At 62.0% G+C, this 57,671-nt stretch carries 34 protein-coding genes, 2 tRNA genes and 1 pseudogene (1 of these 37 running past the window's edge); 18 read left to right on the plus strand and 19 right to left on the minus strand.

Annotated features, from left to right (window positions below):
• Positions 1-29: 29 nt before the first annotated feature.
• From HS122_12330 to HS122_12345, 4 genes are all read left to right on the plus strand, one after another.
• The gene (locus HS122_12330) at positions 30-2,084 is read left to right on the plus strand and encodes a hypothetical protein (protein ID MBE7539187.1); all 2,055 of its coding nucleotides are present in this window, start codon (positions 30-32) and stop codon (positions 2,082-2,084) included.
• The gene (locus HS122_12335) at positions 2,081-5,245 is read left to right on the plus strand and encodes an Eco57I restriction-modification methylase domain-containing protein (GenBank protein MBE7539188.1); all 3,165 of its coding nucleotides are present in this window, start codon (positions 2,081-2,083) and stop codon (positions 5,243-5,245) included. Before HS122_12330 ends, HS122_12335 begins: the two co-directional genes overlap by 4 nt.
• Complete coding sequence (locus HS122_12340) at positions 5,242-6,126, plus strand: hypothetical protein (GenBank protein MBE7539189.1); 885 nt, start codon at positions 5,242-5,244, stop codon at positions 6,124-6,126. Before HS122_12335 ends, HS122_12340 begins: the two co-directional genes overlap by 4 nt.
• Before the next feature lie 165 nt (positions 6,127-6,291).
• Positions 6,292-7,260 carry a nucleotidyl transferase AbiEii/AbiGii toxin family protein gene (locus tag HS122_12345; protein ID MBE7539190.1) on the plus strand — a complete coding sequence of 323 codons (969 nt, stop codon included), beginning with the start codon at positions 6,292-6,294 and terminating at the stop codon, positions 7,258-7,260.
• Between the two features lie 17 nt (positions 7,261-7,277).
• On the opposite strand, the gene HS122_12350 is transcribed toward HS122_12345, so the two are convergent.
• A tRNA-Glu gene (locus tag HS122_12350) sits at positions 7,278-7,352 on the minus strand.
• A 148-nt stretch (positions 7,353-7,500) separates the two neighbouring features.
• Here HS122_12350 and HS122_12355 point away from each other — a divergent pair.
• Positions 7,501-7,577: transfer RNA gene (locus HS122_12355), tRNA-Arg, on the plus strand.
• Positions 7,578-7,674: 97 nt separating this feature from the next.
• On the opposite strand, the gene HS122_12360 is transcribed toward HS122_12355, so the two are convergent.
• From HS122_12360 to HS122_12405, 10 genes and pseudogenes are all read right to left on the minus strand, one after another.
• On the minus strand, positions 7,675-9,864 hold the full coding sequence (locus HS122_12360; GenBank protein MBE7539191.1) for a hypothetical protein: 2,190 nt from the start codon (positions 9,862-9,864) through the stop codon (positions 7,675-7,677).
• 26 nt (positions 9,865-9,890) lie between these two features.
• Positions 9,891-11,315, minus strand: coding sequence for an MFS transporter (locus tag HS122_12365; GenBank protein MBE7539192.1), 1,425 nt, complete (start codon positions 11,313-11,315; stop codon positions 9,891-9,893).
• Positions 11,312-13,591 (minus strand): glycoside hydrolase family 3 C-terminal domain-containing protein, encoded by a 2,280-nt coding sequence (locus HS122_12370; protein ID MBE7539193.1) that lies wholly within the window; start codon positions 13,589-13,591, stop codon positions 11,312-11,314. The genes HS122_12365 and HS122_12370 overlap by 4 nt, the downstream gene beginning before the upstream one ends.
• A gap of 19 nt (positions 13,592-13,610) precedes the next feature.
• Positions 13,611-17,054 (minus strand): hypothetical protein, encoded by a 3,444-nt coding sequence (locus HS122_12375; GenBank protein ID MBE7539194.1) that lies wholly within the window; start codon positions 17,052-17,054, stop codon positions 13,611-13,613.
• A gap of 195 nt (positions 17,055-17,249) precedes the next feature.
• The gene (locus HS122_12380) at positions 17,250-20,078 is read right to left on the minus strand and encodes a TonB-dependent receptor plug domain-containing protein (GenBank protein MBE7539195.1); all 2,829 of its coding nucleotides are present in this window, start codon (positions 20,076-20,078) and stop codon (positions 17,250-17,252) included.
• A gap of 278 nt (positions 20,079-20,356) precedes the next feature.
• Positions 20,357-21,442, minus strand: coding sequence for a LacI family DNA-binding transcriptional regulator (locus HS122_12385; protein MBE7539196.1), 1,086 nt, complete (start codon positions 21,440-21,442; stop codon positions 20,357-20,359).
• Positions 21,415-22,359, minus strand: a complete 945-nt coding sequence (locus HS122_12390; GenBank protein ID MBE7539197.1) for an amidohydrolase family protein — start codon at positions 22,357-22,359, stop codon at positions 21,415-21,417. The genes HS122_12385 and HS122_12390 overlap by 28 nt, the downstream gene beginning before the upstream one ends.
• Before the next feature lie 48 nt (positions 22,360-22,407).
• Positions 22,408-23,367 (minus strand): annotated as a pseudogene (locus HS122_12395) (chloride channel protein).
• Positions 23,368-23,393: 26 nt separating this feature from the next.
• Positions 23,394-24,584, minus strand: coding sequence for a UDP-galactopyranose mutase (glf, locus tag HS122_12400; protein MBE7539198.1), 1,191 nt, complete (start codon positions 24,582-24,584; stop codon positions 23,394-23,396).
• A 3-nt stretch (positions 24,585-24,587) separates the two neighbouring features.
• Positions 24,588-25,280 carry a glycosyltransferase family 2 protein gene (locus tag HS122_12405; protein MBE7539199.1) on the minus strand — a complete coding sequence of 231 codons (693 nt, stop codon included), beginning with the start codon at positions 25,278-25,280 and terminating at the stop codon, positions 24,588-24,590.
• Positions 25,281-25,529: 249 nt separating this feature from the next.
• On the opposite strand from HS122_12405, the gene metG reads away from it, so the two are divergent.
• Together metG and HS122_12415 are read left to right on the plus strand one after the other, a co-directional pair.
• Positions 25,530-27,068 carry a methionine--tRNA ligase gene (metG, locus tag HS122_12410; GenBank protein MBE7539200.1) on the plus strand — a complete coding sequence of 513 codons (1,539 nt, stop codon included), beginning with the start codon at positions 25,530-25,532 and terminating at the stop codon, positions 27,066-27,068.
• Between the two features lie 27 nt (positions 27,069-27,095).
• The gene (locus tag HS122_12415; protein MBE7539201.1) at positions 27,096-28,538 is read left to right on the plus strand and encodes an isochorismate synthase; all 1,443 of its coding nucleotides are present in this window, start codon (positions 27,096-27,098) and stop codon (positions 28,536-28,538) included.
• 80 nt (positions 28,539-28,618) lie between these two features.
• Here HS122_12415 and HS122_12420 read toward each other — a convergent pair whose 3' ends face one another.
• A complete protein-coding gene (locus tag HS122_12420) occupies positions 28,619-29,209 on the minus strand; it encodes a hypothetical protein (protein MBE7539202.1) in 591 nt (196 codons plus the stop codon).
• A gap of 178 nt (positions 29,210-29,387) precedes the next feature.
• Positions 29,388-30,068 carry a DUF1080 domain-containing protein gene (locus HS122_12425; protein MBE7539203.1) on the minus strand — a complete coding sequence of 227 codons (681 nt, stop codon included), beginning with the start codon at positions 30,066-30,068 and terminating at the stop codon, positions 29,388-29,390.
• A gap of 233 nt (positions 30,069-30,301) precedes the next feature.
• Between HS122_12425 and HS122_12430 the strand changes: the two genes are divergently transcribed.
• The 9 genes from HS122_12430 to HS122_12470 all read left to right on the plus strand — a co-directional run bounded on the left by HS122_12430 (position 30,302) and on the right by HS122_12470 (position 46,378).
• A complete protein-coding gene (locus HS122_12430; protein MBE7539204.1) occupies positions 30,302-31,612 on the plus strand; it encodes a hypothetical protein in 1,311 nt (436 codons plus the stop codon).
• Positions 31,609-34,554 carry a HEAT repeat domain-containing protein gene (locus HS122_12435; protein ID MBE7539205.1) on the plus strand — a complete coding sequence of 982 codons (2,946 nt, stop codon included), beginning with the start codon at positions 31,609-31,611 and terminating at the stop codon, positions 34,552-34,554. The genes HS122_12430 and HS122_12435 overlap by 4 nt, the downstream gene beginning before the upstream one ends.
• A gap of 67 nt (positions 34,555-34,621) precedes the next feature.
• Positions 34,622-36,058, plus strand: a complete 1,437-nt coding sequence (locus tag HS122_12440; GenBank protein ID MBE7539206.1) for a sulfatase — start codon at positions 34,622-34,624, stop codon at positions 36,056-36,058.
• 33 nt (positions 36,059-36,091) lie between these two features.
• The gene (locus HS122_12445) at positions 36,092-37,393 is read left to right on the plus strand and encodes a Gfo/Idh/MocA family oxidoreductase (GenBank protein ID MBE7539207.1); all 1,302 of its coding nucleotides are present in this window, start codon (positions 36,092-36,094) and stop codon (positions 37,391-37,393) included.
• Between the two features lie 70 nt (positions 37,394-37,463).
• On the plus strand, positions 37,464-38,966 hold the full coding sequence (locus HS122_12450; GenBank protein MBE7539208.1) for a sulfatase: 1,503 nt from the start codon (positions 37,464-37,466) through the stop codon (positions 38,964-38,966).
• 489 nt (positions 38,967-39,455) lie between these two features.
• Positions 39,456-40,922 (plus strand): sulfatase-like hydrolase/transferase, encoded by a 1,467-nt coding sequence (locus HS122_12455; GenBank protein ID MBE7539209.1) that lies wholly within the window; start codon positions 39,456-39,458, stop codon positions 40,920-40,922.
• 236 nt (positions 40,923-41,158) lie between these two features.
• On the plus strand, positions 41,159-41,716 hold the full coding sequence (locus HS122_12460) for an RNA polymerase sigma factor (protein ID MBE7539210.1): 558 nt from the start codon (positions 41,159-41,161) through the stop codon (positions 41,714-41,716).
• A gap of 61 nt (positions 41,717-41,777) precedes the next feature.
• The gene (locus HS122_12465; GenBank protein MBE7539211.1) at positions 41,778-42,650 is read left to right on the plus strand and encodes a FecR domain-containing protein; all 873 of its coding nucleotides are present in this window, start codon (positions 41,778-41,780) and stop codon (positions 42,648-42,650) included.
• 122 nt (positions 42,651-42,772) lie between these two features.
• The gene (locus HS122_12470) at positions 42,773-46,378 is read left to right on the plus strand and encodes a TonB-dependent receptor (protein ID MBE7539212.1); all 3,606 of its coding nucleotides are present in this window, start codon (positions 42,773-42,775) and stop codon (positions 46,376-46,378) included.
• 6 nt (positions 46,379-46,384) lie between these two features.
• Here HS122_12470 and HS122_12475 read toward each other — a convergent pair whose 3' ends face one another.
• From HS122_12475 to rhlP, 3 genes are all read right to left on the minus strand, one after another.
• Positions 46,385-49,291 carry a TonB-dependent receptor gene (locus tag HS122_12475; protein ID MBE7539213.1) on the minus strand — a complete coding sequence of 969 codons (2,907 nt, stop codon included), beginning with the start codon at positions 49,289-49,291 and terminating at the stop codon, positions 46,385-46,387.
• Between the two features lie 394 nt (positions 49,292-49,685).
• On the minus strand, positions 49,686-50,255 hold the full coding sequence (rrtA, locus tag HS122_12480) for a rhombosortase (GenBank protein ID MBE7539214.1): 570 nt from the start codon (positions 50,253-50,255) through the stop codon (positions 49,686-49,688).
• Positions 50,252-51,133, minus strand: coding sequence for a rhombotarget lipoprotein (rhlP, locus tag HS122_12485; GenBank protein ID MBE7539215.1), 882 nt, complete (start codon positions 51,131-51,133; stop codon positions 50,252-50,254). The genes rrtA and rhlP overlap by 4 nt, the downstream gene beginning before the upstream one ends.
• 133 nt (positions 51,134-51,266) lie before the next feature.
• On the opposite strand from rhlP, the gene HS122_12490 reads away from it, so the two are divergent.
• Entirely contained in the window at positions 51,267-52,169 is a 903-nt protein-coding gene (locus HS122_12490) for a LysR family transcriptional regulator (GenBank protein ID MBE7539216.1), read from the plus strand.
• Between the two features lie 76 nt (positions 52,170-52,245).
• Here the strand turns inward: HS122_12490 and HS122_12495 are convergent, their stop codons facing one another.
• Positions 52,246-53,100 carry a hypothetical protein gene (locus HS122_12495; GenBank protein MBE7539217.1) on the minus strand — a complete coding sequence of 285 codons (855 nt, stop codon included), beginning with the start codon at positions 53,098-53,100 and terminating at the stop codon, positions 52,246-52,248.
• 32 nt (positions 53,101-53,132) lie between these two features.
• Positions 53,133-53,891, minus strand: coding sequence for a hypothetical protein (locus HS122_12500; protein MBE7539218.1), 759 nt, complete (start codon positions 53,889-53,891; stop codon positions 53,133-53,135).
• Positions 53,892-55,483: 1,592 nt separating this feature from the next.
• Here HS122_12500 and HS122_12505 point away from each other — a divergent pair.
• On the plus strand, positions 55,484-56,938 hold the full coding sequence (locus HS122_12505) for a hypothetical protein (protein ID MBE7539219.1): 1,455 nt from the start codon (positions 55,484-55,486) through the stop codon (positions 56,936-56,938).
• A gap of 96 nt (positions 56,939-57,034) precedes the next feature.
• Here HS122_12505 and HS122_12510 read toward each other — a convergent pair whose 3' ends face one another.
• Positions 57,035-57,671: the 3' portion of a LacI family DNA-binding transcriptional regulator gene (locus HS122_12510; GenBank protein MBE7539220.1), read on the minus strand. It continues 464 nt past the right edge of the window; 637 of the gene's 1,101 nt are visible here — the last part of the coding sequence; its start codon lies beyond the right edge, outside the window; the stop codon is at positions 57,035-57,037.

Here is a 57,671-nt window from a genome sequence, read left to right on the forward strand (position 1 = left end):
TCCGAAATCTGCTCGCCCTTTTCCAGGACTTGAAGCGCTCCACCCTCAGCGTCGGCAACCTTCAGCACTTCTTCGCCCAGCAGGAGCGCGAGTTTCGTGACGCCAGGAAGGAGCCCAACATCGAGGCCGCCCGGCGCGCGGTGATCGCCATCTACGAGCGCATCCGCACGAAGGTCATCAGCGAGATCATCGTCCGGCGCACACGCACCGACCTCAGCGACAACGAGGACTACCAGCGCGATTTGGTGGAGCAGGGGATCACGTTCCCCGAGGTTGAGCGACCCCGGCACATCCTGTATCCACTCACCCCCGAACTGGAGGGGCTCTACGATCGCACTGTCCAGATGCTGTCAACCGGCACGCCCACGAGTCTGACCTACAACCGATACAAGGCACTCTCATTCCTCCGGGCCGAACTGAAACAGAAATACCAGAACGCCGACCGCATCTCGCACCAGCTTGCCACCATCATGCGCACGCTGCTCGTGAAAAGGCTCGACAGCTCGTTCTACGCGTTCACCGCCTCGCTTCGACGCTTCCGGGATGCCACCCGGGTCATGATCGGCATGTTCGAGCGCGGCACCGTTTACATCGCCCCCAACCTGCCGGTGAACCAGCTCATCCTGGAGGGCCGCGAGGAGGAACTCGTCGCGCTCATTGCTGACAAGCAGGACGCGGACCCCACCATCGAGGTGTGCAAGCCCGAGGACTTTGCCGAGGATCTGCTCAACGGGCTTCGTCGCGACCTCGACCGAATCGAGCCCATTCTCGCCGACTGGCAGCGTGTCACCGACGCCAACATTGATCCCAAGTTTGACATCTTCCTGCACCGCCTGCGGGCCGAGCTGATGAACCGCGACATCAACCGCGAGGGCAAGCTCGTGGTTTTTTCCGAATCGCGGGAGACAACCGACTACCTGACCAAGCGGCTGTCGATCGCCGGCTTTCACCGCGTCATTGCCATCGACGCCGGCAACCGCAGCACCCGGCGCGACGACATTCGCGCCAACTTCGATGCCAATTTCGCAGGCAAGCGCCGGAACGATTACGACCTCATCATCTCCACCGAGGTTCTCGCCGAGGGCGTGAACCTCCACCGGGCCAATATCGTGGTCAACTACGACACCCCGTGGAACTCAACGCGGCTCATGCAGCGCATTGGCCGGGTGAACCGCATCGGCTCGGTCGCCCCGCGCGTCTACATTTACAATTTCTACCCCACCTCCCGGGTCGACGACGACATCGAGCTGCGCAAGAAGGCCGTCATGAAGCTCCAGGCCTTTCACTCGGCACTCGGCGAGGACAGCCAGATTTACTCCACCGACGAGGAGGTGGATACCTTTGGCCTCTTTGAGAAGGTCCCTGAAGATAGCGAACGCGACGAACGACTCACGCTCCTCATGGAGCTGCGCCGCTTCCGTGCGCAGAACCCCGAGCAGTTCCGGCGCATCGTCAAGCTGCCCGCCCGGTGCCGGGTCGGCCGCGCCGACGCCGGCCGCGCGCACACTTCGGTCGCGTTCATCCGCAACGCGCACCGCGACGCCTTCTATCGCGTGCAGCCCGGTGCCGAACCCGGGGAGATCAGCTTCACCGAGGCGGCCCGTGAGTTTCGCACCCAGCACATCGACGAGCCGGCCATCGCGCTGCACCGCGAGCATCACGCCCAGGTAAACGCCGCCACCGCCGCATTCCGCGAGGCGGTCATTGCCGACACGCTCGCACCCCTCGCCGTCGAGGTGAAGCAGGGGCCGAATGAGAAGCGCGCCCGCGACTTCGTGGACGGCTTTCTCGCCTTCGACTTCATCAGCGATGAGGAGCGCCGCCTGATCCGCCTGGCCAAACTCGCGCTGGCCCGCGCCCGCTACGCGAGTCTCCAACGCGAGATCAACCAGCTCCAGCGCGACACCAAGAAGGTCAAGGTCACCCCGGCGGTCTTGGCCGACAAGCTCTTCGAGATTCTGCGGGAGTATAAACTGGAGGACATGGAGAACCAGGGCGTCGGCACGGCCGAGAGCATTCGTCGCGCCGAGACCGACCCCGAGATCATCCTCACCGAGTCCTTCGACCATTCATCCAGCAAATGACGCGCGACGCCCTGAAGTCCCTCCTTCAATCGAACTATAAACGAGAGCGCTGGCTTGTGCTGCTGCACGACCTGCTTCCCACGACGCAGGCATTCGGGGCTGCGAAAGACCTGAGCCTGGACGATGCCTCCATCGCCTCGGCGTCGCAGATTGCGCGCATTCCGCTCGCCGGAGACCGGACTGTCGCCGTGCTGGAAGTGCGTGTCACCGGGCAAGTGGACTTGCAGCGCAACCGCGTGGGCCTGCGCAACCTTGTCTCCCGTTTCATCGGACAGGAGGGAGCCGATGCCGTGCTTGCCTTCTTCGTAGGAGATGCGCCCGACTACCGCTTCTCCTTCGCCGCCCGCACCAACCGCTTCACCGCCGACGGCCAGTTGGAGCAGAACGAGACCGCGCCCCGCCGCTACACCTACCTGTTTGGTCCGGGGCTGCCGTGCCGGACGGCGCTGGAGCGACTCGAACTGCTCCGCTCCCTCGGCGCGCGCGCCCAGCTCTCCGACCTGATCGAGGCCTTCAAGGTCGAGCCGCTCTTCAAGGAGTTCTACCGTGACTACGGCCGTGTGTTCGAGGCGGTGGAAAACCATGTCCGCCCCTCGCTTTCGGAAAAGGAGCGGCTTCGCCTCTTCACCCAGCGCCTTTTCAACCGGCTCATGTTCCTTGCCTTCGTCGAGCGCAAGGGCTGGCTCCGCCTCGGTCAGCGCAGCGATTATCTCGCAGCTCTCTGGAACGACTACAAGGCCCGGCTCCGCACCTCGCCCGCCTCGGTCAACTTCTACGCCGACCGTCTTGTCCCGATCTTCTTCGAGGTGCTCAACCAGCCCGATCGCCCCGCCGACTCGGTTGATCAGCGAATTGGTTTCGTGCCATACCTCAACGGCGGTCTGTGTGAATATGCTGAAGATGGCACCGACCGCCTGCCAGCCCTCCGCGTACCCGACGAGGCCATCGCCCTCATCCTCGACTCCGAAACCGGTTTGTTCTCCCGCTACAACTTCACCGTGGCGGAGAGCACGCCGCTAGAGATCCAGGTGGCGGTCGATCCCGAAATGCTCGGCAAGGTGTTTGAGGAACTCGTCACCGGCCGCCACGAGCAGGGCAGCTACTACACGCCGAAGCCCATCGTCGCCTTTATGGCGCGCGCCGCCCTGGTCGAGCACCTCGCCGACCGCTGCCGCGCGGAATCACGCGAGGCGGTGGAGAAATTCGTTCACGACGACGACGCCTCGGCCCTGCGCGACCCCGAGGCCGTTCATCGCGCGTTGCTCACAATCAAGGTGTGCGACCCCGCCTGCGGCTCCGGCGCCTACCTGCTGGGCATGCTGCACGAGCTGCTCGACCTCCGCACGCGCATCTTTGCATCTCGTCAGAAGCCCGACCCCGAGAATGCCTATCAACGCCGCCTCCAGATCATTGAACGCAACCTCTATGGCGTCGACAAGGATGCCTTCGCCGTCAACATCGCGCGCCTGCGCCTCTGGCTCGCTCTGGCGGTCGAGTTTGAGGGTCCGGTTCCGCCGCCACTGCCTAATCTCGATTTTAAGATCGAAGTGGGCGACGCACTCGCCGCCCCCGCGCCGCAGGACATCTTTCAACGCCCGGCGGTGGAGGAATTCCGCGACAAGAAAGCGGCCTTTCTCCGCGCCCATGGCGAGGAGAAGGCCAGGCTGAAGGCCGAGCTGGAGCACATACGGGCGGACCTTGCGCTTTGGCAGCAGGCGGACCTGTCCGATCACGGCTTCAACTGGGCCGTGGAGTTTGCGGAGGTGTTTCTGCCCGATGCCGAAGAGCGCGCGCTACTCGGCGAGTTGCTCGCGCAGGAGGATGCATCCTCGGCAATTCAGTCAGGCGGTTTCGACATCATCGTGGCCAATCCGCCCTACGTGCGACAGGAGCTTATTAAGGAGCAAAAGCCGGTTCTCAAAAAACGGTTCCCTGAAGTTTTTACGGGTGTTGCGGATCTCTACGTTTACTTCTTCGCCCGCGCCCACGAGTTGCTCCGACCCGGCGGCGTGGCTGCCTTCATCTCGTCCAACAAATGGCTCCGCGCTGGCTATGGCGAATCGCTCCGTCAGTACTTGCTCGATGGGCATGCTTTTCACCTTGTGATGGATTTTGGCGAGCTTGGCGTTTTCGACACCGCCGCTACCGACGCGGCAATTTTTATCTGGCAGAAACTGCCACGCATCGCGAGTCCGACCGCGTGGGCGATGGTCAAGGACTTAAATCTCTGCTACAGCCAGGGTGTTCGCCACCATTTTCAGCTCCTCCGTATCGATGTTCCCGCCAATCAATTCGGCAAGGGCAACGCGCGACTAGCCTCGATAGCCGCTGCTGGGTTGCGGAAGCGGATGGAAAGTAGGGCTACATTACTTCGAAATTACATTGGCGGTGAGATTAAGTGGGGACTTAAAACAGGGCTAAATGAGGCGTTCGTTGTCGACAGACTTAAGCGCAAACAGCTCGTCGACGAAACGCCCCTAGCGGACGAGATCATTCGGCCGATCCTCGCAGGCGACGATGTGCGCAGATATGAAACACACTTCAGGGAGACTTATATAATTCTCACGAAGATTGGGGTGCCGATCCATAGGTACACCTCGGTTCTACGGCACTTGGAACCTTTTGAGGAAAAAGCTAGGAAGCGCACCGACCAAGGTCAGCACTGGTGGGAACTGAGAGCGTGCGTTTATTATGAAGAATTTCTGAAACCGAAAATCGTTTATCCGGAGATCGGAAAAGAGGCTCGTTTCGTTTTGGAGACGGAGGGACGGTATCTAAACAACAAGTGCTTCTTTTTGCCATCCGCAGATTGGTTTCTTCTCGCTGTTCTCAACTCCGCATCGGTGTTTGCCTACTTGAAAGAGGTATGTGCGACGCTTGGCGATAAAGATGATGGCGGACGCCTGGAATACCGCGCTCAATACTTGAGAAGCCTTATTCCCGACGCGTCGCTGCTGACCGCGACCACATCGGTCGACTCGCCCAGCAGGCGCAGTCCCTGCACGGTCAGCGCCGCGCCCGCAGCGAGCAGTTCCTTCGCGCGCTTGGGCTTGATCCGGCCGACAGCACCTCGCGCAATCCCCTGGAACAGCCGTGGTCACTCGCGGCCGACGACTACGCCAAACGCGCCCGCAAGCTGCACGGCCGCGCGCCTGACATGAAGCTCTACGAGACCGCCCGGGACGAAACTGCCGCCCTCACCGAACAGATCGCCAAGGTCGAGGCCGAGATCGACGCCCGCGTCGCCGCTCTCTACGGCCTCGACGCGGAGGACCAACGCTGGGCCGCCCAATCCGCTCCGACTGACGGCAAGCAGACCTTGTTCTTCAGCATCCTCGGCAAGCTGAAGGAAGGTTCGGGCTACTTCCCGACGACGGCGATCCAGGCCGCCGCCAACGAGGCCGAGCTGTCGCTCACGGACGGTTCGTTCAAGGTCTATCTCACGGAAGCGGTCGCCAAGGGCCTCCTCCACGATGCGGGACGCGGCTGGTATACGCGATTGAGTGAACCCATCACGCTCGATCCCAAGCCGGTCGCCAAACTCGTCCGGGCCGTGGAAAAGGCATTCCCGCTGCTGGATTTCAGCGTGTGGAGCACGGTGCAGCTCAATCCGTGGATGCACCACCTGCTGGCCCACCCGGTTCATTTTCTCAACGCCCCGGCGGATACGTTGGAGTCAGTGGGCGAAGGACTCCGCGCCGCAGGCTGGGAGGTCGCGGTCAACCCACCGGCCAGTGTTGCCGCCAAGGCGGTGCAGCCGGGCGAGAAGATGGTCGTCCTACGCCCAACGCTGGGCCGTCAGCCGGCCCCCCAGGGCAGGCAGGCTGCCATCGAGCAGGTCCTTGTCGATCTCATCGCCGAGTGCGGTGCGCTGGCACTCATGGATCAGCCTGAAGCAGAGGGTGTTGTTGCAGCTATTTTGGGTAAGAATAAGGTGCAAATCGCTGCCATGCTGAGATATGCGGCCTCCAGAAAAATTAAAATCCAAGCAATAGACGCAATTAACCAACGTCACTGTACCGCCAAAAGTGACGTTAGTTAATTCATCGGATTTCTGACTTAGAATCCCATGTTCCATTCCGCCATCTATACCCCGGACTGGATTCACGGGCAGAGGCAGGCGCTGGGCCAGTGTGATCCGGCCATCCGGAGAAATGCGTCTGAGCACTGACGTTACCGGTATTTGCAGGAGAGCGGCCTGCCTTTCATGTTCAAGGGCGGCACCAGTCTCCTGCTGCATCTGCCTGAAGCCCGGCGCCTGTCACGCGACATCGACATCGTCTGCGGCCGGCCGGCGGCCGAAGTTGATGCGGTGCTCGCCAAATTGGCTAGTCGAGAGCCGTTTCTGCGGCACGAGGAAGAGCAGCGCGGGGTGCGGGGCCTGCCCCAGCGCCGCCACTTCAGGTTTTTCTACCGTTCGGTGCTTCCGGGCGCGGCCGAGTCAGAGGTGCTGCTCGATATCGTCGAGGAATCCCACGAGGTGCATGAAGTGGTGATGCGCCCGATCCGCACCAACTTCCTGACCCCGGAGCGCGAGATCCTGGTGCGCGTCCCAACGGTCGAAAGTCTCCTCGGCGACAAGCTGACTGCCTTCGCCCCGCACACCACGGGGGTGCCGTTCCATGCGGAGAAGAGCGGAGGCGAGCAACTGCAGCAGGTGGCGAAGCAGCTCTTCGATGTCGGCGTGCTGTTCGAGGAGGCCACGGACTTCAACAAGATCGCCGCGACCTACGACGCCGTGCAGGCGCAGGAGTCGGCATATCGGGCCACGAATCCCAGCCGCGAGGCAACGCTCGACGACACCTTCACGGCCTGCCTGGCGCTCACCGCCACAAAGCAGAAGATCCTCAGCGCCTACCCGGACGCCATGCTGCTCCACGACGGGCTGGACAAGATGCGCGGCCATCTGACCTGGCCGGAGTTCACCCGGGGCAAAGAGCCACGCCGGCTGCTCGCGGCCCGCGTGGCCGTGTTGGTCGCACACCTCCGTGCAGGACGCAGCCTTGACCTCGTTGGTCTCCGCTACACCGGCAGCGCGGTCCAGCTCGAAGCATTGAAGGTCGCCAGCCTGAATGGGCACGCGCACTCATGGCTCGATGGCCTGAAGGCCGTGAACCCCGAGGCCTATCACTATTGGCATCTCGGATTGAATCTTCCGCCGCCAAGCCAACCCTGAACGGAATGCCAGGAAACTGGCGCCCTCACGGGGAATCGAACCCCGCTTTGAAGAATGAGAATCTCCTGTCCTAACCGATAGACGATGAGGGCGAATTGCGGAGGGTCACAATCCGGTGCTTTTCAGCATTTTCAAGTGGTAAATCATCAGGGACATTTTCGATGCGAGGGCGGGCGCCGGAAACCTTTTCCCTTGTCGGCATGACACGGGCGCTTCCATAGTGGCGGACGCACTTTCTTTGCGCCTGTAGCTCAGTTGGATAGAGCACCTGCCTTCTAAGCTGGTGGTCGTGGGTTCGAATCCCGCCGGGCGCACCACTGCTTCCAAGGACCGTGCGTCTGGTGTTCATTCGCTGAATCGAGTAGAGAAATATTCTGAGAAACGAAATTGGGACGTGGCGGAACAGGATCAGAGCTACTTCTCTCGGTCCGGCTTGAAACCGATGGCGTTCAGCGCGGGGGCGATCTCGGGGTTGGCCATGAAGTTTTTCCACACGAGGCCCGTGCGGTGGTTCTCGATCATGACCACCGTGGGCGGCTGGTTCAGCACCATGTAGTCCTCGTCGAACCAGTTCTCCGTCTCGTTGAAGCCGTCGTGGAAGCCGTAGGTGCCCCAGATTCGGTCGCCGAGGTCGCGATAGAAGTGCCGGAGGGCGGCCATCGATTCTTCGGGCGTGTAGGGCATCGAGGCGAGCGATGCCATGACGTTGATCGTGCCGTTGTCGGAGCGCGGCAGCGCCTTGGCGCCGCCTGCGTTGACGCCGGCCGAGCGTCCCCAGCAGTCGGCGCCGTAACCGGTGAATCCCCGGGGGTTGTCGATGGCATAGGCGTGCTGGATCAGCGCAATCGCGCGGTTGTTCGTGAAGTAATTGGTGTAGGCGTCGCGAATGCCGCGCGGGTCGAAGCCCATGAACGAAAAATGAGTGAAGAACAGTTCTCCACCGCCGGCCTCGCCGACCTCCAGCTTTATGCCGTGGTAGCTGTGGCCGTTGGTGAAGTGATCGCCCTGCGTGGTCCAGCCCCGGCGGTATTTCACTGCCAGGTCGGACCTCCCGGCCCAGCCGGTGTGCCACATCGAGGCCGGCACGGGGTGTGTGGGCGAGGCAATGGCAAGCAGGTAGACGATCAGTGTCTCGTTCCAACCGATCAACGGGTGGTTGATGTAGAAGTCGTGATCGGGCGACCAGTGCCAGGTCAGCACGTCGCTGCCTTTCTGTCGATACCAGTCCCACTCGACCTCGCGCCAGAATTGCGTGGCGGTGTCGCGGACCTCTCGCTCGGCCGGCGTGTCATGATTGAAATACTGGCGCGCGGCCAGCAGGCCCTGGATCATGAAAGCCGTTTCCACGAGGTCGCCGCCGTTGTCGTACTTGCCGAAGTAGTCGAGTGTCCGCCCGGTCTCGCCGTCGAGGAAGTGCGGCCACACGCCGTGGAACCGGTCGGCCTTGGCGAGAAAACGCACGATCTTGAGCATGCGCTCGACACCCTGCTCGCGCGTGATGAACCCGCGGTCCACGGCGACCATCAGTGCCATGACGCCGAAACCGTTTCCACCGAGCGCGATCAGGTTCTCGTCGCCGGGCAGGATTTCGGGTGCCATTCCCGCCACGGGATGAGCCGCCTCCCAGAAGTACCGGAAACAGCCCTCCTGCACCATATCGAGCAGCGCTGCGTCGGTGAACGGCCGCGTGGCGGCGCTGACGGCTGCGGACAGCTTCGACTCGTTTCCGGCGAGATCAACGGCGCTGACCTTGTAGTGGAAGGTCCGTCCGGGGGCGCCGACGAAATCAGGAAAGCGCGTCCAGTCGCCGCGCTGCGTCGCGATGGGGACGTAATCCGTGCCATTTTCGGACCGATAGATTCGCCAGGCGAGCAGGTCGTCGTCGCTGGACGCCTGCCAGTGCAGGTCGCAGTGCCGCTCGTAACCACGGGCTGTGAGTCCAATCGGCGTGGCGGGCGGGCTCGTGTCCAAGGGTGCGGCACCGTCGATGAGCATGAAGTCATCCAGGTAGAGCGTGTGCTCGATGCCGTCGTCCAATCCCGAGATGAAGGTGAGGTTCACCGCATCGCTGATTTCGAAGACACGGTCCCGTGTGCCGCGGTAGAGGCGGTTGTCGCGGGTGATCGGGATTTTCACGCGCACCCACTGTTTCGCGGGCAAACGCTCGGCGCCGGAGACAAGCGGGAACGAACTCGATCCCCGTCCGCTGGGCTCCTGCATGAACACGCGGGGGGAATTCAGTTCCGTCAGCTCGGTGTCGGACCAGCACCAGAAAGCGAGGGTGTCACCGATCAACTGGAACTTCCGCCAGTCGCGCCCGGGTTGGTTGATTTTCACGCTCCAATCGCCGCCGGTGACGGATTTCCAATGCAGCTTCAGCGCGTTGGGCGGGCTGACAAAGCGGTCGGTCGCGATCGGCAGGCGGCCGTTGACGAGTTCAAGCGTGCTCGGTGCGACGACCTTTGTCCGGGTGTTGGAGTAACCGCCGGTGGCGGCGGGTGCGTTGGCGAACAGGACATGTCGGTCGAACGACTCGACGGCTGAAGCGGTGGCCGACAGGAGCAGAACGACGGGAGTGAGAAGCAGGAAGCGGCTGGATTTCATTGAAATGGATGCGACGGCGGGCAGGGTCAGGCGGCGGGCGATGGAGTGCCTGCGGCCTTGCGCTGGTCGAGCAGGGCCTTGACCTCGTAGGCGCGCCGCTCGGTGAGCGGATAACCGGCCAGCAACCACACACCCGCGAGGCAGAGCACCGGCGGCAGACCGATTTCCCAGATGCGCAGGTTGAGCAGGGTTGCGTCGCTCTGCGTCGTCGCGCCCTCGACGAAACCCGTGTAACGCTGCAGGTAGCCGCTGATGACCGTCGCGATCGATACGGCGACCTTCCACCACCAGTTGTAGACGGCGAAGTAGATGCCCTCGCGACGGATTCCGGTGGCCAGTTCGTCCTCGTCGCAGATGTCCGCGATCATCGCGTTCACGAGTGAAAAGGCGAAGACCATGCCCAGAGAAAGGAAGCAGGTCGGGATCACGGTCAGGTAGGGTGCCGCGGGGTTGTAGCAGACGATCTTGGTCAGATTGCCACCGATGATCAGTCCGAAGGCGAGCAGCACGGTGAAACGTTTGCCGTGGCGCTTGGAGATCCATGCCATTGGCAGCGCTCCGGCGATGCCCACGACCGCCCAGAGCGTGCCGTTGACGGCCATGACTTCCGAGGCCTTCTCGGTGTGGCCGTCGAACAGGTAGAAAATCTGGATGTAGTTGCTGAAGCCCATCACGAGCTGGAACGCGACGATCAGGAGCACGAAGGCGGACACCAGCCGCAGGAAAGCGCGGTTGCGGTAGGTGGCTTTGAAGCTCTTGACGATCGACACGCGCGGCTGCCGGCTCACCTGTTTGATTTTTCCCTCCCTGCAGACCAGCGCACACCACATCGCGGCGCCCGTCAGGATCACGCTCATGCCGAGACAAACCCATTTTATGCCATTGACCGTGTCACCGCCGAAGACCGGGCGGTTGGCGAGGAAATAGACCCACGGCAGCGTGAGCGCGCCGATGTTGCCGATGAAGCTGGCGAAGGCGAACAGGTTGGTTTTCTCGTGGTAGTCCTCGGTCATTTCCATGCCGAGCGCACCGTGGGGGATCGAGTAGACCGGCACGACGGTGTAGAAGAACAGCGAGGTCACCACGAAATAGGCGAACATCCACTCCTTGCTCCAGTTCCGCGGAACCGTCCAGAGGAGCCAGAAGGCGATGCCGAGCAGGACGCCGCCAACGACGAGGAAGGGAATGCGCCGCCCGTAACGGGAGCGGAAGTTGTCGGAGAAGTTGCCGATCAGCGGGTCGATCAGGGCATCCCACAATCTTGGAAACGCCTGGGCGTAGCCGATCCAGATCGTGCTGACGCCGAGGCCGACGATGTAGACGAGGTTGGTGAGCTGGACCACCGAGTTTACGGCGACGACAGTGACAATCGCGCCCATGCCATAGGCGATTTTCTGGGAAAGCGGGATGCGGTCGGCAGCGGCGGTGACATGGGCGGACGGTGGGTTCATGGGCGGGGTGTTTGGGGTGTTGGCGGGGCTGGCGGGCGATGGCGACCGGATGCGGGAGGGAAGGGGGAGCGCACGCGGAAAGAAGCGCTCTGTCCGCCAGCACTCAGGATAATTTCGCCGGATTCAAGCACAGGCTGGCCGTCGGCGTCGGGAAAGGAAAGATCCCGCGCCGGCTCGACCACGAAGCGGAACACCCGACTCTCGCCCGCAGCGAGGGTGGCCTGCTCGAAATGTTTCAGTTGACGCAACGGTCGTGTGATGGAGGCGACCGGGTCGCGGATGAACCAGAAGACGGTCTCAATACCCTCGCGTGATCCGGCGTTGGTGACAATGACCTCTGCGGCGAGCCGATCGTCGCTCGAAACTTCATCCCTATTCAGGCGCAGAGGGCTGTAGATGAAGGTCGTGTAGCCCAGTCCATGGCCGAACTCGTAGAGCGGTGTCGCGGGGACATCACGGTACGCACCCATGTCTCCGGCGCGCGCTCGCGGCCTCATGTTGTGGTAGAGCGGAATCTGCCCGGCGATGCGCGGCCAGGTGACCGCCAGCCGGCCCGAGGGATTGCGCCGGCCGAACAGCATGTCCGCGAGCGCCGCACCGGCCCGGCTGCCGCCGCACCAGGCAGCGACGACGGCGTTGAGGCGCGGCTCAAACTCATGGATGTCGATCGGTCGTCCGGAAACAATCACGAGCACCACCGGCTTGTCCGCGCCGAGCACCCCGCGGATCAGTTCCTCCTGGCGACCCGCAAGGCGAAGCGTCGCGCGCGAGGCGTTTTCACCGCTCATTGAGGCATCCTCGCCGACACACAGGACCGTGAGGTCCGCCCAATTCGCTGCGGCAAACGCGCGTGCAGGATCGTCCTGCGGATCCCCCTGGATCGAGCAGCCGGATTCGACGCATAGCTCGACGCCGACGGCCAGGCGCTCGCGAATCGCGTCGGCAATCGATGGGGTCTCCTGCGATTTCCCTTGCTGGGCCCAGCAACCGAGCAACGCACCGCTCTCCGCGGCAAGCGGGCCGACGACCGCGAGCCGGCGGACCTCTCTCAGCGGGAGCACGCCGTCGTTCTTGAGCAGGACAATGGATTTCGCCGCGAACTCCTCGGCCAGGGCGAGGTGCGCAGCGCTCGGCGCTGCGCCGGTCAGCGGGCTTGCGTCCGCGTAGGGACGTTCGAACAAGCCGAGTTCGAACTTGAGTCGCAGCATGCGGCGGACCGCATCGTCGACGCCGGCTGGTGCGAGACGACCATCGCGCACCAGCACAGGGCTGTGTTCGCGGTAGAGCCCGGAGGCCATGTCGATGTCCACTCCGGCTGTCAGCGCCTTCCGTGCGGCGTCGGCACCATCGGCGGCAAAACCCTGGCTCATCAATTGTTCCACCGCGCCCCAGTCGGAAACGACGACGCCGGTGAAGCCCCAGCGGCGTCGCAACACCTCGGTCAGAATGTGCGGATTCGCACTCGCGGGCAAGCCGTTGAGGTCGTTGAACGCGCTCATGACGGTGCGCGCGCCGGCGCGGATTCCCGCCTCGAACGGCGGCAGGTGCATTTCCCAAAGCGTCTGTGGATGGATTCCGCTGGACGCGTAGTCGCGTCCGCCCTCGGAGGCGCCGTAGCCGACGAAGTGCTTCAGGCACGCGGCGACCGAGGATGTCTCGCCGGGGTTCGCACCTTGGAAGCCGCGCACGGCGGCGGCGGCGAAAACGCTCGCGGCATGGGGCGACTCACCGAATGTCTCGGCGATGCGGCCCCAGCGGGAATCGACGCAATGGTCCACCATCGGCGCGAAGGTCCAGTCGATCCCATGCGCTCGCGCCTCGGTCGCGGCTTGGGCGCTGGCGCGCTCCACGAGAGCGGGATCCCATGCGCAGGCCTGGGCAAGCGGGATCGGCGTGATCGTTCGGTAGCCGTGGATTACATCGGCAGCGAAGATCGCCGGGATGCCAAGACGAGACTCCTCGACGGCGCGGCGCTGCGCAGCGTTGCGCACGGACAGGATCGTTTCCGGTGGCCCGCCGACAATGTACGAGCCGTAGGTGGGTCGCATCTTGTCGGCCGACGACGAGAGATTGTTGGCGTTGATGTCGCCGAGGCCGCATTGGTGCAACTGATCGAGTTTTTCTTCGAACGTCATCCGCCCTAGAAGATCAGCGATACGTTCATCGACGGGAAGGTCGGCTCGGCGGTAGGCGGGTGGAACGGACGCGGTCTCGACCGAGGTGCCTGAGGAGGTCGCAGGCGTTTCCCTGGCCTTAGCAGGTGAGACCGGGTTCATTGATGCGGCAGAGGCGATTTTAGAGAATGATTTCAATGCGGTTTTCGTCCGCGCGCAGAAGCGGGACAATCTCGGCTTTGGGGATCCGCGTGCCGCCTGTTCGATAACGATTCGGGTCGCGCCGGCTGGTGTCGAGCAGGTGACCGTTTACGCGCACGGCGGTTGGCGCGAAGCTGGTGTCCCGCACGCGGCAGACGATCCGCACGTGGCGGCCAAGCACCGTGAGATCCGCGGCCAGGCCGTCCAGACTGCGCGGCAGCACCGGGTCGAAAACGAGGTCGTCGAACGATTCGCGCACGCCAAGGAGGTGGGAACGGACCGCTCGCAGGAAAATTCCGGGGCCACTGGAATAGAGTCGCCAGCCGGCGCGGACGGCGACCTTCCCATCCCGCAATTCAGACCAGCGATCCGCAGCCTCCAGCCGGTCGGCGAAGTCGGCGTCGGAACTGGAGAAATAGACGTTGGCCTGGCGCGGAGCTGCGTTTGGCAGAACGGCTGAAAGCCCGACTGGATTCACGACCTGCAGTGCCGTCCACAGTCCCTCGGCGTCACCGAGGCAGGCGAGGGCCTCGGCATAACGGAGATGAGCGTGGACGTACTGCAGGCCGATTTCGCGTCCGACGTTGGCGGCGGTTTCGGCCCGCTTGAACAGGCGCTCCAATCCTCCGCGGTAGGTCGCGGGTTCACTCATCAGGCGCACGCCGTCGGGACACAGCAACTCCCGCTTGATCAGCGCGGCGTGGCTTCGCGCTTCGTCGTTGGTGAAAAGCCCCGCGAGCACCGCGCGCGTCATGGGCAGGAGACGGTAGCGGATGCCGGTGATGCGGTCGTCGGGATGCAGCAGCGGGCGGAAGCGGCCATCGGCCTCATGCACCAGGAAACCCGCGACGACGCCTCCGATCACCGCATGGACGGAAAAATCCCTCTGCATGCGCTCAAGCAGAGCCTCCAGTTGCTCCGCCCGGGAAACTTCCCCCGTGCGTCGGCAAACACGGGAGAGCTGACTGAACACCTGGCAGGCCAGCGCGACGGTCCAGGTGCTGATCATGCGTGTGCGCATGGCGGGATCGGCGGGCTGGAGCGTGTCGTCCCAGTCGCCGTCGCCGTAGTCGACCAGCGCAGTGCCCGCGACAAAGCGCTTTTCGCACAAGTCAACCACACGGTCGCAATGCGCCAGGATGCTTTCCCGCGGCCCCGCGGGCGTGAAGTTCTTGCAGTCGGTATAGCCCGCGATCGTCGAGAGAAACGCCGGCTCGTTGGCGACTTCAACGTAGTCGCACAGCGCCTTCACCGGCCAGAAACAAACGTCGCCGTGGCTGTGGGGTTGCTGGACGAAGCGGTAGGGTGGAAGCATGAACCACTGCGGCCAGCCGCCGGGTCCTTCCGCGTATTGCTGGGCGAACACATCAAGGAGGATGCGCCGCACCGTGGCGAATTCTCCCGCCGCCAGCAGCCATTCCACGGAGCCCTGGCACACATCGCGCACGCCCCACGCGCCCCCGCTGTATTGCTCGAGACCGTGAGGTGCGGAAAAATGAATGCCGGCGTTGTGAGCGAACCACGGCAGCACCTCATCGAGACGCGCGACGGATGCGTCACCACTCCGGTTCAGCCGCAAGGGAGCGCCGGGCGGCGCAGAGGCTGGTGCGGCACCGTTGTATTCCGCCCGCGCGGCCGCCACGGCTGCGGACAACGCGCCTTCGCCTTCCAGGGTGCCCAGCATGATGAATGCCGCGCCGGTTGCGGTCGGCGTGCGAAAGACTGCGTACGGTCCCTTTTCGAAGCTGCCGCCGGCGCCGAGCAGTTCGCCCCCGCCCGCGGCGGCGACACCGGCGGGATTCGCTGCGGCGATCGCGAACGCCGCTCCCGCGTGGTGGCGTGCGGGAAAACTTTCAGCGACCGGGCGCAACGCAATCCAACCGTCCGGATGCACCGTGATTTCGCCCTCTGACTCGAACTCGTTGGAGCCGAGTGCAAGCTGATGGGTGACGAGCAGCTCCCGCGGCGCGCCGCGGACCACCTTCACATCGAGAAAGGAGGCCGGAAGCCGCGCGGAGCACCAGGCACTGATCTCGATCAATCCATCGGCCAGGCGATAGCACCAGCGCACCCGGCCGGGCTCGAGCGCAAAGGCGGTGGGCACTCCGAGCTGGAGCCAGCCATGCTTTTTCCTCAGGAAGATTCGCTGTCCGGTGGCGCGAGTGAGGCCCAGATGGTTGCGCACGACATTCAGCAGGCGCGCCAGACCCGGATTGCCGAGATAGGACTGGGCTCCGAAAATCCCGGCCGCGTAGCAGGTGAAGCCGAACTGATCCTGCTGCGGCCAGAGTCCGCCGCCGCTGCGCAGGACATGGCCATGCGGACGGGCTGCGGTTTTCTCTTTCTCGAGGGCAACGACATGGGTGTTGCCCCCATGAAAAAATGAGAGCAGCCGTCCGTCGGAAGCATGTTCCTCGTGCCGGCGCGGGCCGGGAAACCATGCCTCCCAGTCGGCGGCTGTTGGCGACTCGCCGTGCAGCCATCCCGCAGTGGTGAACACCGAGCCGTCGGATGCAGGCGACACGACTGCGTCGGTTCCGATCCAGGTTGCGGGCAGCAATTCATGCAGCCGCGCGAGGTCATCCGCGCCGGATGCGGTGGGATGGTCCTCAGTGTAGCGCACGACGAAGGCAACCTCGGCGGTTGCGCCGGCATCGAGTTCAACGGGCCGGGATTGGAGTCCAGCCAGCGCGAACTCGTATTGCAGGCGGCGCGAAGGCAGCGCCCGCGACCGAACCGCGGCCGGTTCACCCGTGAAGCGGTGATCGGCGCCGAAGAACTGGGTGCCGTCTGTGCAGAAGGCTGCCGCGCCGCCAGCGCAGGCACAGGCGAGCCAAGGGTGCCTGCCGCCAGCCATGGTCTGGTTCTGTCGGGCCAGCACGACGTGGCCCAGCCGGGTGTCCGTCAATGGCAGGAGATCGAGATACTGGGAGTTGTAGGCTTCGTTGTTCCGGACCGCATTCACGTCGGCCAGTCCGAGGTCCTGCGCGAACAAGGTGTCGACTCGCAGGGAGGCATCGCCGGTGTTGCGGACGCGGATCCGCCAGCCCCATGCCGTCAGATCGGGGTGCAGCGCGAATGTGACGGTGCAATCGAGAATCCCAACCGCGCCTGAGCGGCGCCAGGTGGCGGTTTTTCCGTCGAATCCGAAGGCCAGGTTGGGGCCGGCCAGGGGAGCCCAGCCGGATGGGTTGCCCGATGGATCCAGCGAGCGCACGAGCAGCCGGAAAAGTCCGTCTTCGGCCGGACCTGGCAGCAACTGGTTGATCAGGGTCTCGCGATGGCGCAGGGCAAAGAGCGCGCCGGAAGGCAGGAATTGCGCCTTCAAGCCGGCGGCGCCGGTCAGTTCGCGGAGGTTAAAGCCATCTGCGGAGCGCAACCGACAGGATTGAAATGGGAAGGTCGCGGTTGAACTGGCAGCCATGAAGGTGGGAGGCGATGAATCAAGCGATCGCTTCAATCCCCGTTTGAAGGGGCGCTGCGAGTCGCCTCGCGGCCAAGGTGCCGCGGATCGGTGGCGTAAGAGGTCGGGAGAATGAACAGGAAAGGTGGGTGGAAAAAACGCACCCCGGCGGGATCGGACCGACGGGGTGCGGCTGCGCGAGGCGAAGTCCGCCGCCTAGAAACTGAAGTTGGCGGAGATGGTGAATTTGCGCGGATTCAGGAACCTGTAGTTGCCGCCCTGGACGCCGTTTGTGCCATAGGTCTGGAAGCTCGTGAAGATCAACTTGTCCTCATCGAGGAGGTTGTCGACGTTGAGCTGAAACTTGGCATCGATTGCGTGGCCGAAGGTTGCGAACTTGGTCGAATAGGACACAAACGCCGAGGCAATCGTGTACGCAGGCGACTGGGTGCGCTTTCCGTTGGCATTTTCCCAAGGCTGGCCGTACTGCTTGCCCATGTGGGAGAAGCCGCCGCCCATCTCAAGGCCCTTGAATCCGCCTTCGCGGAAAGTGTAAGCGCCCCAGAGATTGTAGATTTCAGTCGGCAGCTTCGGGGTGATCGTGGTCACAGCGGTTGTATCCAGGCGCTTCTGGGCATCCGTGAGCATCGTGCGCAGCAGGATGGCGTCGGGGGTCGAGCCGTTGGCCACGACCTGCCAGTCGGGCAGGTGCTGGGCGAAATAGACCCGTCCATTGGGACCGTTGTTCTCTTTCTCGCCCTTGGGCTTCGAATAGTGGGCCTGCAGGCGGATGTTGGGTGTCGGGTTGGCGACGAGTTCGATTTCCACGCCGTGGTATTTCACGTCGTAGGTGTCAACGTAGCTCATTGCGGCCTTCAGGCTGCCGGGGCCGCCGGTTACGGTGCCGGCGGGGCCGATGTCCGTCTTGGTGCCGCCCGCCTTGAAGTACTGATCCCAAATGCCCTGGAAGCCGGGGCTGTCGCCGCCGATGACGTCAGTTGACTTGGTCTCATAGAAATTGACCGTGCCATAGTACTTGTGATCCTTGGTTGAGACACGCAGTCCGAGGTCGCGACCCTTGCCGAACGACGGTCCAAACACCGTGCCCGTCACGCTGGGGGCGAGACCGCCGGCCGCAGGCTGGAAGTTGCTCGACACGTTCGCAACGACGCCGAGCCATTCGGTGACGTAGCCCACGACGCCGGCGGTGTAGGTGTTGCCGGCATCGTCGGCGATCGTCGCCTTGTTGCCGGTTCCCCGGATGCCGATCTTGGTGTTCTTGTAGTCGTCGCGGCGCGCGCCGAGCGAGATGTTCACGCGGTCATCCCACAGGCGGCTTTGCGAGAACACGCCGCCATAGTTGATTTTCTGGGTGGAGTTGAAGTCATACCAGTTGAACGTATGCGCCTGGTAGGCGAAGTCCCCTCCCTCCGGAATGCCCCAGGATGCCTGCGGGTTGTCCCAGTAGATGCGGCCCCAGATCATCGATTGCTGCCAGACGGGACCATAGGCGGGGCGATAGAACAATTGATACTGGCGGGCATCATAGTCGGTGACCTGATGGCCAGCGGACACCGAGAAGGTCTGGCGCAGCGGCACATTCCATAGGGTGGAATCGAAGTGATAGGTGTACTGGCCGCGAATTTCGTCCACACGGTGATTTTGCGTCTGTTTGTCGAGGAACGAGTCGGAATATATCTTGCCGTAGTTGGGGTTGGGCCGGCCATCCGGGAGCTGGCGGTTGAGATCGTACGCCGCGCCCTGTCCCTGGCCGCCGCCTGCACCTTCAAAGTTCTTCGCTTTGGCGGTGTCGACATACTTGTATCCCTGCAGTTGAAACTCGCTGTGGTCGTTGAACCGGTGCTCGAAGCTTGCATTCATGGCGAGGGATTTCGCATCGAGGACGCTGTCCGGGGAAGCGATGGCAAATTCCCGCGACGGGGCGGCAGGCACGCTCCGGCCGCTCCGACCGTCGGTGAAGCTTTCCGGGCGCATGTAGGCGCCGCCGTAGAAATCGCCCGTGCCGGCGCTGCGCAGTCCGTGCGCCCAATTCATCATGCCCAACCCGGGCACATAGACCCGGTAATTGTCGACGCCACCCCAGGCGTCCATGTACTTTACGCCGGGAGCCCCGGCGGTTGCGACGGGGTTGCTGCCAGCCCCGGCCACGGTAGCGCCCCAGGTTGCGGCATTGGTCGTGCCGTTCCAGAGGGAAAGTCCGTCCGTGACCGCGGAGGCATAGACGTTTCGCTCCTGATCCCAGCCCTCCACGCCTACGCGGATCTGGGTGTTTTCAGAAATCTTGTAGGTCAGGCCCCAATCGAATGCCTTGCGCTTGTCAAAGTCGCCATCCCGCCAGCCGCGCTGGTCGGCCAGAAGGAGGTTGGCGCGCGTGGCGATCCTTCCCTGGAAGGCATTGACATCAAGGGTGCCGCGGTAGCCGCCCCAACTGGTGGTTTGAACGGTACCCTCGCTGAAGGTTTTGTCGTAGCGAGGGGTCTTCGTGTAGGTCGTGAGACTGCCGCCAATGTCGCCGATACCGAAGAGGATGGAGTTGGGACCGCTGTTGATTTCGATGCGTTCGACGTTGTAGGTGTCGATCACCATGAATGTCGGAAAGTAGTTTTTCGTGGGTGGATTGCCGCCTTGCACATGGCCATCGCCGCGAATGCTGATTGACCAGAAATTATGGGTATCCCCGGCGGTGCCACCTTCGTTGCCGCTGCGGAAGTTGGTTGGCACCACATTCAGCGACCATTTGAGCGCGCTCTGCAGGTCGGTGACGCCGGTGTCGGAGATGAACTCCTGGGTCAGGGCGGAAACCGCCGACGGTGTGATTCGCAGCGGAGTGTTCTGTCTCCCGCCAGCGAGCGAATCGACCGCGACGTAGCCGAAGTCCCGATCGGTGTTCACGGCGAAAGGGTTCATTTGGACTACGTCGTCCCTCGCTGATTCTGTCGAGGGGGACGGGGGGGTGGATTGGGCCGTCAGTGCGGCCGGCAGGCCGAACGCCAGTCCGAGGACCAGCGCGAGTTTGCTAGGCATGTGTGTTTTCATGTGGTGTCGGTTTCCATTTTTCCGAGTACGGGGAACAGGGGCGGGAATCTCTTCGGCGGATGGCACTTGCTCACGCGAGGGCCACGGAGATTGGGGGATCAGCTTTGCGGCAGGGTATTGGGTGTCGTTGCAGAGGAGGACTTGCGCATCGAATGATGACAACGTTTGCAGCGCAAGGAAAATTTCACTCAAAATTGAATTTCCTAGGCAAATGCGCGATCTCAGGCGCGGTTTGCCAGATGCGCTGCAAACGTTTGCTGCACTTGTTATCGCTCCGGATGCCTGATGGGCTTGGTCGAGTCCCGGATCATCATGGGAGCGGGCATATCGTCGACCGGAACGCTTGCAGGCAGGCCCTTGGTCGCGGCGGCCTCAACGATAAGGCCGACTGCGCGCTCGGCCATGTCCGACAGCGGCTGTCGCACGGTGGTCAGCGCCGGCTGGCAGGCGGTCGCCCAGATTCCATCGTCGAAGCCGACCACGGACAGATCGTCCGGACACTTGAGCCCGGACATGTGAGCGGCATTGATGGCACCGAACGCAATCTCGTCGTTGGCGCAGCAGACTGCTGTCGGACGGTCTTGTCCCCTCATGAATTGGGTGAGCCCGGCACGTCCGGTTTCGGCGCTGAAGGGGCCTTCGTAAATCCATTCCTGATGAGGCCGGGCACCCGCTTTCTCCAGGATTTCGAGGTATCCCTGCCTGCGCTCGTGGGCGTCACGGGAGCCGTGCGGCCCCAGGAGAAGCCCGATTTTGCTGTGCCCAAGCTGCAGCAGCAGGCTCGCCACCGAGCGTGCGCCGGCGACGTTGTCCACCCCGATGACCGGGACACCCAGATCGGAAATCCGGGCCGAGAGCGGGACCGACGATTTGACGAGCACGAATGGCTGGCGGTAGCCCTTGAGTTCGGCGACGTCGCGCGGGGTCAGCGGCTCCGCGAGGTAGATGAGGCCGGAGGAGTTCACTCCGAGGTGCTGCATGGCCTCCCGAAAGCTCGCGCCCGGTTTGCGATGGAGTGTTGAAATCTGCACGCCCCAGCCCCGCGCGGCGGCCGCGTGGAGGATGCCGGCGAGGAAGCGGCCGTAGAATTCGGAAAAGAAGATGTTCTCGTCGAGCGGGACAACCACGGTGAGGGTTGTCGTGATGCCCTTGCGCAGCATGCGCGCCCCGACGTTCAGCGAGAATTGCATGCGCTCCGCGAGGTCGAGGATCTCCCTTCGCCGTTCCTCGCTGACCAGGTGCGCCGTTTCCGGCCGCAACGCGCGCGACACCGTGGATGGCGAAACGCCGAGACTTGCGGCCATCTGCACGATGCCGTTCTTGTCTACCTTGGACTTGCGGGATCGGGACATGGCAGGTGTGTCAGCTTCAGCACGCGGCGGGCGTTTCCATAGAGAATCTTTCGCTCAGCAAGCTTGCTCGGAGCGAATCGTTTCACAGAGAGTATCTGTCGCGAACCGGAGCACGCCGGGCCCCGACCGACCGGATCGGAACAGTCGCTCCCATACAGCAGCTTGTCCTGGTGTCGCGCGAAAAAGGCACGCGCGTGATCCTCATCGCGGATGAAGGCTTGATAACCGGACCCGGCGGAGAGATCGGCATACATGTTGGGGTGCTCGGAGAGCAGGCGATCGGTCAGGCCGCCCGGTTTGACGGAGCCCTTGGGATAGAGCACCGATTCGTCATAATCCTTCGAGATGTTTCCCCAGAACGTCTGCGCATGCCCGATGAAATCGACCGTGGGAAACTTTTCCAGGATGCGAGGGAAGCGCTCGAGATGATGGTTGTAGGTTCCCTGCTGGAAATGAAGGAGGACGGGGACACCGAATTCCCGTGCGAGAGCGGCGACGCGCTCGATGGAGGCGGAGTCGCAGTCGACATCAAACTTCTGCTCGCCAATGCCGATTGCGCCGGCCTCCAGTTGACGCCGCATGACCTCGATGGCGTCGGGCTGGTCGCTCACCTCATTGGCGAACCAGCGGAAGCGGTCGGGATACTGTTCGGCCAGCGCTTTCGTCTCTGGATAGGGATTCACACCCGCGGCAAGTCCGAAGCGTGAACCCGCGGGAAGCAGGATGGTGAACGAGATCCCCATTGCGGCTTGATGGGCGAGCAACTGCTTCGCGGTGCGGCCGCTGTAGGGCACGTGCTGATGGATGTCGATGATGGGCTCCGCGTCCGGCGATGCGGCCCTCGCGACTGCGGCGGCACCGAGCATCGAGGCGGTCATCGTCATGAATTCGCGGCGGGTGAACTCGGAAATTGGCATGAAGCTGAAGGAATCAGTGTGAATGAGAATCTGCCTGGAGAGGGGATGTCAGCGCTTTTCTGATTCCTGTTTGTCGCGGCCGAGTATCGGCCCTCGCTCGCGCCGCTCCTCCTCCTCCTGACGTCGAAGCCTGGCGGCGAGGATATCCGCGCGACCGAGGTAGCCGACAAGCCGCGACGGATGATCGCGGTCAACAACCGGCAGCCGCCCGATTCCCCGCTTGAGCATGAGGCCGATGGCATCCTGCAGGGTGACGTCCGCGTGCGTTACGGCGAGGTCCCTGCTGCTTGCTTCGAGCACTGTCGTTCGGGCGGCGGCGCCGGTCTGGATGACCTTCATTAGATCGCTGCGCGTGATGATGCCGACCAGAGATCCACCCGCGTCCACGATGAGGGTTCCCTGGCGTGTGGCGACGGCGGGATCGCCGCGGGCAATGCGATCGGCGAGGGTGGCGACGGTGGTGTCGGCGGACACAAGGGGCGGCTTTCGGTCCATGACGTCGCGCACACGCATGAGCTCGAAGACGTCCACACTGTACTCGCGGGCGATGTGCTGGCCGCGGCGCGCAAGTTTTTCCGTCAGGATGGAGCGCCGGAGAAGGAGAACGGTCACGCAGAGTGCGGCGACGCTGCCGATCATGAGGGCTGGCAGGGCGTTGAGATCGTGTGTCAGCTCGAGGATGAAAATCATGCCGGTGAGCGGCGAACGCATGGTGCCGCCCATGATCGCGGCCATGCCGACCATGCTCCACAGTCCGGGATCGCCGATGCCGGTCAGCAGGCCGATCATCGCGCCGAGTGCGCCACCCATCATGAGAAGCGGGGCCAGAACTCCGCCGGAAGTGCCGGAGCCCAGGGCTATCGCCCACACGAGGCTCTTGGCGACGAGCAGACTGACGAGGGCCCCCATCAGCACGTTGCCGCGCATCAGGCCGTGGATGGTTTCATAGCCCACGCCGAGCACCCGGGGATCGATCAGTCCGCCCAGTCCGATGGCCAGTCCGCCGAGTGGGTTTGATTCGGTACCGGCGTCGCTCAGACTCCGGCCAGGGCCTTGGAATAGCCGACGGTCGTGCGGGGGTGGCCGGATGGCGATGGGCCTGACGCAATGAGTTTGTCCGCTGTGTGCAGCGCGGCGGCGACCACCTGGTCCATGTTCAGGTACCGGTACTGCGCGAGGCGCCCGATGAACGTGACGTTCGTCTGGCGTTCGGCGAGTTCGCGGTACTTCTCGATGAGGAGCTGGCTCTCGGGGCCGGGCACGGGGTAGTACGGATCGTTGCATCCGAAGCGATATTCCTCGGAGAATTCGCGGACGATGTTGGTGAAGCGGCTCGCCTGCCCGGTGATGTGCTTGAGTTCAACCGTGCGCGTGAAGGGCTCCGGGCCCGGATAGTTCACTTGAAGCGCGGGCTGCAGCAGGCCGTGGGGCGTGTGGTCCGCGGCCTGCTCCTCCAGGTTGAAGCGCACCGTGCGATAGGGAAGGTGGCCGTGGCGGTGATCGAAGTACTCGTCGATGGGCCCGGTGTAGATCAGGTGCCGGTAGGTCAGCCGCGGCAGGATTTCGCGGTAGTCGGTGTTGAGTCGAAGCGCAGCCCGCGACTGATCGAACAGCGACTCAAACATGGGGTGGTAACCGCGGCTGGGCAGCGCCTGGAATTCGTCGGTGAAGTAGCGCTCGTCGACGGTGCTGCGCCAGGGAATGCGGCGGCATACGGACGGGTCGAGATCCTCCGCGGGCCGCCCCCACTGCTTGGCTGTGTAGCCCCGGAAAAAAAGCTCGTACAGTTCCTCGCCCACCGAGGCTAGGATCGCCTCGCGGGAGTTTGCGGGACTGGCGATCGGCAGGGCGCGCTCCGCGAGATACGCCTTGAACTGCTCCTCCGTGGCCCGCGGGTTTCCGCAGAGCTGGCGGTAGGTGTTCAGGTTGACGGGGAAGCTCCAGTAGCGCTCGCGGGTATAAACCTGGACGCGGTACTGCACCTCGCGCCATTCCGTAAACCGGCCCAGGTAGTCGCGCACATGCGGGGCGTTGGTGCGGAAATAGTGGGGACCGTACACATGGTAGAGCAGCCCGTTGCGGTCGGTGCGATCATGGCAGTTGCCGCCGATGTGATCGCGTTTTTCGATGACAAGGCAGCGATGACCCGCGGCGCCGAGACGCTCGGCGAGGACGAGGCCTGAGAATCCGGCTCCGACTATGACGTAATCATAGGATTCGGACATCGATCAAAGTGTATCCAGATCCTGGAACAATTTGCGAGCCTTGCGGGCGAAGCCCCAGTAGCGAACCGAGGCGTGCCCGCCGACGCGGTCGCGAAAATGAATCGGGACCTCGATGTAGCCCTTGGGCTCGAGGAGCAGCGCGACGGCGATGTTGGCGAGATCGAAATTCGAGGGCACCTGCTGCGCGGCCTCCGCCGCGACGTGCGTGTGGTAGAGACGGTAGGGCACGTTGGTGTCGTTCAGCCGGGTCCGCTGCTTCAACTTGAGAGACCAGCGAAGGATTGTCGTGACGATCCTGCGGCCGAATCCGTCGTCGCGCCGGACGCGGCGTCCGTACACCGCAGGCGCATCCTTGCGGCGCTCCCAGATGGAGCGGAAGGCGGAGGGGTCGCATTGTCCGTCGGAATCGATCTGAAAAACATATTCGGCGCCGATACTGGCCGCCTCCTGATAACCCACCAGGCAGCTCTGGCCGTGACCGCGGTTCTCCTGGTTGTGGATGCGCAGGTCCGGCCAGTTGAGGGCCATGAGGGCGTCGAGCGTGCCGTCCCTCGATCCGTCGTTGATCACCAGCAGGAGGTAGCGCGGGGCGGTGCGCGCGAGTTCCTTTCTCCATTCCGCGAGCACGTCGACGATGACGGATTCCTCGTTGTAAACCGGAATCACCACCACGACGTCTGGAGGAGAGTCAGACACGTCAGTCCTTGCCTTTGAGTACGACGGTTTGAAATCACGCCTGGGAAACGCCGGCAGAGGCATGGCGCGATATTTGAATGTTAGGCGTGAGTGTGACACGGGACAGGTGCGGTGGCGCGCAGGAAATGCTGATCGAGGAAAAACTGGTCCCCGATATTATCGGGACACAACCGCAAAGCCTTAAGGCACGCTTTTTAGCAAAATCTTCGACTTTCTTCGCGCCGTGCTTTCCTATGATCGACTCAGTCCATGAAAAATTTCTATCTGACGACCGCCATCGACTACGTGAACGGATCGCCCCATCTCGGCCATGCCTATGAGAAGGTGCTTTCCGACGTCATCGCCCGATTCCGTCGTCTCATGGGCGACGAGGTATGGTTTCTGACGGGCACCGATGAGCACGGTCAGAAAGTGCAGCAAACGGCGCGTAAACAAGGACTTGAACCACAGGAATTCGTTGACCGAGTCAGCGCGGAATTTGTGGCCCTGTGTGCGAAGCTCAATATCTCGAATGACGACTTCATTCGTACGACCGAACCGCGGCACAAGAAGGTGGTCGCGGAGATATTGCAGAGGCTCTTCGACAAGGGGGAGATCTACAAGGGCGAGTACAAGGGGTTCTATTCCACGCGCCAGGAGCAGTTCCTGCAGGACAAGGACCGCAATGCCGACGGGTCGTGGCCGGAGATCTTTGGTGAAGTCACCGAAATCACGGAATGGAACTATTTCTTCAAACTCCGGCTGTATCAGGACTGGCTGGTGGAGTTCATTCAAAAGAACGAGGATTTCATATTTCCCAAATATCGGGCGAAGCAGGTTCTGGAATTCCTGAAGGAGCCGCTGAATGACCTGTGCATTTCCCGGCCGCGCGAGCGCCTGGAGTGGGGGATTCCGCTTCCGTTTGATGCGGACTACGTCACCTACGTCTGGTTTGACGCGCTGCTGAACTACTATTCGGCCGTTGCCGACAAGCCGGGTGTCTGGCCGGCGAGTGTGCATGTGATCGGCAAGGACATCCTTGTTCCGCCGCATGCCGTGTACTGGCCGATCATGCTCCACGCGGCGGGGCTGCCGCTGCCGAAGTCGATCCTGGCGCACGGGTGGTGGTCGATCAACGGCTCCAAAATGTCAAAGAGCACGGGCAATTTTGTCGATGCCGCGGAATATGCCGACAAGTTCGGGGTCGATGCGCTTCGCTATTTCCTGATTCGCGAGATGAGCGTCGGTCAGGACAGCGATTTTTCCCACGGACAGTTCCTGATCCGCTACACGTCGGAGCTCGCGAACAACCTTGGGAATCTGGTCAATCGCACGCTGAACATGACCAATCGTTTCGCGGCTGGAAAACTCCCGGCCGCAGAGGTTCAGGACGCTCCCGAGGCCGACCTGAAGGCCCTGTGGGGGAGGACCCGCGACGAGATGATCACGCTGCATGAAGGCTACCAGTTTCATGTCGCGCTCGAACGCATCCTTGCGTTTGTCACCGCCACCAATGCCTACATCGAGCTGCGTGCGCCCTGGAAACTCGGCAAGTCCTCCGAGCCCCGAGACCAGGCCCTGCTGCGGACCTCGCTGGCAACCATGGCCGAGGCGCTGCGCCTGGCGGCGGCGGCGCTGGCGGCCGTGATGCCGACGACAACGCGGAAGATCAACGAGGTGCTGGCCCATGCCCCCGCGGCGAACTGGCTTGATGAACTCGCGTGGGGAGAACGGCTGACTGGAAACGCGGTTGCTGCATCCGCGATCCTGTTTCCCCGTCCGCAGGAGTCCAAGGCCGGATCGAAATAGCGGCGAGGCATTCCGGCTCATCGACGCGTGACGATCCTGCCGCTCAATCCAACGGAAAACGCCACACCGGAGGCGCTGAGGGCGTTCATCTCGCGGTGCCAGGATGCGGCGCGGAGCCGGGGGCGCGCGCAGCTTGTCAGCATCACGGTGACGGTGGACGCGCTGGATCCTCTTGCGGTGCTGGAGTCGATCTACGAGCCGGGTGAACTGCATTTCTATGCGGAGAATCCCCGGATGGGGGCGGCGATCGCCGGTGCGGAGGCGGTCGTCTCGCGGGAATCCTCAGGGGCGGATCGATTTGCCGACATTCAGGCGTTCATTGACGAGACCCTGGAGCATGCGGTCGCGGTGGGCGATGTTGCGGCGCCGTTTGGCGGCCCGCACTGCTTCGCGGCATTCGCCTTCCACGACACGGTATCGCCGGACGAACCGTTTCCCGCTGCGCGGGTTTTTGTTCCGCGCTGGCAGGTGGCCCGTGCGGGTGATGTCACGACGGCCGTCGCCAATCTGGTTGTCTCAGCCGAGAGCGATCCGGCGGCCCTTGCCGAGCGCGTGTGGAGGGCGCACAGAAAATTCGCCGCGTTTGACTATCCCCTTGCCCCCCTGCGGGTGGGCCCGGCGCCGGAGGCGCCCGTTCAGCGGATCTCAACCCGCGAGGTCGGCGACTATCGTGAAGCTGTCAGGAGGGGGCTGGAACTGATCGAGGCGGGCGAGGTGCGAAAGATCGTGCTGGCGCGCGCGAAGGAGATCGTCACTGAAAACCGGATACATCCGCTGCGGCTTCTCAACGAGCTCCGTCAGCGCTTCCCCGAGTGTCATGCGTTCTCGGTCGGGGATGGATCCGGACGCAGCTTCATCGGCGCGAGCCCGGAGCGGCTGGTGAGGGTGAGCCGGGGCGTGCTGGAGACGGAGGCTCTGGCCGGTTCGATCCGCCGGGGAGGGAGCGCGAGCGAGGATGCGGCGCTGGCGGCGGCTTTGCTTCGCAGCGAAAAGGATCTGCGCGAGCATGCGCTCGTTTTCGACTCGATCGCGAGGCGGCTTGCGCCGCTGGGGGTGGCCCTTGAAAAAGGCGTGCGGCCGGGCCTGCGGAGACTGGCGAATGTCCAGCACCTGTGCACGCCGGTGCGGGTTGACCTGCCTTCCGGCGCACGGCTGCTGGACGTCGTGGCCGCATTGCATCCGACACCGGCCGTGGGAGGCACGCCGCGCGATCGCGCGGTGGCGCGGATCGCGGAGATCGAGCCGACCCCCCGGGGCCTTTATGCGGGGGCGCTCGGGTGGGTGAATGCGCGCGGCGGAGGCGAGTTTCTTGTTGGAATCCGCAGTGCGCTGGTTGACGGCGTGACAGCCCGGGTGTACGCGGGGGCCGGCATTGTGGCGGGATCCGAGCCGGATCAGGAGTTTGCGGAAACGGAACTGAAGTTCCGCGCGATTGAGGCCGTGTTGAAGGAGGGCGCGCCGTCGGGCTGAGGAAAGTCGCGGCGACAAGAACGCCCGTGCGTCGGATGCACGGGCGCGTGGAATTGCCGGAGATGGTGGAGTCAGGCCGGCTACTTGAGTTTCGCCAGCTTGGAGAAGTCGATCGCGCTCGCGAACGAGACGAGATCCTCGCGGCTCAGCTGGCTGCCTTCGATGGTGACGAGGTAGCGGCCGTCGACGACGGCCTTGATGTCGCCGCCCTTGTCGCCGCTCTTGTAGCTCACCGCCGTCCGCTGCCCCTTGATCGTCTCCAGTTTCGCCCCCGAACTGGCGATCAGGGCGGGATTGGAGAACATCATGGTCATGGTCTGGAGAAGCGGCGAATCGGACTGGATCTGAATGGTGACGTGAGAGTCGCCCTTGTTGTAGCTTCGTTTGGCGGAAACCATGCCGCCCATGAACGCACCGGAGGTTGCATCGGACTCGGCCTCTTCAGCCGTCCATCCGGAAGGCGCACTGGGAAGCAGTTCCGCGACAACGGCGCCCTTCTTCTGGCGGATGAGCTGGCCTGCGTAGTCGATTGCCTGAAGCGCCTCCGTGTAGTTGGAGGACTCATACGCACTTATGCCTGTCTTGAGATTGTCGACAACCTCATCGGCCCGGACCGGCGCGACGAAAAACGAGGCGGCAAGAAGGAATGGAGTCAGTGGGATTGTTTTCATGGGAGGATAAGTCCGCGGATGCTGCCCGCGGAAAATCTGAAAGCAATCCCGGACTGGCCATGCGGGACAATGGACGGCGGATGGTCTGTCGCTTGCAGGAGGCGCTCTCTCCTGATGCGGATGCAGAAGGCGATCCTGACGGGAAGCGGGCCGGGTTGAGCGGCAGTCGTCGCCGCGACTATTTGCCGATCTCTCGAATCCTCAGGTTGCGGAAGCGGACGTGAAAGGGACCGATGTCGGACCGGATGCGGTGCACCTGGAGGCCGATGAAACCGCTGGCGTCCTCGCTGTCATGAAAATCCGCGCAGGCGATGCCGTTCACCCATGAACGGATGTGGTCGCCCCTGGCGACGATGCGGTAGTGGTTCCATTCGCCAGCCTTGAACGCGGCTGCGGTTCCGGGCTTTTTTGAAAGATCGTCGTGCCACTTGGTCCAGCGCGCCTCGTCCCAGAAGTTTCCGGACGTGCCCTTTTCGTTGGCCGCTATTTCGCACTGGTAGCCGTAGACCTCCCCCCGAACGCGGATGCGGCTCCCGCCGGATGGCTGGGGCGTGTCCTTCGTGAAGATGTGACTGCGAATCTGCACCCCGGAGTTGAGCTCGTCATCGACCTTGACGTCGAACTCCAGCTCGAAGTCGGCGTAGTCGCGCCGCGTGCAGAGGAAGGTGTTGATGGTCCCCTTGCTTCCGGTCGTGCCGACAATAGTTCCGTTCTCCACCTTGAAGGTTGCATTGCCACCGTGCACGACCCAGTTGTCCAGGGATTTCCCATCGAAGAGGGAGACCCAGTCCGCGGCGGGCAGCGAGGTGACCGTGGCGATGGCGAGTGAGATGATGGAGAGGAGGGGTGCAGGGCGCATGGGTGAAATCGGATTCCTGTTGAGAGGCGAAGTCTAGCCATTCTGTTCCTAAAAGTCTTCCGTCCGGGTGGAAATTGAGGACACGCAGGCGGAACGCCGTGGGCGGCTCCGCACACATTCCATGGTTGCAACATGCTTTTCCGCGCCGCCTCAATACGCGCCGGTTTCGGTGCGCTACGCTTCGCAGATCCATGCGTGGCCACGGGTGGCCGCAAACAATCGAGGAATTACCCATGAGACTGACTGCTGAGATTCGCTGTGTGGCGTCCTGCCTCCTGATCTGCCTGACGGCGGGTCCGGTGACAAACGGGCTGGCCGCCGATCAGACCGTTGCGGTCGGGGTTGCGAAGATTGACATCACGCCGCAGGAGCCGATCCGCCTCGCGGGCTATGCGAAGCGCCGCGGCGTGAACTGGAAAGTGGAAAAGCCACTTCAGGCGAGGGCGCTCGCCCTGGGGGATGGGCCCGACACGGCGCTGATCGTCACCGTCGAACTCGTTGGCATCACTGCAAAAATCAGCGACGAACTCGCATCGGCTCTCGCTCGCAGCCATGGGCTGCCGCGCGATCGGATCGCGGTGTGCGCGATACACACGCACAGCGGCCCGGTCATTGAAGGGCTGCTGGACGGTTCGCGCAAGGGCGCCTCCGATGCGGAGTGGAAGGCGATTGTGCGCTACGCCACCTGGCTGCAGGGTCGCCTTCAGGAGGTGGCGGAGGCGGCGCTGCGTGACAGAAAGCCCGCACATCTGTCCTGGGCCGAGGGATATGCCGGCTTTGCCGTCAATCGCCGCGAATTGGAGCATGGAAAATGGAAGGGATTCGGGATGGTGCCCAATGGCCCGGCTGATCGCAGCCTGCCGGTCATGGTGGCGGTCGGGGACGATGGCGGGAAGCGCGCGGTCTTCACGAGTTACGCCTGCCATTGCACCACCAATGGTGGCGACATGATCGTGCATTCCGACTGGGCCGGCGAGGCGGCCTCGCAGATAGAGGCGGCCTTTCCCGGCGCGATCGCGCTCGTGGCATTGGGATGCGCCGGAGATGCGCGTCCGTATCCAGGAGGATCGACTGCGGAAGCGAAGGCGCGCGGGCGGGAAATCGCGGCGGAGGTCGGGCACCTTGCGAATTCCGACATGCGGCCGCTGACTGGAGTGACGGCCGCAACCTACCGCGTGATCAGCCTGCCGCTCGATGCACCGGACAAGCGGGGCGTGATCGAAGAGGTGCCGCTGCCGGTGCAGACTTGGAGATTCGGCGATGATCTCAGCATGATTTTTCTCGGGGGCGAGATGGTGGCCGACTATTCCCTCCGACTGAAGCGCGAACTGGATGCCGGCCGGGTGTGGATCAATGCCTACAGCAACGCGGTGCCGTGTTATGTCGCATCCCGGCGTCTGTATTCAGAAGGCGGATACGAGGTCGATGGCAACATGCCCAAGTACGGCTGGCCGTGCCGGCTTGCCATCGGCACGGAGGATCGGGTGGTCTCGGAGGTTCTTTCGCAGGTTGACCGGAGCTTCCATTCAAAGGCGCGGCGATGAAAACCGGACGGATCGCGACACTGGTCATTGCGGCGGGATGTCTTGCTTCAGCAGGCTGGGCGCAGCCGCTTGCACCGCCGAAGGAGAGGGTGGTGTTTCCGGATGCGCTGCGGCCGGAGGAGTCGCTCGCGGCCATCCGCGTCCCCGACGATCTCGTGGTCGAGCTGGTTGCCGCGGAGCCCGCCGTGCAGGATCCGATTGACCTGGCCTGGGGTGCAGACGGGCGCCTCTGGGTGGTTGAGATGGGTGATTATCCGCTGGGCGCCGATGGAAAGGGGGGGGCCGGCGGACGCATCCGTGTGCTCGAATCGACGCGGCACGACGGCCACTTTGACCAATCGACGCTGTTCGCGGAAGGCCTGCGCTTCCCGACCGCGGTGATGCCCTGGCGGGACGGCGTGCTGGTGATCGCGGCTCCCGAACTGCTGCTTTTGCGCGACACCGATGGCGATGGGCGGGCCGACGACCGCCGGGTGCTGTTCACGGGACTGGGCGTGGGGAATCAGCAGCACCAGGCGAACGGCCTGCAGTGGGGACTCGATGGCTGGGTCTATCTCGCGAATGGCGGCACTCGCGGGACAATCACTTCAAAACAAACAGGGGTTGCCATCGACATGACGCGCGATGTGCGCATACGGCCGGATGATGGCGGGGCCGAACCGCTGACGGGACGTTCCCAGTTTGGGCGAAACAGGGACGATTGGGGTAACTGGTTCGGGTGCAACAATGCGAATCCGGTGTGGCACTACGCGCTTGAGGACCGGTATCTGCGCCGCAACCCCAGCCTGGTGCCGCCGAATCCCATTGTGACCGTTCCGGAGATTCCCGGTGCCGCGCCCGTCTATCCGCGCAGTCGCACGCTGGCGCGGTTCAACAGCCCGGGACACTACAATGCCTTCACCTCCGCCTGCAGCGTGATGGTGCTGCGGGATGACGCGCTTGGAGACGCATATTCCGGGAACGTCTTTGTGTGCGAGCCGGTTCACAACCTCGTGCATCGGGAAATCCTTTCGTCTCACGGGGCGACGTTTCGCAGTCACCGGGTGCCTGGTGAGGAAAAGTCCGAGTTTCTTGCCTCGACGGACAACTGGTCGCGTTTCACGAGCGCGCGCGCGGGTCCCGATGGAGCGTTGTACATCCCGGACATGTACCGGAAATACATCGAGCATCCGCAGTACATCCCGGCCGCCTGGCTCGCCCTGCTGGGTGATCTGAGGCAGGGTTCGCAGCTGGGGCGAATCTATCGCGTGCGGCGGCGGGGTGCGGCGCTTCGCGCGGTGCCGCGCCTGGACCAGGCCGGCCCGTCGGAACTGGCCCGGGCGCTGACCAGTCCGAGCGGGGTCCTGCGGGACCTCGCGCAGCAGCAATGGGCCTGGCGCGGATCGGCGTGGCCGACGGAGGATCTGGAACGCCTGCTTGATCATCCGCAGCCGGCAACGCGTGTGCAGGTCCTGTGCACGCTCGATCTCGCCGGAAAACTCACGGTTGCGCAGGTGCGTCGTGCGCTCGGGGATGCGCATCCCGGAGTGAGGCGCGAGGCGATCCGCCTGGCGGAACGTTTTGCGGGAGATTCATCCCTGGTGGAGCCACTGATTCACCTGGCCGGGGACCCTGATCCGTTTGTCCGGCAGCAACTGGGCTATTCACTCGGCTATTGGCGGGGATCCGGACCAGGCGGCGCCCTGCTGCGGCTTCTGAGCGCGCAAGAGGATGTTTTTGTGAAGGCTGCGGCGATGTGCTCGGCACCCGCGCATCTGCGCGAAATTCTCACGGGACTCCCGCCCGCACAGCCGGTGGAGCCGGCGTTGATTGACCTGGCGGCCGCTGGTGACGCCGAAGTCGCCGATCGCATGTGCGCAATCATCACCGCCAGCCGCGAGCCGGCGTTTCCTGAGGAGCAGTTTCAGTCGCTCGCACGTTTTCTCGATGTGAGGTCGAAGAAGACGAGGAGTGATTCGTCGCTGGCCAGCCCTGCGGTGCTTGAGGTTATTGATGCGGCAGGAAAGGTGGCCGGCGACCCTGGCGCGAATGCGTCGCGCAGAAGCGCGGCGACGCGACTGCTCGGGCGAGTGCCTTCGCGACGGACTTCGGATGTCGCCCTACTGGCGGGTCTGCTTTCCGAGGTGCAGACGCCGCTCGATGTGCAGATTGCGGCGGTCAACCGCATGGCACAGTTGCCCGGCGCAGGTGTGGCGCACCTGCTTCTAAAAACCTGGGCCGAGTGCAGCCCGAGGGTTCAGGAGGTCATTTTCGACAGCCTGATCAACCGCCCGGATTGGACACCGTTGCTGCTCGATGGCTTGGAGAAGGATTCGTCGATGCTTCAGCGCCTGACGGTCGGGCAGCGGTCGCTGCTGACCGGGCATGTGGACGCTTCGATGGCGGAGCGGGCTCGGCGGGTGTTGAACGCAAGCACGAACCGCGACCGGCAGCATGTGATCGACGCCTACCTCCATGCAATGGCCGCTCTCAAGGGTGACTCCGCGCACGGCCGGGAAGTCTTCACGCACGTCTGTGCCGCCTGTCACAAACTGGGTTCTGTCGGCGGAGGGGAGATAGGTCCGGACCTGGCGAGCCTGGCGGATCGGAGCGCACCCTACGTTGTCACGCATGTGCTCGACCCGAATCGTGTTGTCGAGGGACGCTACCAGCTTCACACGATTGAAATGACGGATGGCCGCACGCTAGCCGGCATGCTGGCGGGTGAGGCGGGCAACAGCGTCACGCTGGCCGGACTGGATGGTTCCACCCAGACGCTTATGCGCAGCGACATCCGAACCATGACCGCGACCGATCGTTCGCTCATGCCGGAAGGTCTGGAGACCGCCTTAAGCGCACAGGACATGACGGATCTTGCAAGCTTTCTGGAGGCGATGGGTGAGCATGAACCGCCGCGCAGGCGCCGCGGCAAAGCGCATCGAGATTCCACTGTCGGCAACTGAATTTCCACAGGCAAGCGCGACAACAGATCCGGGCTTGTGATAACGTAGCGGAGTGACCCCATCGCGCATGTCCCGAATCTTCGTCGTGATGCTTGCCGCATTGTCGGCAGGCCTGGTGCTGACTGCCGCGCAGAATTCAGCACCGAACATTGTGCTCATACTGGCTGACGACCTTGGCTGGGCCGATCTCAGCTGCCAGGGCGCCGACGTCATCGAGACACCGAACATCGATCGACTCGCGCGCGAAGGAGTGCGCTTCAATCAGGCGTATGCGATGTCGGTTTGTTCGCCCAGCCGGGCGATGCTCCTCACTGGCCGCCACGCGGTGCGGGTCGGCATCACGGTCTGGATCGAAAGGGCGCTGAACCGGCCTGCGAATGCGGGACCGTTCGATGCGCCATCGCGCCATGATCTCGACCTCTCGGAAGTCACGCTTGCGGAGCGGCTGCATGATGCCGGCTACCTCACCGCGATCGTGGGCAAGTGGCATCTCGGGGATGGATCACACGCGCCTGAAACGCAGGGATTCGACATCAATATCGGCGGCACCCACTGGGGCGCGCCGCCGACCTATTGGTGGCCCTATCGAGGCATGATGGAATCACGTTCGCCCACCGGTGAATTGAGGAGGACAGAATTTCGCTATGTTCCCGACCTCGGATTTGGCAAACCCGGCGAATACCTGACCGATCGCCTCACGGACGAGGCCATGCGTGTGATGGATCGCGCGGCGGGGCAGCCTTTTTTTGTCTACCTTGCCCACTATGGGGTGCACATCCCCCTTGAAGCCAAGGCTCCCGACATCGAGCGCGCTGCATCGAGAATTCGCCCCGGGTCGCATCACCAGAACGCAACCTATGCCGCGATGGTCAGGAATCTGGACGACAATGTCGGGCGGGTCCTCGAGCATCTTCGGCAGCGCGGATTGGACAGGAACACCGTGGTGATTTTTTCAAGTGACAATGGCGGCTACATTGGAAAACCCCGTGGCGAGAGGGCTGCGACGACGAGCAACGCCCCATTGCGCTCCGGAAAGGGCGCGCTCTATGAGGGTGGCATACGCGTGCCATTGATCATCCGCTGGCCTGGGATATCCAAGGCGGGCGGAGTGTGTCAGGAGCCGGTATGGCTCGCGGACCTTTTTCCAACCCTGGCGGGCAGGGAGGCGTCCGCCACCGCTGTGGATGGCATTGATCTTCATCCTTTGATGAGGGACCCGACCGGTCATTTGCCGCGCGAGGCGCTTTACTTCCATTATCCGCACACCTATCAAACCACGCGTCCCGTGAGCGCGATTCGCATGGGCGACTGGAAACTGCTGGAATACCTTGAAGACGGGCACATCGAGCTCTACAATCTGGCGAATGATCCTTCCGAACAGGTCGATCTCGCGGCACGGGAAACCTCAAGGGTTGACCAGTTGCGGGCTCGTCTGGCGCAATGGCGTGTCGAAGCGGGCGCCTGGATGCCCGAATCGAAACGCGAATCCACGGCCAGACCATAGAACTGAATCTTTAACCCAGCCTCCACAAACCACATGAACCAGCCCTCCTCCCGTCGTGATTTCCTGAAGCACGGAGCCGTGCTTGCCGCCGGCGCATCCCTTTTCAACGTGGCGCATGCCGCGCCGAAAGGAGGGTCACTGAAGGTGGCGCTCATAGGATGCGGCGGTCGCGGCGCGGGTTCAGGTGGTGGCGGGGCGCTCAGGAATTTCATCGACGCGGCGAAGCTGCTGGGGCGCGAGGTCGACATTGTCGCCGTCGCCGACTGTTTTGAGCACAAGGCCCGCCGGGTGGCCGAGAGCCACAAGCTGCCGGAGAGCCGGGTGCTCTCGGGATTCAGCTCCTACAAGCGGGTGATGGAGTCGGATGCCGAGTATGTGCTGCTCGCGACACCGCCGGTCTTCCGCCCGCTGCATCTGGCCGCGGCGGTTGCCGCGGGCAAGCATGTCTTCTTTGAGAAACCCGTCGCCGTCGATCCCGTCGGCGTGCGCAAGGTCATTGAGATCGGCGAAGCCGCCCGCGCGAAGGGACTGTGCCTCGTGGCCGGCACGCAGCGACGGCACGACATCGCCTACCTGACAAACAAGGCGCAGATCGAAGCCGGCGCCATCGGGACCATTCTTGGCGGCACGGTTTCCTGGGACGGCAAGGTGCCCTGGATTGTGCACCGGAAGCCCGGTCTTCTGAACCGCGAGTACCTCGTGGAGAACTGGCTCAACTTCACCGAGCTCTCCGGCGACCACATCTGCGAGCAGCATGTTCACAATGTCGACGTGGCCAACTGGTTCATCGGGCGCGTGCCCGTGGCGGCGCTTGGCTATGGAGGCCGGCTGAGGCGGGAGACGGGCAACCAGTACGATTTTTTCAGCGTCGATTTCGACTACGGCGACGGTGTGCACATTCACAGCCAGTGCCGGCAGATTTCCGGCTGCTACAACCGGGTGGGGGAGTTCTTCCGAGGAACGGAGGGGCAGGTCTTCGGCGGGGGAAAACTCTCGGGGCGGGAAGTCAAGGTGCCTGCGGTCGAGGTTCTCAGTGAGAACGCGCTGGTGCAGGAACACGTGGACCTCATCAAGGGCGTGCTGGACGGAAAGCCTGAGAATCGCGCCCGTGAGGTCGCCGAAGCCACGATGACGGCGATCCTGGGCCGCATATCCGCCTACACCGGAAAGATGGTGCGGTGGCGTGAGCTCATGGACGAGCCGGCCTCGCCTTTCTACAACCTTTCGCTCGCGCCGAGGCCGGAGGACTTTGAGGGAGGCGACGATGTCGGCATGCCCGCCGACCATGCCGCCCTGCCTGGCGACGGTGCTCCCTTCAACGTGCGCAAGACCTGATGCGCGAAGACTCATGACTGCAATCTCCCGTTCGCGATTCGGATGGCTGGCGATCGTGCTGGCGCTTGTCATGGGGGGCCGCTGCGAATTGGCAGCCGCTCCGGCGGCTCCACCGGAGCGGCCGAACATCCTCTTCATCATCTTCGACGACTGGGGTGGCGCGGGGCAGTCGACGGGTTACTCGAATCCGTGGATCCGCACTCCCGGCTTCGACCGCGTGGCGCGCGAAGGCGTGCGTTTCGACAATGCCTTCACCTCGAATCCCAAGTGCAGTCCTTGTCGCGCAAGCATTCTCACAGGGCGGAACACCTGGCAGTTGAAAGAGGCGGTTTCGCACAACGGCTATTTTCCCGCCGGTTTCGTCGTGTTTCCGGACCTGCTCGAACGGTCGGGCTATTTCATCGGGCTGACGGGCAAGGGATGGGGACCGGGCGACTTTGAAACCCTCGCGGGCTTCAAGCGGAATCCGGCTGGGCCATCGTTTGACACACGCACGCACAAGCCTCCCAACAAGGGAATCAATGCCAATGACTATGCAGGCAATTTCGAGGACTTCCTCTCAAAGCGTCCGAAGGACAAGCCCTTCTTTTTCTGGATGGGATTCCGTGAGCCCCATCGTCCCTACGAGCCGGGATCGGGCCGAAAGTTCGGCATCCATCCCGAGGATGTCAGGGTGCCTGCCTATCTTCCCGACACACCCGTCGTGCGCGAGGACCTGGCCGATTATGCGCGCGAGGTCGAGTGGGCTGACTCGCATGTCCTGCGCGCCTTGGAACTGCTGGAGAAGGCGGGGCAGCTGGACAATACCCTGGTGATCGTGACATCCGACCACGGCATGCCCTTCCCCTATGTGAAGGGCCAGATCGTTGAGGAGGCGTTTCACATTCCTCTGGCGATGCGCTGGGGGAAGACGATCAAGGCGGGGCGGACTGTCGCGGATTTCATCAATGTGCGCGATTTTGCCCCCACCTTTCTCGAGTTGGCGCGGGTTCCGGTGCATTCCCAGATGACCGGATCGAGCCTGAGCGCCATCCTGCGGTCTCCGGAGTCCGGATGGATCGAGAACAGGGACGAGATGCTGGTGGGAAAGGAGCGGCATGACATCGGACGGCCGCATGACCTGGGGTACCCGGTGCGCGCGCTGCGCACGCGCGAGTTTTTGTATGTGTGCAACTTTCGACCCGAACGCTGGCCTGCGGGGAATCCGGAAACGGACTTTGGCAATGTGGATCCCAGCCCGAGCAAATCCCTGCTGGAGGCCATCGGTGGACACTATTACGAACTCGCGTTCGGCAAGCGCCCCGCCGATCAGCTTTTCAGGATCACAGACGACCCGGGATGTGTGGACAATCTGGCGGCCGATCCCGTCTACGCGGCGACCGTGCGGCAGATGCGGGAGCGCATGATGCAATTGCTGCACGAGGAGGGAGACCCGCGCGTTACGGATCAAGCTGCGGTCTTCGACACCTACAAGTACGTCGGCGGGCGGGCAAAAGGCTACGAAACCTGGCTGGCTAAGCAGGCCGCCGGCAAGCTCGCTCCGAAGTCCGGCTCAGACGCTGAAAAGCAATAGCGCCCTGGTCTCTGGCCGGGGCGGGTGACGGCACGTCCTGAATGCGCGCCGGCTGTCCGGATGACAGCCGGCCGGACAGACGGGCGTATCATCGCTGGCCACCACATCGGCTCCACAGAGAAAGGCGGTGCCTGAAATGTGGATTTCGTCGATGGTCGTCGCTGCGATTGCTACGCGATAGGCTGCAGGGGGCGCAGTCTTGAGCAGGCAGTTGGGCTCACTGTGCTGAGGCGTGCTCATTCCCCTGCCTCAGCCCCGTGTCATTTCCCGCGTGCCTTTTCGTGGTGCAACCTCTGCCGTGCGCGTGGTTGCGCCTGCGCTGCGGTCCGGGTGCTTGCTACGCCGGGCCGGCGCGACATGCCGCAAATTTCGTTGATTCCGTTTGAAGGACGAAAATTTCCGTCAGCGATGAAGACGGACGGCGATGCAGTCTGGTAGGATGCGAGCGAGGTGGTCGTTGACGCTCCGTCCCCGATCCACGCAGCCCAAATGTCCATTCGAACCCAGCTTCTCATCGTCGTCCTTGCCGCCTCGTTTGTCGCAACCGCACGCGAGTGTTCCGCACAGACGGGCGGCGCAAGGCGGCCCAATATTGTATTCGTCATGACCGATGACCAGGCAACCTGGTCGGTCGGGGCCTATGGAAACAAGCAGGCGGTGACGCCGAACATTGACAGGCTTGCGCGCGAGGGCGTGCTGCTCCGCAACGCCTTCGTGCCGTCGCCGGTGTGTTCGGCGAGCCGGGCGACCTTTCTGACCGGGCTTTACGGGACCGAGGTCGGCATCACGGATTTCCTTGCGGGCTCGGAGGTGGCGGCTGGTTTCGGACTGCCTCCGGAGACGCTCACCTGGCCGGAGGTGCTGCAGCAGCAGGGATATGTCACGGGACTGTCAGGCAAATGGCATCTCGGCACACAGCCGCAGTTTCACCCCACGAACCAGGGGTTTGACTGGTTTTTCGGATACATGGGAGCGGTCAACGTTCCGATGAATCCGCCGCTTGAGCAGGACGGCACGGTGCGGACCTTCCAGGGACCGATCTCCGACATCCTCACGGATCATGCCATCGGTTTCATAGAGAAGAATCGCGAGCATCCCTTTGCGCTGCTGCTGCATTTCCGCGAACCTCATTTGAAGTACACGCCGATGCCGGAGGTTGATCAGGAGGCTTACAGGGGGAGGGAGGTGGCCGGCGCGAAGTTTCCCGGGCTAGATCAGCAGGAGGTGGATCAATACACGCGCGAGTATCTAGTTTCGGTGCACGCGGTGGATCGAAACCTGGGACGGTTGCTGAAGCGATTGGAGGAACTGAAGCTCCAGGACAATACCATCGTGGTTTTCACGAGCGACCACGGATACATGATTGGCCAACACGGCCTGCATACGAAGGGAAACGCCTGGTGGATGTTTCCGGGAATTCCGCACAACACGAAACGCCCGAACATGTTTGAGGAGACCATACGCATTCCCTTCATTGTGCGCTGGCCCGGGCACATTCCGGCGGGTTCGCAGGCGTCGGAGCCCTTCTCAAGCGTGGACAATTTTGCGACGGTTCTCGGGTTGATGGGAGTGCCCGTGCCTTCTGGCAGCCGGCAGCACGGCGCCGATTTCTCCCCGCGGCTGCGCGGCGGGGAAGTAACCTGGCGCGATGCGATGTTCGGACAGTATGATCTCATCAGCGGAGGCCTGGCCCACATGCGCATGATCCGCACCTCGCGGTGGAAACTTGTCAGGCACTACCTGAGTCTGGAGCTCGACGAGCTCTACGATCTTCAGAATGATCCTGGGGAGCAGTACAACCTTTACCGACCCGGGCGCGCTGGCGGACGTGCGGACGGGCTGGACATTCCGTCGGTGAAGCAGGAGCTCCAGGAGCGGCTGTATGCCTGGCAGCGCGAGATCAAGGATCCGCTTCTGCTCCTCATGGCGCAGGAACGCGATCCGGCGAAGCGCTGAATTGCGGCCGACTTGACTTCAGCCGCAAGCGGCTGAAGTGCTCCCTGGGTGCGGGGTGCAGGGATTCGAATGCATCCGATCGAATGGAGGGTCGCGTCGTCATTCTCACGGCTTGCATTGTTTCACGTCACAAGTTTCGAATGTTCGCAAAGGACACTATCGGCTCGCCTTTCTGGAAATTACTCTCCACGCCTTGCCTTCCTCGCTCGCTGAGCGTTTCCCCAATCCGCGATCTCATGATCAGTGAGCAAGTACCGAACCCCGATCAGAACCAGTGGTTCCGGAATGAAGTGCTGCCTCACGAGCCTTCGCTTCGAACCTATCTGCGGTGCTCATTTCCCGCCATTCGCGACATCGATGACATGGTGCAGGAGTCATATTTGCGCATTTGGAGGGCACGTCTTGCCCGCCCTGTCTCCTCTGCGAAGTCCTTCCTGTTTCAAATTGCACGTCACCTCGCGATCGATGCGATTCGACGCACCGCCAGCACTCGACTGGATCGTCAGGTTGATATTGGAGATCTGCTCATCGCCGACAGCGGGCCCAACGCCGCCGAGGCCTTGGGCAGCCATGAAGTCATCGATCTACTGGCTCAAGCGCTGGCGGCAATGCCAAGACGTCGTCGTGAAGTTGTCGTGCTTCGGCGTCTCAGACTCCTGTCTCAGAAACAGGTGGCCGCTCAGCTTGGAATTTCCGAACGAACGGTGGAGAGCCAGCTTGCAAGAGGCATGAGGTTTTGTGAGGCGTATCTTCGGAAGAGGGGAGCCAGCAGTTCCTATTGGGATGAGCGCTGACAACCAATCGAAACGTAAGGCGCCCGCGTCTCCCGGTTCCATGCCAGCCGGGGGCGAATCGATGAATCCAATTGATTGGGCGGTGCGCATTGGCGCAGCGGACACTCTGCTGCGGATTACGGATGCTTACGTCCGCAGAAACCGTCGTCGTCGCACGCTGCTGCTGGTCTCCGGAGTATTGGCAGCGCTTTTCACCGGATTTCTCTGGCGCGAGCAAACTCCGGCATCGGAGGTGAGAGGCGGTGCCCCGATGGCTACGCTAATCATGTCCGCTCCGTCACATCAGGTGCTTCCTGATGGTTCGGAGGTGGAGCTCAAGGACAATGCGGAGATCAGTGTGGACTTCCGCGGCACCAACAGACGTGTGTATCTTCGCCACGGTGAAGCCCACTTCAAGGTTGCGCACGATCTACTAAGACCCTTTGTCGTTGTGGCTGGTGGTTTTCAAGTGGAGGCGGTTGGAACAGCATTTTCAGTCGAGCGTGGTGTCACTGCCGTCGATGTGCTGGTGACGGAGGGGCGGGTTGCGGTCGAGGAATCAAGCCCGGTGGCATTGTCTCTTCCGCCACAGCAGCCGACTGCACAGCGGCCGCGCACCCTTGTCGATGCTGGCAGCAGACTGGTCGTTGAATCGGGAATGAACTCGGAGCCCAGGGCGAGGAGCCTGTCCAGGGACGAGATCAACGAATGCATGGCGTGGCGGGTTCCGCGCTTGGAGTTTTCGGGGACGCGGCTTCAGGAGATTCTTCCGCTTGTCACCCGTTACAGTGGCGTACGGATGATCCTTTCCGATCCGGAGCTGGGCCGGATAAGGCTGAGCGGAACCATGCGTGCTGACAATGTGGAGATGCTCCTGGCACTGCTGGAGGAAGGCCACCGGATTTCAACCCGGCGAGTGAGTGCGACTGAGATAGTTCTCCGAGAAGTCAGATAGGAGACGTTTTGCGTCCGTGTTTCGGGGATGCACGGTGCGAAACGCGCTTGAAACCCGATCCCTGCAAATTCTTTTGCGGGATTTGTGGTGTCCGTCCGTCTTGATCAACCGTAAATCACCCGATGCGGTCTTTCGGATTTCACAATCGCCCAACGCTTCCTCGCATTGCGTCCATTGCAAGGCTGCTCGGTTTTTTCCTGGGGCTGAGGATGCTTCCAGGGGGGCTGCTCGCGGCGGATTCCTCCGCCATCACCTTTGCCCTGCCCGCCGGAAACGCTGAACAGACGCTCAGGCTGTTTTCCAAACAATCAGGCTGGGAGGTGCTGTTCCTGACTGGCACGGCCGCCGGTGTCACCACGAACGAGGTTAAGGGGCTTCTGACGCCCCAGGAGGCGATCGAGCGTCTGCTTGCCAACTCGCGGCTGAAGGCTGTGCCGAACATGAAAATGCGAGCGGTGCGCATCGTGCCCGCTGAAAACGTGAGCAGCCCTGCAAGGAAGCAGGGTACTCGGAATTTTGAGAACCACCAACCCCCATCCGCTGCCTTGAAACAGCCTTCCATTTCACATCCTCGCACAAACTCCATGCACTCCACTGCGACTTCAACATCCGGCGTCAGACGTCTGATCGGCGCGTTTGCCAGCCTCTTTCTCGGCACAATGACCGTCGATGCCCAGGTTCTGAACCCGGCCAACCCCGAGTCTCTGGGTGCGGTCCACGGCCGTGTGCTTGACGCGACCCGCGGCGAATACCTGAAAAACGCGAGAGTCACCCTTGTCGGCTCCGATAGGGAGGCGCTGACCAATGACTTTGGAGAATACCGGCTTTCCAATGTGCCCGCAGGCACAGCCACCCTTCGCATCTCCTATGTTGGATGGGCATCCCGGGAATTGAATGTCACGATCCGTGCCGGAGAAAGTGTGACGCAGGATGTCGAGTTCGGAGGTCGCACGGATCAGGAGGGAAGCAAAGCCATCATGATGGATGCGTTTACCGTGGCGGCCAACCGGGAAATGGACGGCAAGGCCATCGCCATAAGTGAGCAGCGTTATGCAGCCGGCATCGTGAACGTCGTTGCCGCTGACGAATATGGCGATGTGACGGAAGGGAATGTTGGCGAATTCCTGAAGTATCTTCCTGGAGTTCTGGTCGACTACAATGCCGCCGCAGCCCGAACCATTTCGTTGCGCGGCCTGCCGCCAAGCACAACCCCCGTGTCGATGGACGGGAATCGAATGGCTTCGGCGGCATCGGGCAGCGCTTCGCGCACGTTCGAGTTCGAGCAGGTGTCGATAAACAATATCTCCCGCGTCGAGGTCTCAAAGTCGGCCACACCCGACAGGCCGGCGGATTCGCTGGGCGGTTCGGTGAACATGGTCAGCAAGAGCGCCTTCGAACGCTCGAAGGCGCTGTTTACGTATCGAGCCTACATGAACATGAACGACACTGCCATGAAGCTTGGCAGTTCCCCCATGGGACCGGACGGAAAGCGCGAGAACCTGGCAAAACCCGGCTTTGATTTCACTTACATCAAGCCTGTCAGCCGCAATTTCGGCTTTGTTGTGACGGGCCTCTTTTCGAGCAATTACAATCCTCAGACCCTGTCGCAGACCAACTGGATTCCGCTGGCAGGCGGCATACCGGGAGGTTCGCCGGCAGCCGTCACGGGAGACACGCCCTATATGGCTTCCTATCGCGTGCAGACCTCACCCCAGACCACGGAGCGAAGTTCCGTCGGGCTGACGGCGGACTGGCGGGTGTCGCCAAGGGACGTCATTTCCCTCCGCGGCCAATACAGCCGGTTCGACAACTACTTTTACATCGCAAACTATACGTTCGACACGTCGCTGATCAGTTCGTTTGGACCCACGTTCTCATACGGCGCGGCCAATCGCGGCAACTTTTACGCTTCAACGGGCTGGCGGCGCAAGGTGGGCTCCACCTGGCAGCCGAGCCTTTCATATCGGCATACGGGTGAAACATGGACTATCGAGGCTGGTGGCTACCATTCAAGCTCTGACAACAGCTATCGCGACATCGATGAAGGATTCTTTAACGGTGTTACAACTGGAGTCACAAATGCAACGATCGCCTTCGACAACCTCCGGCCCGATCGACCGGGTACCATCACTGTCACGAAGGGCGGGGTCGTCATCGATCCGTTCAAGCTGTCGAACCAGCAAATCATAACGACGCCCACCTCAGTGAACAACTCTGGTTATCAAGGGCAGGTCAACTCCAACCAGAGCGAGGCGACCGATACGATGCGGGGTGCTCATGCGAGCTTTAAGCGTGATTTTCATCTTGCTGTTCCGGTCGCCCTAAAGTTCGGGCTCGATTACCGGCAGAACCTCCGTGACATCCGGGTGGCCGCTCCAGTCTGGAGATACAATGGACCGGATGGCATCTATTCAACCGGAGAACCTGCAGGGCCGCTGCTGAACACAACGTTCTCCACGGTCGCCGCACCCTACGGATTTGGCACCATCGAATGGATCGACAGCAGCAAGATGTTTGAACTGTTCAAAGCCCATCCCGATCAGTTCGCGGAGCAGCTGAACGGACCCTACGGCACGATTCAACGCAGAGTGAATGGCTCGCAGTACATTGATGAATCTGTGAGCGCGGGATACCTGCGCGCCGACGTGCGCCTGTTCAAGTCACGCCTGCTCGTTGTTGGCGGCGTTCGCTATGAGCGCACGAGGGCCGGCGGTGAAGGTCCGCTGAACGACGCCAATGCCATCTACCAGCGCGACGCGAAAGGGGAGCTGGTCCTCGGCGCCAACGGACGGCCGGTTCCCATCACCACCGATGCCACGGAGCAAACCCGGCTGCGGTTCAAGGAAAGGGGTGCCCACGTGAGCCGCAGTTATGATGGATATTATCCAAGCGCCAATGCCTCCTTCAGGATCACTGACAACCTGATTGCGCGCGCCAGTTATGCGCGAACGATTGGTCGGCCTGACTTTGGCAACATCATTCCGAGCACCGTATTGCCGGATCTGGGTGGAGCGAGCATGGACATCAGGGTGAAGAACACCGCATTGCTTCCGTGGGAGGCCGACAACTTCGATTTGTCGCTCGAGTACTATTTTCAAAAGGCGGGAGTCCTGTCGGCTGGTGTCTTTCGAAAGGATTTCAGCAACTTCTTCGGTGCATCCGTCATGCCGGCGACACCGGAGCTTCTGCAGAAATTCGGACTGGAGCCGGAATATGCCGGCTACAATATTCTGACGACCACGAACGTCGGAGATGCGCGTGTGACTGGCCTCGAGCTCAACTACAGCCAGCAGCTCACCTTCCTCCCTGATTTTGCCCGAGGCGTGTCAGTTTTCGCCAATGGAACCTCGCTCGATCTCGAGGGCTCAACTATCGCGGATTTCAACGCCTTTGTTCGAAGGAACGGTTCGTGGGGCGTTTCGCTGAATCGCCCAAGGTATTCGCTCATGCTCAAGTGGATCTATCGTGACGATCAACGGCTTCTTGCCCGCACGGGATCGGGCGTTCCACCGGGCACCTACCAGTGGCTGAAGGGCAGCCTGAAGCTAGATATCAACGCCGAGTACCGCCTGCAAAAGCACGTTTCTTTGTTTGCCAACGCCCGCAACATCACGAACGAGCCTTATGTGCTGGGGTACTACAATGAAGGCACGCCGTCCTATGCGCGCCAGTACAACACGCAGGACTTCGGCGTTCAATACACACTGGGCGTCAAGGGCAGCTTCTGAACGTGACTAGAATGTGCGGGTGAATTCAACGGTCCATGTTCGGCCTGCCGCAACATTCTGGCTTACCGTGGCATCATATCCAAAACTCTCAGATGCAAGGGGCGGCGCCTTGTCGGTCAGATTGATGACTCCGACACGAAGCTTGGTATTGCGAAGAAACCACATGGATGATTTTCCGAAATCGTAGGCACCAGTGAGATTGAACGTCCAGAACGGATCGATCACGCGACGGTAGACCGTCTGGCTGCCGTTGAAAAAAGCCTCAATGTAACCCGGGCGTCCCAGGGATTCATAAATCGCGGCGGTGGTCGTGGCTCCAGTATCATGGGTCTTTCCAATGTAGTAGGCTCCTGCTGAGGCAGTCCATGAACCACGTTGCCACGAAACATTTGTCATGCCCCGCAGCCTTGCGGCGCCACCGGCGTAGAGCTCGTTCGACACGGTCGGTTTCACGTTTGCCGGAGCCACGGTGGTCTCGGAACGATCGAGCACGGCCCACTCCGAATTGATCAGGAAGCGACCTGCTGGCAGAGGCGGGAGGTAGTAGCGTACTCCGAAATCAACACCTTTGTGCTCGCTGCTCGAGATGTTCACGAATGGGCGATTCAAGGAGAAAATGCGCCCGGCGGTCGCCGCCAGATTGCCAGGGTTCGCGGCATTGTAGGCATTGAATGCGGCAATATCCTCCGGAGTCACGGCGTAGCGGACAACGTCGGGGTCGCCCTTGTAGTTTGTTGTTCCGCTCCCAAGGTCAATTTGATTGATCGGTGTTCCGGATGCCCGCTGGGCTTTCGTATAGGCGAGGAGAAGCGCAGTGTCGCTTTCACGTATTTGCGCGACAGAACGCTGTCCCAGCAGATTCGTTCGACTGATCTCCCACCAGTCCACCGTAAGGCTGAGGCCCTTGATCCGCGGGATATCAAGCACAAACCCGCAGGTGAATCCCTCCGACTCCTGCGGCTTCAGGTTTGGATTGCCTCCAAAGTAGTTGCGCTGGACATAAGGGCCGTCCGCGAGAAATGGGTTGCGGTAGGTATCAATGTCTCCAGCCCCGGCCGATATCGACCATCTCGGGCTGGTGAAAAGTGCCGCAAGGCTCGGCGCCATGAATCCTTCATTGTAGGACCCCCGAATCATCAACCATGAAAAGGGGCGCCAGTTCGCGCCAATTTTTGGTTTCGTGGTGTCTCCGAAGTCGCTGTACTTTTCGTAGCGGGCTGAACCAGAGATTTCCAGCGTTCGGAGCAGCGGCATGGAATGGGATGAAGGGATGACGGGAACGACGAACTCTGCGTAGAGGCTGGTGACATTCCGATCGCCGAACACATCGGGTCGCGGCGGATGCAGCAGAAAATCGTTGTTTGTGGTGTCCAACCCAGAGGTGGCTGGATTCTCTCCGCTGAACGGGGGGCGGCGGTCACTCAGTTTCTCGCGCCGATGCTCCGTGCCGACGGCGGACATGATGCTGCCGCCGAAGTATGAGAACAGGCTGCCGCTGGCCCTTGCATCGATGCTCGCAATGGAGCTCCTGGCATTGCGCGCGAACACCTCGGCGAATGAATCGACCGTTGATGAGGCGTTGGAATAGGGCTTGTCAGCCACAACCGCACCGTTCTGCACCTTGAAAGTGTAGCCGAAGGGATTGTAGGCTGTGGAGTCGGTTCGGGAGAGCGCGGCCTGGAGCTTGCTCTCGCGAACATCAGGAAACGCATCATCTTTTCCCTGGACTTCATTGTAAAACACCGCGCTGGACCAGGTCCATGTTTCGCCGAACCTTCCCTTGATGCCCCCAGTGAGGCGGTACACATCCGCCTTTGTCTGGACTGATTCCGCCGCAAGGTCTGCCAGCGTCATTGCAGTGAAACTTATCGCGCGTGGCGCGCCGGTCAGTCGTAAGGTCCCATCCGCGTTGGGTGCGCCTGTGGCGCTGTAGAAGCGTGAACCGTACGGATTGTACGGATTGTCCACCGCCATGATCTTCAGTGCATCGGAGGTGGGGGCATTGAGTGCCAGAGGTTGCCGTCGCATCGTCGACCGCGACTTGTAGTAGGCCGCATCGCCAAAAAGGGTCATCGTGGGCTTGAGATCAAACTCAGCGGAGAGGAATGCGTTGCCCCGGCGCACACGTGGGGCCAGCATTCCAAATTGATTGAGATCAAGCCAGAAGGAAGGGTCATTGGTTCTGGAGGGCGCCGCATTGGTCAGTGAGGGAGCATTGTTGACCAGTCGAAAATAGGAGTTCGAGGTGGCCGTTCCGACGCGGAAGGTTGGCCAGTAGCCCCTTGCTGAACGGCCGTCAAACGGCCCCCCTTTGACGTTCCATGGAGCTGGAGCTCGCGCGGAATTGTCAGCACTGCGGCTGAAGTCGCGCTGGTCCAGGAAAATTGCGTCCCGATACAGGGATTCAATGGTGCCAAAAAAGCGGCCCCGACCTCGGGCGAAATGACTTCCAAAGCTCAGGATGCCCTGAAGGCTTTCCCCTCCGCCATGTTCCGGCCAGCCGTAGCGAAGCGAGGCCTCCGTACCCTGATAGTCCCGGCGCATGACATAGTTGATGACCCCACCGACCGCGTCGGATCCATAGATCGCCGACGCACCGTCGCGAAGTATTTCGATGCGGTCGATTCCTCGCGTTGGAAGTTGGTTGACATTGACGGCCTGAGTCAGTCCTGCGGTCATTGGATTGACCGCCATGCGACGCCCGTCGATGAGGATGAGCGTGGCGGTTGAACCAAGGTTGCGGAGATTGATGTTTGCGTTGTCACCTCGTGCGCCCGATGAGCCAAGGCGGGTCTCATTTTCAGGCAGATTGACCACGGAGGGCAGCGAAACCAAGAGATCCGCGGGGAGCACCGCATTCCGCGCCTCCATCGCGCTTCGATCGATGACCGTCACCGGAGCAATCTTCTCCATATCCGCGCGCCTTATGTTGGTGCCGGTTACAATAAATTGCTGGAGATTAACAATCTCATCACTTTCTGGCGAAGTGGTTGGCGTTTGCGCGTTGAGATTTGATCCTTGAAGAGCGATCCAGCAGGCAAGAGTAGTGGTCGCTTGATAAAGCCGGAAGCGTGCGCGGAAAAGAGGCATGGAGAGCATGGGGGTTGCAGGTGGTGGAGAAGCCGTGGGAGACGTTGGCGGAGGAATGCTGTGAACTTCGAGTGGGGATTGGTCATAGAACGCCGCTTGAATGGGAAAGTCACAACCGATTTGTGGTGGTGTGCGCAATGAACCAGTGCCGAGGAGCGGCGGAGGAGGTTTCGATTGAATTCGTTGAGATGATTGCCTCACCTCATTCGATGTGCCGTCAGTCTCTGGCAGCGCGCCCGGCGCGCGCAAGGAAGAGCGCCATCGCGGCCAGGGCGCCCAGGATGTGGGCAAGGCTCGAGACGCGCACGGCGTTGGTGCCGAAGGAAGCGAACAAGGGGGACGGCGACCAGGCATCCAGACCGAATTTGAGTCCAACCAGTGCCAGTGCGCCGAACCACCAGGCGCGACTGGTTGTGCTGCGGCGCAGTTGCTCAAGTATCAGCAATACCACTACACCTGCCCCGAGGCCAGACAGGCCGCCATAGGTCGGCATGTCCGGGGCGAATGCAAGAAGGCCTGCGCTGAGCAGCGGTGCGGCCACCAGGACGAAACGCGGGAGGCTGCCCGGCCGCAGGCGTTCCAGCCAGCCGCCGGCGCCGGCAAGCACGGCCACGTTCCATCCCAGGTGGGAAGGGGAGAAATGCATCCAGTGTCCTGTCCACAACCGCCACCACTGCCCGTCGAGAATCGCGCCGCGGTCGTAAAGAAGCGTGGATCCGGCGGCAGGCAGAAGCCATCCGATGAAGGCGGGTGCCACACACCACAGGACAGGGTGGAGCAACTTCATCGGCGTGAACGGATGAGTCCGCCGACCGCCAGCAGAGCCAGGATGGCGACGAACGAGCCGTCGAGCGCACCGCCGCCGGTGTAGCCGGGCTTGTGCTCGATGCGCACCGACTCCGGTTCCTCGCGGGCGCGCACCTTGAAGCGGTCGAGCTCCTGCGCGAGATTCGCCGTCATCTGCACCGACGCGTCATCGAAACTCTGCTGCGACGACTTGCGCAGCTCGTATTCGTTGCGGATTGGGGTCGCGTGGTTTTTGATCGAACTCGTGCCCGGTGCGCGGAAGAGGAGGCTGCGACTCTGGATGTCGTAGACCACGGCTTCCATCAACGTATGAGTTGTGTTGCGCTGCCCTGGGACGATGTAGGGGCCGACGATGGTCCAGTAGGCCAGGCTGGCCACTGTATTGTCCGAATTTTGAGTCTGATCATAGGCGATCAGCGCGACAACATCGATGCCCATGAGGGCGCGCAACTGGTCCAGATTCTCAAAGCCGCCGCCGGGTCTCAGGTAGGTTGCTGGAATGATCTCGATGGATTGAACGAAGGGCAGGGACTTGAACTGGGACGCGACCTTGTGCAGCAGCTCGTGCTTCGGCAGTTCGTCAAACCCCAGGCCGGAGCGACCGAATGCCGGGATGCCGGCCGTGCCGGTCGGGACGAAGGCCACGCCGACCCGCAGCGGAAGACGAAGCGTGGGAATCTGTGGCTGGATGAAGGGCATGTTCTTGCCGGGATAGAGGAACTGAACGACGCTGCTGGCCTCGTGGCGGTGGTTTCCCCATATCCCGACGCAAGCGCTCAGGCCGAAGGTGAGCGCGAGCGTGAGGGTGGCGAGCAGCAGGCGCGTTGTGCGTGGTCGGGGGTCAAAGGTGTTTTCCATGGCGCGCAGGATACCGGAAGGTCCCGCGGCTGCGTTAATCGATAAATCCGATGGAGGCCATCGACGAAACTGGCGGTACGGTGATTTGAAACGGCGTTGCCTCGTTCAGGCCGGATTGCAGTGTCGTGCGGACATGAACGTCCACCACCTGGAGTTGTTCTATTACGTGGCGAGGCATGGTGGCATCAGCCGCGCGGTGCGCAACATGCCCTACGGCATCCAGCAGCCGGCTGTCAGCGGGCAGATCCTGATGCTCGAGGAGGACCTCGGCGCAAAACTGTTCGAGCGCCAGCCGTTCAAGCTTACGCGTGAGGGTGAGGAACTCTATGCGTTCGTCCAACCGTTCTTCGAGAATCTGATTCCAATGGCCGACAGGCTTCGCAAGCAGTCCGCGCCTTCCCTGCGCATAGGCGCTTCGGAGCTTGTATTGCGCGACTACCTGCCAGCGGTGATGGGACAACTGCGCCGCCACGAGCCGCGCCTGCGACTGACGTTGAGATCGGGTTTTCAGAGGGAGATGGAGGGCTGGCTGATCGACAGGGAGATCGACCTCGCCATTGTGCCGCTCGAGAGCCGGCCGCCGGCGCGACTGCACTGCCTGCCCTTGCTGCGGCTTCCGCTTGTCCTGCTCGTGCACAGAAAGTCGAAAATCAAATCGGCTGAGGAGCTCTGGGCGCGGGACGCGATCGCGGAGCCGCTCATCGGACTCCCTCCTTCCGAACCACTGAGCAGGAATTTCCGGCGCGGCCTGAAGCGATTAAAGGTAGACTGGCCGCTTTCCATCGAGGCCAGCTCAATGGGGCTTGTCACCCGCTATGTGGCCAACGGCTATGGAGTCGGCGTGAACCTGGGCGACACTGAGGTGGTGAGACACAGCGATGTGCGCGCGCTGCGGCTCAACGGTTTCGATCCGATTGAGATCGCCGCACTGTGGAGCGGAGAGGCTTCGCCGCTCGTGCGCGTGGTGCTTGAGGAATCGCAGCGCTTCGTGGCCAGGCACTGGCCGGACCGCGCTGTGGTGGACAGGGTGGACTAGGACGCGCCGTTGGCGCGCGGCCCGATAGGCCACTGCAACCGGTTGTTCGTCGGTCGGCGATGCAATTCCGCAGTGGTCATTCCGCGAATTTATAAGCAATCCGGGCAATGCGCCCGCGCCAGTATGGCTTTACGCTGCCTGGCAGAAGCCAGGCCACCTCACCATCGAGCGGCACACGCATTCGATCCCGCTCGACGTAGTTCCAGAATCGACCTTGCCAAGGTGTGGGGGCGATCTGACCGCTCACCATTCGTCCGCGCGCTTCTGCGCGAACCGTCTCGACAAGATCCGACTCGTTGAATGTGAACAGCATGGTCACGGAAATGTTTCCGTCGGTCAGCGTGGCATGGGCCGAGTGATCATCAACGGGTTCCCATCGCGTACCCTGGCTGGGAAGAAGTGCGGTCGGATACCATGTTGCCTCCGCGAAGAAACGCATGAGTTCGCCCTCCGCCATGTCACGGGTTCCATTTGCCCTGGCCAGTGAAAAGAGGCCGAGCAGTGAGGCGTTGAGAAGTCCTTCGCCCGCCAGGTATGCGTCGTGAACGCGCACCGACAGACCGGATATGATCGCGATCCGGGCATCCCAGTCGAAGCCAGGCCGCTGCGTGATAACCTTCTGATCCGACTTGAAGGGTTTCCATTGGTCACGGGCTTCGCCCATGTTGAAAGTGCCGCGGTGACGAAGGTGCACCTCCGTGATCATGGGCTGCCCCTCCGTGAGCGCTGCGCGGAAGAACCGCTGCGCCGGAGCGGGCAGTCCTTCAAGTTCACGAAAGTCAATGATGCGCGGTTGGACAGGCACGCGTGCCGCATCCATTCGTGCGCGCAGTTTCCGTGTGCCTGAGTTCCAGCGATGTGATCCGAGGATCAGTGCCGCAGCAGCAACAGCAGCGAGGGAAAACAGGATTGCCAAGACGACACTCGGCATGCGTCGACCTCCTGGGGGATCAGGGCAGAAGGTCAGTCCTCGCCATGACCCCCGCTTGACTCGTGAGCAATATCCGGCCGCTTGCGCGAATAAGCGCAAGTCACCACCAGCCATAGCATCCCGACAGCGAGCATCCCTGCTGTGCCACCGCCGTCCGGCACTGACAGGGCATGGGCGCGGAGATCGAGCGTTGTACGGATCCCATCCCCCCGCAGCCATTCGTTTGACGTGAAGGTATACACTCCGGGGTCGAGCACCTCGTCAAAATTCAAGTAGTTCCGGTAGAGGTTGCCCGGGGGGCCCCAGACGAGAGGGATCGCACCAAGAGATTCCGACACCAGTGATGCAGGCCCTGAGAAATAGGCTGAGTAGCCAAGAATTGTGATTCGGGTGGGCTCCGGCAGGCTGAATTTGAATTCAAAATTCGAATTGGCGACACCGCCCGGACCATAGTTGTCCACTATCGAGTGCGCTATCGTGACTTCAGTGGATGTGATGTTCGATCGCTGCATGGCAGCCACTGAACCCCCGCCAAAGGGAGTGCCAAACGCACTTGCATCAAACAGACCGAAAGTTCCATCCGATGAATGCGTTTCAATTCCACCGCCGTAGTAGCTCACAAAAACGCTGCGGGCTTCCGATAGCAGCACCATTTCCGCGAAAGCCGGCGCAGTGAGGAGCGTGCCGAGGGCAAGAATGCGCCCGAGCGACAGGGCGCGATGAAAGAGCGAGGCCGTCCGGCGCGCGGGGACAGGCACGGCAGCTCCGCGCATGGGTTGAGGAGTAGTCATGACATATAACTGGATAACGGTATCCAATTTATTTGTCTGTGCAGGGGAGTCGAGTCCCAATCGGGGAGCATCCGTGAGAAGGGACGCCGAAAAACCAGGTTGCGGAGCAGTGCTGGCTTGCCAGGCGTGTCCCCTCGGCATGACAAAGCATGCCCGTCCAACGGAGGGGGAGGGGCGCAGGCCGCAAACTGCATTCGCGTGATTGCCTTGGGACGGAATTCGGTGAGAGTCGGGCTGTGATCGCGTCGATTGCCTTTCGAAATTTCGGTATGATCCGGAGTGATAGGTGACAGATTGTCCATGGTGATGGGTTAGCACAGGGGGGGTATGATCCTCCCAAGCCAAAGGGGTCAAACTTCACCTTTCGCACTTTTTGAAGACCAAACACCATCGATAATCTTAACGGCATGAAAGAGTCATTCTCAATGGATAGACCCTAACGTTTGTGGGGTTCGAGATGACCATGAATGCTGCAGGAGGGCCCGGCATATGCGGACCATGGTGACGCCACGTACCGCCAATTTGCCTACAACGGACGCAGGGAATTGACCGCGGGCATCGAATACCTTGGCACCAATGTGGCGAGCCAGGCCGCGCCGCTGCCAGGTCGCTGCCATGAATACGCCCACGACTCCATCGGGAACCGTCAGTGGTCGAACAGTACCGGCGTGAGCGGGCTGCGTGACGAAGCAAACTCGAGAGAAATGTGCCGCCCCTTCAGGGCTCTCTGTTTTCGGTTCACCCGTGAACCCATGGCGTTGCCATGGGCTGGGAATATGGCGCCCCTTTGGGGCTCCCGATTCCGACTCAGTCGCTCACCTCGAACCCATCGCTTCGCCATCGGCAGGGGATGTATCGCCCGGTTGGGGCTGAGGCATGTCAGTGCAACTTGAGGTCACATTGTGCGATACCGATGGGGAATTGGGCCGGCGGCGTCTTGTGATCGGCGTCGCCTGGGCACGACAGAGCGCGCCCCTCCATTTTTTTATGAGTGCCGAAAATCGATTAATGCGAGCGCTGCACGGTGCCTTGGGCTGTGGAGGAAGTTCGAGAGAAATGTGCCGCCCCTTCAGGGCTCTCTGTTTTCGGTTCACTCGTGAACCCATGGCGTTGCCATGGGCTGGTGATATTGCGCCCCTTCGGGGCTTCGCATTCCGACTCACCCCGAAACCGTGGCGTTGCCATGGGCTGGAGATATTGCACCCCTTCGGAGCTTCGCATTTCGGCTCACCCCGAACTGATCGCGTTGCCATGAGCTGGGGGAATTGCGTCCTTTCAGGGCTTCGGATACCCGCTCACCAGAAACCCATGGTGTTGCCATGGACTGGGGATAAATCGCCCCGATGCTCGCTTCCGGCGCGCTCTCATGAAACGCTTGCTTCGCCCTGTCTTCCTTGAATATCCACTTCCCAGTGGTTGCCCCGACTGATCAGGTGAAAACAAGCCTCCTCGTGCTGATCGTTACCGGCCCATCCGCACGCCAAGGCAGGACGGGACTGATACGAAATGGAGCAAGACGGGCGATGGCCTTGAGGTTCCGTCGTCTCCGCGACATCAGGCCGAATTTGCGACCAGTATGGCTTTTGTGCGTGATGGCAGGCATCAGCGCGGCCATGCCGTGCTTCAGTTCGCTGGCCGCGACCGCGGCGGACTATCGGATTCACTTGGATGAACGCGCATCGGGTGAAGCGGTGAGCCCGCTGCTGATGGGATTCAATATCGTTTACTGCTACGAACGCGACGAAGGCTGGCAGGCGGGGAGAGGGAAGGTGCCCGACCTGCTTGCGGAGCTGAACACGCGCATTCTGCGGTACCCGGGTGGGACGGTGGACACGTTCTTTCATTGGAAGAATCCGACCGGACAAGGCTGGGTCGACAGTTGGAGTCCTGAGTATGATCCGAAAAGGAATTCTCCACCCTCAGCCACGATGTCGCTGGATGAATACCTCGATCTCGTGCGGTCGCGTGGAATCTCACCACTGATCGGGGTGAACCTCAGTTCGGGACTCCGCTTTCCGGACCGGCATGCCGAAGCTCTGGCGGAGGCGGAGGAACTGGTGCGGCACTGCAGGGACCGGGGTGTGTCCGGGGCCTTGTACTATCTGGACAATGAGCACTATAGGCCTGACGCGAATTTCCATTCCACACCCGAGGTATACGCTGATGAGTTCAACCTCTATGCAAAGGCCATTCGCGCCACAGACCCCAAGGCCAGGCTCATCGCCAACCTGCATTCCGGGGCCAACGCCACGGGCTACGATTCGGTCCGTCGCGTGGTGCGGCGTGCCGGCGCAAACATCGACTTTGTCGACCTGCACTTCTACTGGCGCCACAATGACACGAGTTTCGATGCGTGGACAAAGGAACCGCACATGCTGCACCAGCGCGGCCGGCCCTATCGGGACCAGCGCGATCTCTACCGACAGATTTTTGCCGAAGAAGGCTTTCCGAATATCGATGTGATTTCGCTCGAATGGAACATCTCAGCCAACGGGCAGAATCCACAACCGACGCAATCGGAGGCGGCGTTGATGGTCTCGGAGCAGTTCATCCAGTTCATTCAATCGGGCATGAAGGTCGCCTGCTTCTGGCCGCTGAGCATGCCTGGGAATTTCCGCTGGCAGTATCGCTGCCTCTTGAATTCAGGACGCGACTACATTCCGAACAAGGTGCACGGCATGTTTCGCGAGTTTGCCGACATCGGTGGACAGAGCCGGCTCGGCTCCTCCGTGGCCGCACCTGCGGATCATGAATGGCTGACTCATCTGGCGCTTAGCTCGGCCGATGGCCGGATCCTGACGCTGTTTCTGGTCAACAAGAACCAGACACTGAGTGCGGCGGAGGTGACCGTTGACCTGCCGGTGGCGCTGGGTCCCGATGCAAGAGTGTCTGCCGAGGGATTTGAGGCCGGCGACAACTCCGGGGAACTGCTTCATGTTCATCCCATTGAGGTTTCGGTACGGGATGGCCGTGCCTATTGGAAAATGCCGGGAAACTCGTTTGCCAAAGTCGTGCTTTCCCGGACGGTGGACGGCGAAAGTCGGTAGATCTCATGCCACGACTTGAATAAGGGCATGATCCGGCGACATGCCGGGTTTCATTGTGACGAACACCGTTGAATTCCAACTGCGCGGCTGGCGCCTTCAGGAAGTTACGCGCAGCAAGTCCGAAAAAAAAGCTGCGTCCAGGTCCAGTGGCGGACCGACGCGGTGCACGGTCCTGCCCGGGTGCCAGGTGCCGGAGACAAAATAGTTCATTGCACGCGCAGGGGGGCCGGATTCACCGCGGTGGAGCTGCGACACCACCAGTTCGACCGCGGCGGCGCCGATGTGATCACTGTTCCCGTGGACTCCGCTCGTGTTCCTGTGCTCGGGCATCCAGTCGAGATGCACCCATCCGATGTCGGCTGAGGAGGTTTTCCTGTAAAGCTGGAGCAGCGAATGGATCGTCTGGTGGGTGCCGAAAACCACATCCGGGCGGTGCTTTCGCAGCCAGCGCAGCAGCGCGTCGGGCTTGTCCCGGTGGATGCGGCAGATCGGAATTGAGGCGGTCCCCTTCGCGTATTCCTGGACGGCCCAGAATCCGGCCGAACAGCGGTGCGCCATGGCGCTGTCGAAGTGTTCGTCCATGACCAGACCGAGACGGCGATAGCCGAGGGCGAGCACCTCGCGCGCAGCGACAACTGCGCGCATGTACTGGTCGTTGGCGACGTAGTGAATCTGGGGACTCGCCAGCGGCACGCCGAGCGAGGCGGATGCGAACGGGGAGATGTCGAACGGC

Source organism: Opitutaceae bacterium (genome assembly GCA_015075305.1).
Classification (GTDB): Bacteria; Verrucomicrobiota; Verrucomicrobiia; order Opitutales; family Opitutaceae; genus UBA6669.

Bases quoted from the DNA above. Each gene is read 5' to 3' on its own strand.
- HS122_12335 (MBE7539188.1), top strand. From the start codon at position 2,081: ATGACGCGCGACGCCCTGAAGTCCCTCCTTCAATCGAACTATAAACGA.
- HS122_12340 (MBE7539189.1), top strand. From the start codon at position 5,242: ATGAAGCTCTACGAGACCGCCCGGGACGAAACTGCCGCCCTCACCGAA.
- HS122_12345 (MBE7539190.1), top strand. From the start codon at position 6,292: ATGTTCAAGGGCGGCACCAGTCTCCTGCTGCATCTGCCTGAAGCCCGG.
- HS122_12360 (MBE7539191.1), bottom strand. From the start codon at position 9,864: ATGAAATCCAGCCGCTTCCTGCTTCTCACTCCCGTCGTTCTGCTCCTG.
- HS122_12365 (MBE7539192.1), bottom strand. From the start codon at position 11,315: ATGAACCCACCGTCCGCCCATGTCACCGCCGCTGCCGACCGCATCCCG.
- HS122_12370 (MBE7539193.1), bottom strand. From the start codon at position 13,591: ATGAACCCGGTCTCACCTGCTAAGGCCAGGGAAACGCCTGCGACCTCC.
- HS122_12375 (MBE7539194.1), bottom strand. From the start codon at position 17,054: ATGGCTGCCAGTTCAACCGCGACCTTCCCATTTCAATCCTGTCGGTTG.
- HS122_12380 (MBE7539195.1), bottom strand. From the start codon at position 20,078: ATGCCTAGCAAACTCGCGCTGGTCCTCGGACTGGCGTTCGGCCTGCCG.
- HS122_12385 (MBE7539196.1), bottom strand. From the start codon at position 21,442: ATGTCCCGATCCCGCAAGTCCAAGGTAGACAAGAACGGCATCGTGCAG.
- HS122_12390 (MBE7539197.1), bottom strand. From the start codon at position 22,359: ATGCCAATTTCCGAGTTCACCCGCCGCGAATTCATGACGATGACCGCC.
- glf (MBE7539198.1), bottom strand. From the start codon at position 24,584: ATGTCCGAATCCTATGATTACGTCATAGTCGGAGCCGGATTCTCAGGC.
- metG (MBE7539200.1), top strand. From the start codon at position 25,530: ATGAAAAATTTCTATCTGACGACCGCCATCGACTACGTGAACGGATCG.
- HS122_12420 (MBE7539202.1), bottom strand. From the start codon at position 29,209: ATGAAAACAATCCCACTGACTCCATTCCTTCTTGCCGCCTCGTTTTTC.
- HS122_12425 (MBE7539203.1), bottom strand. From the start codon at position 30,068: ATGCGCCCTGCACCCCTCCTCTCCATCATCTCACTCGCCATCGCCACG.
- HS122_12430 (MBE7539204.1), top strand. From the start codon at position 30,302: ATGAGACTGACTGCTGAGATTCGCTGTGTGGCGTCCTGCCTCCTGATC.
- HS122_12435 (MBE7539205.1), top strand. From the start codon at position 31,609: ATGAAAACCGGACGGATCGCGACACTGGTCATTGCGGCGGGATGTCTT.
- HS122_12440 (MBE7539206.1), top strand. From the start codon at position 34,622: ATGTCCCGAATCTTCGTCGTGATGCTTGCCGCATTGTCGGCAGGCCTG.
- HS122_12445 (MBE7539207.1), top strand. From the start codon at position 36,092: ATGAACCAGCCCTCCTCCCGTCGTGATTTCCTGAAGCACGGAGCCGTG.
- HS122_12450 (MBE7539208.1), top strand. From the start codon at position 37,464: ATGGGGGGCCGCTGCGAATTGGCAGCCGCTCCGGCGGCTCCACCGGAG.
- HS122_12455 (MBE7539209.1), top strand. From the start codon at position 39,456: ATGTCCATTCGAACCCAGCTTCTCATCGTCGTCCTTGCCGCCTCGTTT.
- HS122_12460 (MBE7539210.1), top strand. From the start codon at position 41,159: ATGATCAGTGAGCAAGTACCGAACCCCGATCAGAACCAGTGGTTCCGG.
- HS122_12465 (MBE7539211.1), top strand. From the start codon at position 41,778: ATGAATCCAATTGATTGGGCGGTGCGCATTGGCGCAGCGGACACTCTG.
- HS122_12470 (MBE7539212.1), top strand. From the start codon at position 42,773: ATGCGGTCTTTCGGATTTCACAATCGCCCAACGCTTCCTCGCATTGCG.
- HS122_12475 (MBE7539213.1), bottom strand. From the start codon at position 49,291: ATGGAGAAGATTGCTCCGGTGACGGTCATCGATCGAAGCGCGATGGAG.
- rrtA (MBE7539214.1), bottom strand. From the start codon at position 50,255: ATGAAGTTGCTCCACCCTGTCCTGTGGTGTGTGGCACCCGCCTTCATC.
- rhlP (MBE7539215.1), bottom strand. From the start codon at position 51,133: ATGGAAAACACCTTTGACCCCCGACCACGCACAACGCGCCTGCTGCTC.
- HS122_12490 (MBE7539216.1), top strand. From the start codon at position 51,267: ATGAACGTCCACCACCTGGAGTTGTTCTATTACGTGGCGAGGCATGGT.
- HS122_12495 (MBE7539217.1), bottom strand. From the start codon at position 53,100: ATGCCGAGTGTCGTCTTGGCAATCCTGTTTTCCCTCGCTGCTGTTGCT.
- HS122_12500 (MBE7539218.1), bottom strand. From the start codon at position 53,891: ATGACTACTCCTCAACCCATGCGCGGAGCTGCCGTGCCTGTCCCCGCG.
- HS122_12505 (MBE7539219.1), top strand. From the start codon at position 55,484: ATGGCAGGCATCAGCGCGGCCATGCCGTGCTTCAGTTCGCTGGCCGCG.